We start from the raw sequence: 49,889 nt of genomic DNA, 5'->3' as shown, positions 1-49,889 counted from the left end.
GACCACCGTTCACATCCAGACGAGCCGAGTGGTCGTCCTGAACCGTGAAACCGGGCCACTGGAGATTGATGTAGCGCGGAGTCCAACAAGCGACCCCGCTGGTGAAGTTGCCGTTGCCGATGTAGCTGTTGGGGTCGAGAACGCAGGTGAGTGGCGGTGTGCTGATCGGATACATCCTGATCGGACGCAACCGGAACATACTGCCATCGATCCGACCGAAGCCGAAGGCTAGTTTGGCCACCGAGGTGGTCCGCTTGGCAACGAATTCGTATCGGTGCGGTACCCAGGCTTCGGGTGGCTGGACGTAGGCCTCGGCAAACCCGCAGTCGTAGTACTGACCGTTCTCGAAGTCCGACAGGCCGACGTAGGTCTCGAAGCTCTTGACGTTCTGCTGTTCGTATTCGATCGCGTAGCGCTGTCCGGCGGTGATGGTATAGAGTAGGAACGCCATTTGCGCGCTCCAGATGTCGGAGTTGTTCCCACGGACGACGATCTCGATCAGGTTGGTGGCAAAGTTGATCTCTCCGTGCTCGGGTGGCCAGACCCTGATGTCAAGGCAGTCCGTCCGATTACGGAAATCGTGGTTGGCGATCATGTTGTTGGGGTCGGGAGTGCAAGGTGCTGGCGGAACGTATTCCGTCAAACGTAGATCACCAATCCAAACCGAGCTGTGCACCCGACCGAAGAAGAGGTACAGCGCGAAAGTCGGGTCAGCCGACTGCGGCTGGAAGATGTAGCTGAAGTGCTTGTCAGTCCACGCGGGCATCCGATCCTGCCAAAGACTCCAGGTACCGCTGGTTTCACCGCCGATCGCTATCGTTACGGCATCCCCACAGTCACCTGAAATATCTCCGGACAGTACGTACCGTTTCGCCGGATTCAGCACTAGGTTCCCCTGGTAGAGCCAACCGTCGTTGTACTTGCGCGCCGGGTCGGTGTTGTTGAAACCAATCCGACAAACGGCATTTTCCGTTTCGTAGCTCGCCCAAGGATGACCCGCCTCAACGTGAAAGTCGAAGCAGTCTAGACAGCTGGCGAAGTTGCCGTTGGCAATGAGGTTGTCGGTTGACGTCGTGCAGCCGGTGGTAGCCTTCACTAGGTCGCCGCCAATGCACCGAGCCAGATCGATTTCCTCAACATTGTTTCCGTTATACTCCAAACGCCAGTGTTTCCCGCTCCGCCACTCGTAGAAGTCCTGCGCCGTGTGTCCGTTGATCTCGAACTGGTCAATCGTAGGGCAACCGTATTTGGCTACGTCGCCGTTGCGACCGAAGTGATCGAGAATCGGACCAGTGACGGCATACGCTTCATTCGTGTTGCAGGAAGGGTTGTGGATTGCACCGTTGGAGTCGTAGAAGAACACCCACCTCGTGCCGTTCGGTGACTGGAAGTCCTGAACGTCGTATCCGCCCCAGTCGTGCACGCGGGCTGTCCCGCTGCCGCCTGGAATGGCGTGTCCCACGTTTTGGGATCCGCCGTGCCGATTGAAGCACTCCACGAACAAGTAGCTGGTATCTTTGTGCCAACCATCTTCGTAGTAGCCTGGCGCACAGAACGGGTAATAGACGAAATGCGCCTGGCCGTTGGCCCAGACTATGCATCCGTCGGTACATTCCTGAATTGCCGTTATGCCATCCAGTAGATTGATTCTATCGCCCACGTGTTCCTTGTAGTGGTCGTGGTAGTAGCTGCGCAGGTTGGACGGAACGTTGCTTTCGTCCTTGATCGGCATCTTGGCGGGATTGATAGGTCCACCGCGCTGTGTCCAGAACATCCAAAGTCCGGAATGCAGAACGACCGCCGACCTGGCTCCACCGAGTGCGTCATAGACGATCGCATTGTCTCCGAAGAATCCGCCGTCGAAGTTCCAAACGACGCAATTCTGCGGCATTCCGCGAGCGTCGTAGAGACTGCTCGGTTCCCAAGCGTTATACCAGGGGTGGTTCGGATTGGCCCGTCTGGCCGTATTCACGTCCCACATCTGGTACTCCGACTGCCCGATCATGGCTTCGCCGTAGCGCGAATATGCCATGTCGAACAGGTTGGTATTTCGGGAGGTGTAGTAGATGTCCTCTCGCATATCAGAGTTACCGGAAATTGGTTCGGGCTTCAGTCCATCGCCACTATCATCATACCATACGTAGTGCAGGTGCGTCCCCGCATGCGCAGTACAAGCGTGTCCTTCCACGACTCCCGTATTGCCACAGAAACTAATCACCTGTCCTTGCTTGACCCACTCGCCTTTACCAACAACGAGTTGGCAATTGTGACCATACCTGTTCCTCTTGCCATCAGGGCTTTCAATCAGAAGGTAGCGTCCATAACTATCATTTTTGCCAGCTTCTTTGACCACCCCCGATTGGACTGCCAAGATTGGCCTGCCGTATGCGTTGCAGCCGGACAAAACAAAATCCAGTGCATAGCGATCGTCAACCCAGGCATACCCATAGTCTCTGTGCGTCGCCGTATTGTAACCCCTGGAGCACAACCAGGTCTCACCCGGAAGATATGGCAGTTCCAAAGCTTCCTCGGCAATACTTGCTCCAGCGCAGAAACACAAAGCGCACACTGCGAGAACGGCCGCGAATCTCATGACAATTCCTCCTTGTCAGTCTGCCTAAACTAGCCACCCGAAAATGCATCTATTTCTACCGTCTTTACGGTTTAAGTTTTGTAATGGGCTATCAAGAACCTCTATATTATTTTTACCGAATCAGTTATTTGTAGCATTAACGCTTTTTGCGCAGCATTATTGTATGCGCCACCAACAATCAATACGCGTGTTCCAGATAATGGAATATAGGTGTCAACATATTCTCCTACATATTTTCCGTATATACGTACGCATTCGATACCATTGATGGTTATCTCTGTGGGCGTTTGGTAGCTTCCTTCAACAACGTCCGCATCTACTGTCTGTGATCGGACATACTCAATTAATGACAAATTTGCATCTTTGTTGCTAGTGGTTACCAAAATGTTTTGCGCTCTATCTGGCGAATCGATATTTACAGCACCGCTATCATTGCTAACTATCCACGTCTTTGGATAAATAACCGAGTAACCAACGCTACTATTTCTATACGTATCCCAATCTGTAATGGTTATCGTGGTATTCGTGTTAGCGTCCGAATTACCACCATCGTCTTTCCCAATCTGCCACCACACTAATCCCCCCGCTAGCAGTACAATCACAACGATGCCAATAATGGCTGGGGTCGAAATGCCTTTAGAATTGATGGTTTTCATACGATTTCCTTTCATAAACGAAACGACGGCGCTCCCGTAGGGCCCGTCTTCCCATTTATCGTTAATCTATTGAATATTATTGTTCCTGTGGGATACATATGTCATGTTATCCCTTTATGTACCCACTGTCAAATCTCAACTCTCCGCCTGCACCGGCATTGATCCGCTTTCAGATGCTTCGATTGGAATCTGGAAGATAAACGAGCTCCCCTCCCCTAGACCATCGCTCTCTACCCAAACCATCCCACTACGCCCCGTTAATCGATCTAATAAAACTCTTTTCGGTTTTATCTATATTCTGACCGAATATATTCGTAAACAAACCATCAAAATCGCCGTAGTAATAATTTTTCTCTAATGATGAGATCAGCTTTGTAACCTTTTTAATCGAGTACTCTTTGATCAAAAACCTAACGAACATTTGTGCCGTATTGTAGGCATAGTAGTTGGCGTGTTCGTCCCAACCTTTGGGAGTACCCAGCACTTTGCAAAAGTTTTCTTCAACACAAATCAAATCTTTGCTAACGTTGAATCCCGCGACATACGAAGAGAATCCTTCATCCAGCCATTTTGGCATCCTATAACCACGAGAGAGTATGTCAAGGAAAAGATGTGCTATCTCATGTTTCAACAACGGTTTAAAATCCTCCTTATCGTGGGTGCTTTCCTTGGCTAAAGCGTTTGGGTGCAAAATATCGATACTGCCGGAATACGCGGCGTTGGCTACCTCCCATGGCTGGGTTTTCCTCTGCAGTTTCTCCTCAAACCCTTGTCTGGTTTTGTGGATACGTATATCAAGAGACTTCGGGTTTTTATCAAAATATTTGGCTACTTCCGCATACGCAAGAGAGGCCATTTTGGCTAATGCTTGATAATCCTTGCCTTTGTAATCAATGTGAATTTTCATATAACCTCACTATAGATATAACAGTTTAAAATAAAATGGGCAAGAGGATACAGATGACCTCTTGCCCAGACCTAGGCTACTTGTTGCACTTGTTGTCGCAGGAGCGACAGTTCACGCAATTGCAGCCGCCGCTGGAAACGCGTCCGACAGGGTCAAAGTGCTCGACGGACTTCGACGAGCGGTTGATGACCTCGGCGGGTTTGACGAAGAACTGATTCACTGCGGTGTACATAGATTCATCACCTCCTCTACACCGGGAGAATGGCCTTGTTGCCCAGTAGTCGCGATACGATCGCGACCACGTCGTCGTTCGTCAGGCCAACCTCTGGCGCCAACTCAGCAGGCGAGAAGGTTCCTTTCTGGCGCATTGACTGAACGACGTGGAAACCCACAGGCGTTAGGAATTCGACATTCGTACCGACGTAGACGATCCCGCCGAAACTTTCCTGCCGAAACCTCGCTAACGGGTTCACCCTAACTCTATCTTCGGCCGCGACACTACCGTCCAGCTTTTTCCTGACAGGGAGCTTGGCGATCCTAGTCCGATCGCGTATCGGCTCCGACATGTACATGTCTTTACCATTGTAGCAACCGTGTAGCGCTTTTGACGACATACGACAGCCGTTTTCGCAAATCGCCGTGGCCTCGCACGCAATACACTCAACTGGCAGCATGGACTCCTCTGTCCACGGCGCCATCCTGGTCCAAATGTCAGCCAGGTTTTCCTGCAGCATGTTGCCAAAGGACTTATCAGCGTGAATGCACGGTTGAACCATCCCAGTGGATGAAATGGCGCAGGACGATACTGCCGCTGAGCAAATCAGATTTCCGAAAAAGGAAATGAATTCATCCTCCTCCGCTTCATCGAACAGACACCGGGCGATCGGCTCCAACGTGTCCACGTTAACACTGAACGTTTCACCAACCACCAGTAAGTCTTTCAGTGCTTGCTTGCATTCACTGGAGCTGAGAACATAGCAGCGGTTCGATTCATGTGATGGAACCATGGGAGTGGCACAGAATGTGCTAACTCCCAGACCACTTACGATCCTGCCAACTTCGATCACCTCACCACGATTGAGTGTTGAGACAACCATGTTGGCCGCCACCGACAGACCGGCCTGGACTAGATATTCAATCCCCCCGATGGTTTGGGAGTATCCATCCTTTGCACCAGTGATATGGTTGTGTGTCTCTTCTCGACCAAGGATTGAGCAAAGTACGTGGTCGAGCCCCTCGCTTTTCAACCGGCTGGCGATGGTGGATGTGACAAGGGCCGCGTTAGTGTTAAGACCAACCTCCATTCCTAGCCTTTTGGCTTCCATCAGGGCGGTAAATAAGACACTTGGTCTCAATAGTGGTTCACCACCAGTAAGAGTTATGACGCTGACACCATGATCGTGCAACGTGGCGATCACATTCAGGACTTGGGCAGTGTTTAGCTCGTCTTTGGAGCTTGTTTGGCAGTACCGCCAAAAGTTGTAACAATGACGGCATCTGAAGTTGCAGTTCTCGGTCAGTTCAAGCTGAACATCAATCGGGCCAGATAAACGTTGCATTGCTACCTCCAGCTACTGGGACTTCTAAACCTACGCTTTGGCACTGGTTTAACTAGATATAAAAAGAACGGGCTAAATACCGAAGCCCGTCTTCTTCGTTACTGCTATTGTACACCTTGCCAGATAAAAAGCAATGTCTGGTTATGCACAATCGCGAAATATTCTAAAACATAACAATTTGGATATATTGCATTGAAAGTTTATATTGAATTTCTAACTCTCCGCCTGCACTGGCAGCGAACCGGTTTCCGATGCCTCTATCGGGATTTGGAAGATAAACGAGCTCCCTTTCCCTAATCCCTCGCTCTCCACAATAATACACTATCACGTTAATCAATTTGCAACTTAGCTTTAACAGATTTTTTCGAAAGAAATAAAATAGGGGCGTCAATTGGTGCCTCTAGGCATATATCAACACTCCTTAGGCCGCCAACCCTGAATGCGCAATATGCGCTTAGTGTCTACTCAAAGACGCTGGCGATACTACCCGTTGCAATTGCAGGTGCAGTCACTCGCATCGCAATCGCACGGGTCGCAGTCGCAACTGGGAGAACTGTCGACACTTCCGCTGACCAGTTCGCGCTGACGCTCGGTCAAGGCATTGCTGTCGAGCAACGAACCGAACTGGTACGTGACAGACGCACTCATGGCATACTCCTTTCTGCCGTGGTAGGACTGTTTTGTGGAGGCCAAACGTTAAGCGGACGAACCTTCACCGGCGATGAGGATCCGCCTCTCGACGAGGCCTATTAGGAACTGGGGTGAAATTGTCCCCTTCAAATCGGTCTGGGAGAGATCCTTACCGACCAGACCTTCTAGAAAACCTGTCGTCGCGGAATCGAAGATCCCGATGCAGCGCCTAAGAAACCAGACTGAGCCGATTGGCTCTCGACGCCAGCGCAGTTCCGGATTTAGACGAAGGATCGACGGGATCACAACCTCCCGCCTACGTTTCTGCTGCTCGAGCCGGTACCCAGCAATCGCGGCTTCAACGTCCTCTAGTTGCATCAACGGGTCTTCGGCGCGTAACGATCCATTCACTACCAGGGAATCAGCCCGACATCCACCGCCGCAGAGAGGCAGAGCTCGGCACGTTTTGCACGTAGACGGAATCAAAGAACCATCCCGCCAAGGAAGCAATCGACCCCAGAGTATGGTTAATGGTTCTGAAAAGATATTGCCTGCACTCTCCTGGACGTGGGTACAGGGACGAAATTCGCCAGTTGCAGAAATCGCTGCCACCGAGACACCAGCTGAACAGCGCCGCCCGAACGTCATTGAGTGCGCGTTGATGTCCCTAACCCCACACATGGGGTAGACTGTGAGAACCCCGACCGGTATGTTACTCGCGCGTCCAGCTGCACCGAGATCCGTCAGGTACGTACGAAACTCCTGAAGATCCAGAGCGTAAGGACTAAAATCCGGGCAATTCAACGGAGACGCGGCTCGAGTCGCGTTGAACATTTTCACGCCCAGACCCTTGCACAACTCCGCGGTCTCTAGGATGTATTCGCGATTGAGACGGGAAACAACCATGTTCGCCGACACCGCCAGACCAGCCTGGACTAGTAGTTCGATACCGTGTACGGTCTTCTTGAAAGCGCCTTTCCGGCTGGCCACCATGTCATGGATATCGGCTGTCGGCCCCATCATGGAGGTTAGAATGCTGACCAGATGACTGTATCTTCCCAAGCGTTCAACGTCAGATCCGGTCAGACCAATGAGGCTTGTGTTGATGGAGGCACGGAGCAAGGGTAAGCGCTCGATCCGATCGAGCATCCGGTACAGCGCTCGCTTATTCAGTAGCGGCTCACCGCCCGTGATGATGACCTCAAACACCCTTGAGCGCTCTAATTCATCCATGATATAATCCACTTGGCCAGGCTGCATGATGGCGCAGCCATCGCACGCCTCATCATCATGGCGCCAGTAGTTATAGCAATGAATGCATTGGTTCGGACATGCTTCCGTAATCTCGACCTGGACAGAGAGAGGGGCTAATAGATTCTTATACACGCTATCCTCCTTTTCCTGCTCGTGTTGTCAAACTCGTGTTGTCAAACGACAATTGAATGGCTTAAGATTAGTAAATTCGAACAAAAATGTCAAGCCCCATCATCACAATCACCATTGATGCCGAAAAAGATATTGACCGTTTCGTGTTTTTCCTTACGAACGAACAATATCGCGCGAAACGTCTGCGCATACTTCAATTTTATCCCTCGCTCCGCAACCGCATCGAGAATGGAGAAGGGTCTCTTCTCACTGTTGTTCGCAGCGAGATATTCAGTATGTACAAGCGATTTACGGTTCAGCTCCAAACTATCGTTTCGCTGGCAAAGAAGGAGTTTTCAGAATCCGAATCCGTCTTCGCCGCTCTAGCGCAAATTATGAATTTTCCCCAGCTAGAAAATCGTTCTTACGTCTCCGTTCCGACATTTCTTCCCTTTAGCCCACTAGAAAATAATCTGTTTTATTTTTCCATCGCAATGGATATCGCGGGACGACCGCATACGAACTATTCATTTCTCGCTATCGGAGTACATGAGATATCGCATTTCATTTTCTCGGAGCAGTACGAAATGATGACCGAAAAAACCGGCCACATTCTAAATAAGCCAACCTATCATTTCGTGAAAGAGGCGCTGACGGCGGCTGTCATGAATCAGCCCGAAATTAAAAATTTCTTTAACTACCCGTCACTGTTCCATTCCAACGAATACCCCGGCAATGCTGAGCTTCGTGATCTTTTTATTGAAATAAATGGGAAGCGCCAACAAATCATAGAGTTATTTGTGAGAGAGATCATCCAGAACCCGGATGGATATATTAACGGATTGAACAATTTGTGCCAACTACTTGCCAAGGCAAACGAAGCATTCTCCGAAAAGTGGAGGCTTTGGAATAATCAGCCGAATATTGCGGAAGAGAAGCAAGACTGGCTAAGGACATACAGCCAGCCAATCAGACTATTTGATAACTAGGCATTATTTCCAGTAAACTTAGAGATCGGATTATGTGTTATCTTGATTTTTAACTCTCCGCCTGCACCGGCATCGATCCGGTTTGGGCCGCTTCGATTGGAATCTGGAAGATGAACGAACTACCTTTCCCTAGACCATCGCTCTCCACCCAGATTTTCCCGCCGTGCGAGTCGACAATTCTTTTCGCGATATACAGACCCAAACCGGAACCGTCGGGCTGAACCTGGGCGATGTTTTCACCGCGCACAAACTTCGAGAACAGTCGATCCACGTCTTCTTTGGGAATCCCCCGACCGGTGTCTTTGATGGCTACTTTCACATGACCATCGGTCTGTTCGGCGGTGACGGTGATCTTGCCTTTTTCGGTGTATTTGATGGCATTATCCACCAGGTTGAGTATCACATCTTTCAGTTTGTCGGCATCAACCATCACCGGTGGCAGAACTTTTTTGGGTTCTTTGAATTCCACCTTGAGCCCTTTTTCATCGGCGACTTTGATTAACTCGGCGATTTCGGAATTGATCAGATCTTCCATTTGAGTCGGCTTCTTGGTCAGGGTAAACCGGCCGGCTTCAATCTTTGAGACATTCAGGAACATATTAACCAGGCGGATCATCCGCTCGGATTGTTCCAACAGCTGAACCATCAGTTCATTGAGCGCCTTCGGCACCTTGCCGTAATCTCCGCCCACGATCATGGACAGATAGCCCTTGATGCCGGTTAACGGCGTGCGCAGTTGATGCGAGGCAATGGAGATAAACTCGTTCTTGGCGGTATCAAGTTGTTTCAAGTGGGAATTAGCTGATTCCAGCTGCTTGTTGGCGTCGCTCATCTGCTCGACCAACCGGACGTTGCGGGTGACGATGCCCATCTGGTCAGCCAGAGCTTCCATCATTTGGACTTCGTCCTCGGAAATTTCAGTTTTGCTTTTTTGAATGAGATATACGATCACGCCGATAACCTCTTCCTCGATCCGGATCGGCATGGCGATGATCGTCTTAGCGTTGACTAGCTTTTGGATCGCCCCGCAGATTGGTTTTGGCAACGGCGGATTGAGAAAATCGGCAATTTTATCGGATATCTGCATCACGCCCGTACGCATGGCCTCGGTCGCCAAATCTTTATCGGTCATACTGCCACTGTATTCGGTGATCGGCTTAGGCAATAATTTCAAGGCGGCTCGGGTCAATCGGGTCGAGGTGATCGCTCCCGGATATGACCGGTCGCCCTCGCGCAACATGATCACGCCGCCAATATATCCCAGCTCGCTGGCCACGCCGTCTACGATCATCTGGGTGACATTCTTGAAATTCAGCGAACGATTAATTAGATTAGTAATATGCTGCAATGACGACAGGTACACGTTACGATTTTTCAACTCGATATTAGCCAGCTTGAGATCGTCAGTGGCGCGCTCGACTTCGACTTTCATTTTATCGCTAAATGCTTTCACTTCATCGTACAGTTTGGATTTTTCAATCGCTGACCCCATCTGCGGACCAAGTACGCGGAGCAGCTGGATGTCGTGATTGCTGTACACATCGCCGGAACGCTTCTGGCCCAACACCATCAATCCGGTTACCTCTTCATCGACAATAATCGGCGCCACTACCGCCGCACCGATTGATTCCAGCTCGGCGTGGGAACGTTCCAGCGTCGAGCGCTCTTGCTCATTCGAAGTATCGGAAATCTTGCGTTCGAGCTCTTCGACCACCACGGTCTTTTTGGTGGTCTGGAGATAAGCGGCGGTTAAACCTTTGGCATCGAGGCGGAGCTTATCGTGCCCATCACCGCTCGCGACTAGAGGCAGATACAGCGTGCTGTTTTTGTCCTTTAGCAGGATGTGCGCGTCCTTGATCTTTAGCAGTTCGACTAATTTTCCCGAAACCGAATCCATTAAGTCTTGGGGCTCTATTTTCAAACTGATGATTTCAGACAATTGCTGGATCGCTCCAGTGTAATCAATGCTGTCTTTGAAGAACACGGCGTCGGTGATCCGACCCAGGGCTTTTTTCAATGGATCAAAGCCGAAGACGATGATGAGGGCGACAACAACTGTTGAGAGTGTGTTTGACCCACCAGCTTTTTGTATGAGCTGTCCAAACACAATAGTAACAGATGTGAACGCTAATGTTACGAATACGATAAGAAGAAAATATATTATTGATCTTGAAATGATAACCCGAATATCAAGCAATCTGTGTTTGATAATTGCATATGCTGTAAAACCCAGGAATATAAAAATGCTTTGTATGCCTATTGAACTATATTCCTGTATACTAAATAATGGTAATAATATATTAGTTATCGTACCCAGTAATGATGATATTATAAGGCCTAAAAACAAGTATCTAATTTGTTGCTTTTCAATACCAGTACGACTTTTGTAATTTCTAATTAATAAATACAGAGCTGCTAAAATGTATGAGCTGAAGTATATTATCCAAAAATAATAAACTATTCCATACGTAAATTCCGAACCCCACGGTTTAATGGTCGTATAATTAACAATTAATTTTGTTGGCAGCAGTATCAACAAAATTAGTGTTGGTAAATAGATTAATAATTTAGTTTTTTGTCTAACTTTACGTCTAATAGGAAAGATCAAGCTGAAATTCAACAGTAGCGCGGGCATAGTAATGGCGCCCACAAAGACCATTTTGCTAAGTAGTAGCGCAAAGTTGTTATTGCTTGCATGATCGACGAGATGTGTAAATAAAACCCAAATATCTATAGCAAAGACCAACAACCCGAATATGGTACGTGTATTGTTTCTTTTTGAACTCCTAATAGTTGCGATACCAATAACTATACCCAACACTATTACTATGTATGTCACTATGGTCGATATGTCTATACTCTCGTCTAACATTGAACTACATCGTTAAGGTCAAAGTATATTATTCCAGGCAATTTTTTAACTTGATCACCTTTAATAATTTTCAATATTACTGTGTTTATTGCAGCTGCATTAAGCGAGGATGCAATGGCAAGCTGTGGTGAGTATTTAAATCTTCTTATCACATCAAATATCTTATCAATATTCTGTGATATATACTTTGGTGCGCAATAGTTGATATTGCTTAATAAATGACGATATAAATCACCATTTGTGACAATGTTATGATTTTCTTTAATTACTGAAGATATAGAATCAGATGTTTTATCTAAAACAACAATGACTACTCCATAACCAACGTTAAACGGCAGGATGACTATTTTATTGCTAACAGTGGCCTCCGTGGTTAATTTAATAAACGTATCACCAAAGTCAATTGTGTTTATTATTATATCTGAATTGTTTATAACCAGATCAACATCTTTATTATTAATATATTTTGTACGAGTCTTAACTTCGCAATTACGGTTAACATTTAATATCTGTTTTTTCAAACAAAGGGCTTTATTTTTACCTACGTCTTTTATTTCAAAGGTCTGCCTATTTAAATTTGATATTGAGACATCATCACCATCCATCAACACAAATTTTGTAAACCCAACGCGCGCACTCATAAGTGCAACATTACTCCCTAAACCGCATCCCGCAAATGCTAAACGAGTTTTAACAATATCTCGTTGTAATTTGTAATCTATAAATACTTTATTACGACTAACGAGTTCTGAATAATATTCGCTTGAGTTGTGCATTTTAGCTAATTGTGTAATGGTTTTCCTTATTATTATACTGCATTATACCACTAGTCAGATATTCAAATAATACATTATTAACGGATCTTAGGTTTTCTAACATATCCCCGATTTCCATAATATACGGCGTGGTCAATCCCTGATACGCAGCCGATGGCCCAATCCTTCTAAGTGGGAACCCCATTTTGGTAAGAACTTTATACAACCTTTCGTCAAGTACACAATATACATAATTTAGATTATTAAATTTTGTGTATGCAAAAATACCCTTCATTAACGCCAATAGTAAAAACTTTTTTCTATACCTACTAGCGACAATTAGTCTTGAAATTTCTACTATTTTATTTCTTTCCGGTTCAGAAACATTGAACTCTGAATTAAAATGTTTCTCAAGTGGAAACCGTAAACTTGAATCATGTATTAATCGAACCGTGGCGGCAATATTATCTCTTTGATCCCTTAGTATAAAATGTGTTGAATTATCATCATATTCATCGTGTTCTCTCTTATCGGGATGTAACTCTTTACTAATATATTCACATTCTACACAGTACACCTGGTATCTTAGTTGATATATCTCGTCTAACTCCTTTGTATCAGTGGTTGTATAAAAACTAAACCTATGAGAAAAGGTTCTAATGAATATCACAAACTCTATATAACTCAACAACTTTTTTATAATCTGCATTCTGACTTCATGGTATATTATAATTTCAACCCGCTATAATTCGTATTTGCGATCTTTCTACTTTTTAAATAACACATAACTCGTAAACCCCAACCAAATCACCGAGCTTTCCGCACCAAAATATTCCATCCAGGGCATTCGCGTAACATGTAGAGCTGGTAGAACCATATCTAACAAAATATTAATCAAGAATGGTATCAATATGCTAATAAAAATATACTTAAGTTGCCACCTGTGTATGCCATCCGAATGTATATACTTCTTTAATAATGAATAAAAGCCCACGATAAAATAACATGCAAATATTATGAGATATACATAAAACCCATTTCCAAACTCACCCCTAGCCGTAACGCCAACATTCTGTATACCACTAATAATAAAACGGGTGAAAAAAATAAAGTGAATAAACACAACCACAGGCAAAAGCAGTATGGCGGCTTTCTTCCTGGAGATCACAAATGTACGATATGGGAATACCCAAACAAAATACAGCTGGCTAGCACCTATTAATAAACCCGTGAAATAGGCCGACCGATACCAGGCAATATCATCCGCTACTATTGTTAGCGCCAGTTTCGCGTTGATCGCCACCCAAATCAATATACATAACACTAGCAGTGAAAACGCAATATTGACTGGATTCTTTCTATCCCGATAGTAAACATATCTACCGAGCAATGCTTCAAGTATGATAACCCCCAATAAGATGTATCCGTGTATCTGCATTATGCCACGTCTTTTTTAAATAATATATATGCCGTGAAACCAAAATATATTATTGAAAACATGGGCCCCACCCAACCAAACGTCCAAATATCGAAAACCCACGGCAGTATTAGATTAGTAATAATTCCGGCAACTAACGAAAATATCATTGCCCAGAAAATCATTTTAAGCTGCCAACGATGCAAGCCGTCCGCGATTCGATATTTTTTGATGAAGAATGTCGCTCCAATAATCCAGTAAATTATAAAATACACGTTAAAGACATGGTAAATCGGACCAAACACTGCACTTTTTCCATCGCCGGTAATATGATCAATAAACAGTGGTGTAAAAATGAGAAGCAAAGATAGAAGTATGCCCGGAAGTGTAATGAAGGTATGTATGATTCTACTTAGTCTGAGTTGTTGGAACGGGAAGTAGATTGAAAAATATAACAATCCAGCAGCAATCAATATTGCACCAATGTAAGTAAGTTTTAGAAGAAATGTAGAAACAGCAACATAATCCGTTGCATTGCTAAAAACCCAAACACTTGCTCCAAATGTAAACACAGCAAACGATCTATTAATCGCATTCCCTGGATTCCGCAATAATACATACAAGCTCAAAACGAGCAGTAACGCTGACTCAACAATTAAAATGTAGTTCTGGATGGCCATATTATTTCTTAAACACTATATATGTCGTCACACTTAACCATATCACAGTAGCCTCGGTACCGATAAAGTAGCTCTGGGTACCACCGAACAGGGGCATTACGGCATTGAAAAATATCCCAATTACTCCCGATCCAACAAATCCAATCAATAATATCAACAAATTATTCTTATGCGTGCCTTCGGCGAGTCGATATTTTGAAATGATTTTATATATTGCCCAGACATATAGTGCAATTAAAACCGCAACATACAACCAGAATAGATCACCGAAAGTTTCCCGATTTATCTGGTCGCTTATAACTACACTTTTAGTTAAATGTTCTGTGAAGAAGTTAAGGGCTAAGAAGATGGCGGCTATTGCGGTTAAAAAATATTTATACGCTCTTGAAAATCGCATCAAAAAATACGGATAGGCGTATGCAAAATATACAAACACGACCATTATCATTATCGCGGCGTAGTTAGCCATTCTTGACCAAAATACTCCCGTCGCTTCATCCTTAAGCAACCCAAACAATCCTGTTGACATTACCCAAATACCCACGAAGAAAATAAACGCACTATAAGAATATACCACAGCGCCCCTTGACCTCGTTGAGAGTAAATAAAACATCAACAAAAACTCCAATCCCGCGAGAATTAATAGAATTATACTGTGAGTTTCTGCGGTCATATTACGTCGTTATCCCAATCCGTTCTAAGGCTTCTTTATATAATATCGCTCCGTCGAGCGCGTAGGTTGCCTCACGACCCACGGCCTGCAATAGATCAATTTCCTCTTTAGTATATGATTCCATATTTACTTTTTCTCCCAGAAGTGCAAGCCCAAGTAGGTTATTCTTTGTTCCAAACGGTATGGCCATTTCGGAGTGCGCCTCTTCCAACTCTTTTTGACAACGCTCAAGTAATGGCTGATTGACAATTGGTAATTCCTGAACCAGGTATGGTATCTCATCGCGTACGATAATATTTTGAGAATCTTTGAACCACTGCGGAAGAGATGCTTCTGGTGGCATTGTCTGGCCACCGCCAACCCGATCGAATACTCGCGCTCGCTTGTTAACGATAAAGTACTTTATCTCCTTTACGGCCACCACTTTTTCTATTTCCGCGGTCAGGCTGCTAAATAGTTTATCTAATTCCACCGAACCGGATATTTTCTCTCGGACTTCCTGGATAATGGCTTTTGTGCTCGGTGTCTTGGAAAAGAAAATTGAATTAACCAATATTAATAACCACTTACGAACCGGAACAAATGTCAGCGCAATTACAAAGACAGAGATAAAATTGGCAATTACTGTAGTCCAATGATATGTATCCACTAGAACATTGTTTGCGAATATTATAAGATGGCCGTAAACAATCAGCTGGATAGCCATTACAATCGCCTGAACCGCGCCTTTACGCAAAATTATCTTGATATTCATGAATCGATAACGCAGAATTGCATATGATACAAGCACTGTAAATATTGTGGCGCCGACCACGCCTAAATAGTAGTTATTTTTATCACCAAATGATGGCAATACCAGATTAAAAAGTAGCGAAAACATCGTTGTCGATGCCACGCCGAGGAATATTAGTCTTAGCTGAATTTTAATTATTCTTGATTTAGTCGAATTGTAGAGTAAAATGAGCCTACGTAATCCTATAATTGCAAATACAATTAAGTACCCGGCATACCAAATGTATAATGGCCCAACATTGGTCGTATAACCTCTATTCGCGACATATTCTATGCTTTTAACATTGAACCCGAATGGCAACAAAGCAGTTATAACAACCGACGGGAGAAACAGCAACGCAACCACCTTTTTCGATAAACCGCTCTGTATTTTTAGAAAAGAATAAGAAAAGAGTAAAAACAAAGTTGGGGAGAAAGCAGGCCCAAAGAAAGTTAACTTTGTCCAAAGCGTCGCGGTATCTATATCACCCGTAATATCGGCTATAAAATTAGTTAATGTCCAAATGGATAACGATAATGTAAGCAAGCCGAAATAAACAAACGACTTTCGTCTTTTACTTTTTCCCAACACAAGTATCCCCACTACTAAAAGAACAATAAAACAAACAAAAGAAAGAAGTTCAGTAATCTGAACCTGCAAATTTGTATATATAGCAGGATTCAATTGCATAAATAAACAAAAACAAGGCCGTTTAGCCCTATTGAGTCATTATTCCCCCACACCAAACTGTTTTTTATTGGCGCTGTGGGGCTAATATTTTCTAAGTTCTGACATTCTACTCTACTTTCTTCCTCTGCGATGCTTTGGTGTGGGGATAAATTTCGAGCGTTAACCGCACTCCCGAATGTGGCTGATTCAGGTGCCGCGATTGCGGGTCGTAACCCGATGGGTGTTTTGAGGTTGTGTTTCACTGGATTGGCTTATGGTGTTGAGTGACCGGATAAGCGTGTTTTGTCGAGCAAGCCCCTCCCCATGACAGGTTGGATGTACTTTTTCAACCCGGCGCTAATGTCTGCGCCGAAAAAAGACACCTCCCTGCTATTGGTGTCTTTATTCTACAATGATTGTGGCGGGGTGTCAAATATCACCCGAGATACCGCTATTACTTTTTATGAGCTACCATTTTAACAATTCCGTGTTTATGTGGCAGCTCCATACCAGGATGCCCCCGATCATCGATTATCCCCTCTTCGTAATGCAGAATTTCCCAACCGTCAAAATATATACGCAACTCACCATCTTTGAAATAACACCTTTCTTTAAACTTTTCGTATGACGGATCGTAAACAGTAAAACATGAAATGAGTAAGTATCCGCCGATGATTAGGTTGTCTTTCATCCGCTCAATAAGCTCGATCGCTTTTGCCTTCTCGATAAACTGTAGTACGTTGTTGGCGTTAATTACCGAGTATTTATTTTTCTTTAATTCAAAATCCTCCGCCCGCATGCTATAAAGTTCGATCGCCAACTCGTTAAAGCTTGGCATTTGTCTGATACGCTCAACCTTTTCTGGTGATTTTTCCACTGCCACAACTTGAAAACCATGCCGGGCCATAAATAATGCGTCGCGGCCAAAACCAGCACCCAAGTCTAAATACCACGTTTTTGGAACTAATTTTTGCCAAAATGAATTTAATAACGGATTACATGATTCAGTTGGATTATTCATATTTGTTGGATAGTTACTTAATTATATAAAAGACGGCGTTTTCGCACAATTTGCATAAACGCCGTCGTTGTACCTAAGCACATCGCCAACACTGAGGATCCTTGGAAAAGAAGTCGCCTGTCATTCCAGCCGAAACAGCATGGCAACCGCGGCAGTAGCCCAGTAACACGCAATCGGCACAGCCTTCCATTTTACCGAATTGACGGTATTTCGCGCAGGCATCACCGAGGAATAGCTCCCGAAACGACTTTTCGTAGATACTCCCCAAGAGGCTTTCGAAGCGTCGGCAAGCGTAAACCTGACCATTGGCGAGAAGAGTGATGTGCCGAACTGCACAGTTGCAACCCTCATACACTACACCCGGTGTTCCGGTCGGCTGAAACAATCCTTTTTCGTAGAGCAGCGCCGTGAACAGATGATCCTTGAGAGAGAAGTTGGTCGGTCCTTCAGCCAGCTCCTGGTACACCGCCCACATTCTCTCTAAGAACTTCCGGTATTCTTGGGGCGGTATGTTCTGGTCTTGGTCGCCGTGAGTTGGGCAATACCGAGCAAAGGCGTAATTACCGACACCGTGCTGGACGCATGTTCTAACCACGTCTTCCATTTCTCGGTAGTTGGCCATCGAAACAGTGGACATAATCATGCTGCGAATACCCGATTCATTGATCAGCTTGATAGCCTCCAGTGTCGCTCGGAATGAACCCTTCTTACGAAAGTAGTCGTGCATCTGCTCCATTCCATCTAGAGAAAGTTGGAAGCTGGTTACTCCCAGCCCCTTCATACGCAACAACTTATCCAGGGTCAGGTGGTAGGGGTTGCCCAAAACTACAGAAGGTATGCCTTGGGTATGAAGATTCTCCATAACCTCCCAGAAATGTGGGTATAGCATTGGGTCACCGCCAGTAACTGTAACAACCGGGTTGCACTCGATAGAACGGCAGAAGCTGATGAAATCGTCAGCGATTCTGTAACACTGTTCCAATTCTGGCTCCAGCTCAACACCGACAAGATTCTGTTTCCTCCAGATATAGCAATGGCGGCATCGCTGATCGCATCTGTTCGTCAGATGCCACTGTAAACCAAATGCGCCTCTCATCTCGATTACTCCTTTGGCGTAAGACCATATGTCAAGGTTCTTAGAAAAAACTAGGGGTAGCCGCATCTACCCCGCTCGTTCTTCGTGCTTTGGGGACTAATCCCCGTTGCAGCCACCGCACTCGGTGTTGCAGTCGCCGCCGCAGTTGCACGAACCGAGGTTGTTGCCGTGATTGGACGTGATCTTCGCGGGATCCAGAAGTCCCGACTTGGCCAGAACGCGCTGCGCGCTTCGGTGAACGTCGTATGGGACATTCTGGGTCCAGAAATTCGTCTGGCCCAGACCATCTTTCATAAAACACCTCGAGATTGAAGGTTTCGTGAACGCCAGAATTTAAACATCTAAAGCGGTAGACGTTTTCATAATGGCGCTATTACATAAAAAGAGCCGAGTTCGCTCCCGTGTAATTCAACACGGGGGAAAGCCCGTCTCTTTCTTGATATCAGCATACGCTAAATCAACGACATGTCAATGCCACTTATCCCCCGCCGTCGCGACGGCGCTACTTGTATAGTTTCTTTAACGTCGCCTTTTTCCAAGTCAGTCCGTATGTTTTCCGAAATGCCACTTTGAATACATCCCGATCCATCTTTTCTCCCATTAAGCTAATCAGCGTCGCAATCTTCTTCTGACCATATTTTTCTATCAATCGTTTAACCCAAAACGTACCGACTTTGTAAACTAGACTGGAATACGCTTTATATGGAATCAACACCTCGAACGCCTCATCAATGGTTGGTTTACTCTTAGGCTGTTTCGCCAGCCAACAGGCCAGTCCCTCATTCAACCAACGTGGCACGTTATATCCCCCGATATTGCGAATGTAAATATGAGCGTATTCGTGTACGAGCGTTTTCCAAAAATCTGACTTCTGATTGTGGCTTGATTCCACCGTGTATTTCTCAGGACTGAGTATATAGATTACACCCGGACTTATCCAACCAACCGACCAAGCCGCCGACTTACGACCGGTTATTTGATCAATCTGGCGTCGTGATGTCGGCATGATAATAATCGGCATGTTCAGGCGTTTGCCAAAGAACCGATTGTATCTTTTTTGTGTGGCCCGCATGACTGTCTGTAGTTTTGGAATATTTCGGACCCGGCCAACTTCGAGACAGGTGACTTTTTCCATTGGTCAATTGAATATTATTTATTATTCCACCTGAATAGAATTTATTATTTCATCAACCGTACCCTGAAAATGATCCATCAGCCAAGTGTCTGAACTAATGTCCAATTTCAAAACTTTGTTTGTAAGTGGAATATACAGTTCCTTTCTAGTAGCCGATGTGCCGGTATTATTAATTGGATCCTGGATGCGCGTTTCATTAAACTCGGCATATTTCACTTGTCTTTCGTTGATGGTTATCGTATCCTCTCTAGCTAATTGACCGCTAGCCGGAAGAAAAAACTCATTGCGATGCTCGGTGTACCACTCATCAAATAGAGTAGAGTTATTGTAATATTTTACGAATATATCTATGCTCATACCTAAGTAATCTTCCGTTGAAATAATTTCAAAGCTGGTATTATAGCTTGGACTATGAATAATCGTGGTTGGTTCGTCCTCTAGTCTTAATAGGTCTGGGTTTTCATCCCAGGGGTAGCCGGGTTGCGATAGCTCCCAATCTTTGGGCACTCTAAATGAATATGATAACCCTTCTTGTGAAAAAGATGTAGTCTGCCAATCGGCAGTCGACACATTGCTAATAATGTTTGTATTTGTTGCTGGGTTATTACTATTACTGGTTGTGTTTGTATTATTGTTTACCTTGGAACAACCGGCAGTGAACACTATTACAGTTAGTGCTCCAATCAACCTAATAAGTTGGTGATGTTTCATTGCTTATAACAATCTTAAGGAATCGACAATTGTATCCATGTGAGTGTGATACAAATTATAGTCCGAGATGATCGGATAAAGTATTGACAATTGCAACACATTATCAGCGCTGGTTCGCAATAAGTAGTATTCAGATTTATAAAATGATTCGGATGCGCTTTGGCCATCAATCACCACATGCACCGCGGGAATATTTTGAATCACAATGTCATTTATTGTGTGCGGAATATCGGCCGTTGTAATATCGGGTAGAAGACCAGCAATGGCGGTTAGGCTTTCGGACCGAGTGTATGTGTATTGGTAAGCTTGAAATGATGTAGAGGTAGCACCAACTGGTTCGGCAGGTAATAGCTCCACGCCATTCATTGGCCCGGCGTTCGGTATTGCGTTCAATTGATTATCAATATTGTTTTGTAACCAGCCCATCGGGTAGGCCAATGAAAACTCATTTGGAAGTGAATATGAGTTTGTGTTTGGACTAATCTCTATATCTGAAATCTGCACCGAGTTGAGAATACGATTGATGGTTGGTTCGTATTGTCGATAGAATTCCTCGGTAGCTGTTAAAAACAGTAGTTTGTATATTATTCGTTCCCGTTCGATAATATACGTTTTACCATACATACGAACACTTGTGACCGGATTCTGCGTGCTGTCTTCAAGAAATTCCCACCCTTTAACGTTACCAATAATAAAGTTGGGTTCTGGTGATAACGATATATCCTCTAGTTTCTTTCCAAAATGTAAAGTGAGTTGCTTTAGATCCCGCGCCGGATCAAATTCGGGCGCTTTTTGAAGATATGAGATGTCAAAAGACAAGCGGTTGTCGCTGGTTGAAAAAGGTTGTTTATATAATTCTGGATCGTGCGTAGTGAATGACTCGACTTTTGCTTCCCTCATACCATAATATGTATAGAACTCGGGTCTAAAATCTTCCGAAGTAACAAACGAAGTAGGAGAACAGTCTTTTGGACAAGAACCGAGTCTATAGTACCATGATTCAGGAACCCGAAATGATACACCCCACTCGGGTGATGCGTAGTTCTTCCAAGTTGTAAGATTTTGGCTATTTATACTTACACCCGCTTCTGTTGGGTTATTATGCTTCACAAGCGAAGAGTATAATATGAATGCTCCCGAAATAAATGCCACCACGACTACTATCAATAGATATATGTACTTTTTCATATATTACAGAATCGTTATTTATCAATTATATTATAGATTAAAAAATAGATAGGGGGAAGCAAGATTGGTTTTCTTGCCTCCCCATTACCGACACTAGAGACAGCGATTGATCACGTAGAACTTGAGATCGCCGCCACTCCAGTAACCCGATGTCACGGAAATCACGTGCTTGGCGATTCGCTCGCTGCCGATCACATTGGAATCAATCACCTCAAACCTTCCATCGTGGAAGTTCGTAACGACAACCGCCGTGTGGTGTGGGCCGCCAGTCCACTGCATGACTTCTCCGGGCTGAGCGCTGTAGATACCGTCGTTTCTGTTTCGGTACGGAAACCAGGGACGATAATCGTAGACGTTGTTGCCCGGGAGAGTAACGGCACCACCGGATGCTCGCCGGAGAAGCTCCTGAACAAACCACTTGCACTGTCCACCCATTCCGTTTCCACGACCGCAGTAGTTCCAATCACCCGGGACGTGACAGTTGTGGCTTCCCTCGAGATACCACGCCCAATTATTGGGGGTGAGGCGATCATTCTGATCCCAGATCTGCTGGTCGACAGAGTACAACGCCTCCACCACGATCTTGTTGTTGCGACCAGCCTGACCCAGCCCAAGCCACCAGCCACAGTCCGCCTGTGGCAAAGGCGTAATCAAGCTATCCATCGGACTGATGTTCGTCACCACCTCGGTCGGACTCTCGGTGTTGCTGCACCCCGCCACCAGCGCGATCAGTACCAGTGGCAGGACCATCCAGAGTTTCATTGAGATTCTCATGGCTTTTTCAAAGCCTCCCTTTCTGGGAAATGAGTATCGGGTGTACCGCTCATTCGCATGGGTGTGAACGAGCGACGTGAACAGAGTTCGGTTGACTAACATCACCTCCTTCTTAGAAACGGGTTTTTGGCAACACAAAACACGGGGTTCGATCAGGTCGGATAACCTGGCCAAGAACGATCCCGTCAGACGTTCTGTTGTCTACCCTTGGATTTGTAAAAAGAACGGGCTAAGTACCGAAGCCCGTCTTCTTCGTTATTGGTAGTATACATCTTTCCGAATTATAAGTGAAGCCAGTTATGCACAAGCAAGTATCGATAGTAGGTAATATTTTCTAATTCAACAAATGGCTAGATTATCGTGCATTGTGGATAACCCGCTTGACGATTCTGAAGCATTGCGGTAAAAGATATCTTGTGTGCTAGGAGGCCGTAGTGGAGCAGTTGGTAGCACATTGGGTCGAAGCGGCCAAAGAGCGACTGAACTTCTTCAGTCGCGTGCCGATGAGACGGGCTGGCCGATGTCGCAAGACCAGGCCAGCACCGGTCAGTATGTGTGACCTCTCAGTCGCGCCAATAGCTCAGCTGGCAGAGCACTTGACTAGTAATCTAGGGATCGCGGGTTCGAACCCCGCTTGGCGCACATTACGCACAGTTTGTGCGGCTATAATTCAATGCAGATCCTTGGGCGGTCAACCCAAGAGGTTACCGGCTCTAACCCGGTCAGCCGCGACAATCGTAGGCTCTTCGTTATCAAAACGCGGAGCCTTTTATCTTTTCACTCACTTTTAAATTCATCTTTTTGCGAAAAGATGGCTCATGTTGAAGATATTTTCAATCGAGATATTTTTCGAGATGCTGAATTCCACCTCTTTGCCTATCCTACGCCCAAAAATAAATCCAGATCGCAGTAGCAATATTAGGTGACGAGATGTGGCAGACGGTTTAATTCCCAAACCGCTGATTATCTCACTTGTTTTATGACCCCTTTGTAACAATAGAAAAAGGATAAACAATCGGCGTTCGTTACCTAATGTTCGATAAACAAATGCCTGTCGACGAAACTGGGGATGCGTATGCATAAAAAACGGGGTTGCTCTCCCCGCGCTTAAATTCAAGATAGTCCCCGAACGCAAATATGTCAACTTTTCAATTCATCTTTTTGCGTAATGTTGTGTTTAGTAAACCCCCAATTACTCCACCGTTGCCTTTATTCGCCGAATCCCGGCCGAGCTAGCTTCTTCTTTTTGAATCTTAAACTGGCCAATGTCTTTGGTATTGGTAACGTGCGGTCCGCCGCAAAACTCTTTTGAATAATCGCCAATCAAATACACCGACACGGTCTCACCGTATTTTTCGCCAAACAATCCGGTCGCGCCCATAGCCCGCGCTTCGGCTAAGCTGATAATGCGCTTTTCAACCGGAATCGCGGCTTGGATTTTTTCATTCACGATCTGCTCGACTTGTTTCAGTTCTTCGGGCGTGACTTTCTGTGGATGAGTAAAATCAAACCGGAGCCGTTCATCGGTAATGTTGCTGCCTTTCTGCTGCACATGGTCACCCAGCACATCATTCAGTGCCTGATGCAACAAGTGCGTGGCAGTGTGCATGCGCACGACCCGATCGCTGTGATCAGCCAGACCGCCGGCGAATTTCTGCTCGGCCCCTTTACGTGATAAATCTTTGTGGGCTGATTCGGCCTGCTGCCATTCGGCTTCGTTGATGGGAATACCTTTGAGCTCTTCCAAAATTAATTCCTTCGGAAAACCATATGTCTGATACAGGTCGAATGCAACCTGACCCGAGAACTGATCTTTAACCATATCAACATTAATAATATCCTGCATTATAATATCCAATAGTCCGATGGATTCTAATTCTTTTTTGAATATTTTCAAACCCTTGCCCAGCGTCTTGGCGAACTTCTCCACTTCCGTGTCCAAAACTTGAATGATATGGTCCGGATCGGTGAATAGCTCCGGATAAGCGTCATTGTACATATTCATAATTTCTTGCTGCAGCTCGTCCAGCGTGCCGGGTTGGAGCCTGATCGCCTGAGCCAGTCGCACCGACTTGCGAATCAAGCGGCGTAGAACATAGCCCCGTTCCTTGTTGGACGGGACCACGCCATCGGCAATCAGAAACACGGCCGCTTTGACGTGATCAACGATTACGCGGATCGAAGATTCGTCGGCGTCAACGCTGTTCTGCCGGACAATATTCATAAACTGCACCAAGAGTTCGGTTTGGTATACCGAGTCCTGACCGTTGACCACCGCCAGAGTGCGCTCTACGCCCATGCCGGTATCGACGTTAGTCTGTTTCAACGGCTCAAACTTGCCATCGGCGGTTTTGTGGTATTGCATAAACACATTATTCCAGATCTCGACAAATCGGCCGCAGCCGCAATTAGGCTCACAGGCGTTGCCTTTGCCTTTGGAGCAATCTTTTCCGGTATCAAAAAACATCTCGGTATCGGGACCGCACGGACCGGTCTGTCCGGCCGGACCCCACCAATTATCCTCTTTGCCATAATAATATATTCGTTCCTCGGGCATTCCCAAAGATTGCCAGACCTGGGCTGACTCGTCATCGCGCGGCGCGTCTTCATCCCCCGCGAAAACAGTCACCAATATTCTATCCGCATTTAAGCCCAGCCAGGTTGAGTTGGTTAGAAATTCCCAGCTCCATTCGATCGCTTCTTTTTTGAAATAATCGCCCAGCGACCAATTGCCCAGCATTTCAAAAAACGTCAGGTGCGTATCGTCGCCCACATCATCGATATCACCGGTACGAATACATCGCTGAACGCTGACCAGCCGCTTACCGGCTGGATGGATCTCGCCCATCAAAAACGGCACCAGCGGATGCATGCCGGCAGTGGTAAACAAAACCGTCGGGTCATTGGCCGGCACCAGCGGTGCCGACGGTATTACCATGTGACCTTTTGACTTAAAAAACTCTAGGTATTTATGGCGTAGTTCTTGGGCGTTCATGGGTGGATTTTACCGTATTTTCGAGGAATAATCAACGTGACTCGCCTACCGGACCGATGATTCCACCGCCGACCAGCTTGTCTCCCCGATATAACACCGCCGCCTGGCCGGGCGTAACGGCGCGTTGCGATTTGTTTAAATGAATTTCGAATGCCCCTCCAACACGCCTTAAAGTGCCATTTATCGGCCGGGTGTGATAACGGGTTTGAACCGAACATTTATACGGTAACTTAGACGCGGTGCCCGCAATGAAGCTTGGTTTTAACAATTGAAATGATTTCGCATTCAGCTGCTTTAGGTGTAAACGATCAACCACGATCAAGCGGTTTCGTTTGGCGTCTTTCGTCAATACATAATACGGCATACCGCCGCCAATCCCCAAGCCATCGCGCTGGCCAATAGTGTACAGCGGTAAACCATGGTGCTGGCCGATTACGGTTCCGTCGGTTGTCACCACATCACCGGTTTTCAGCTTTAAATATTTACCGACAAATTCGGCGTACTTGTTTTTGGGAACAAAACATAAATCCTGGCTGTCGGGACGATCGGCTGACTTTAAATTTAACTTGGCCGCGATCGCTCGGACGCGCGACTTGGTCATGGCTCCCAATGGAAACAAAGTTCGCCGCAGCTGGGTTTGCGACAGAGCACTCAGCATATACGACTGATCTTTTGAAGCATCAAGGCCGCGCCACATTTCAACACCTTTTGGTGTGCGTTTTAATCGAGCGTAATGTCCCGTGGCTAGAAAATCCGCCCCTTGGCTTTGGGCCACTTTCCAAAGATGATCAAATCGAATAATTTTGTTGCACACTATGCACGGATTCGGTGTCACACCGGCAGCCAATTGCTGTAAAAAATATTCCACCACAATCTTCCGGAACGGTACGTGATTATTCAACACCCGGAATGGAATGTTTAACCGATCGGCTACTTGCCGTGCCACCGTGCTGGCCTCCAGCGAACAACAACGATTGTCAGAACCGGGATCAATTGTCCGATCAAACCAGCTGCGCAGAAATATCGCTGACACATCGAAGCCTTGTTGCTGAAGCACCGCCGCGGCCACGGCTGAATCAACTCCGCCCGATAATGCTACAACTACTTTTGTCTTCTTCATATAATTTCTACTATCTGAATAAAGGAAAGGGGTGTGAACCTCTAGTAAACACCCCGATAAAAGGTCGCGAACCAGTGACCGTAACAGACGATGGCGCCCACCAGAACGAAGGTTGCCATTGCCACGAGCCCGGTGAAAGCTAGTGGCAGTAGAATGTTGCCAGACCGATCGACTTCACCGTTTGATTTCACGCAACGGAGGCGATTGCCACCGAACAACAACCGATATGTGGGTATCGCCAGCAGCATGGCGATCGCCGCTGCGGTGCAGCTTATTCGGAGCGTATTCCACCCCTGTCCGACTTGGATAGTGCCATAGACCGCTAACGGCAGCAACAACACGATGAGCAACATCGCAGGATTTGGCTTACCGTCGTATTCGTAGATCGCCAAATACTCCCTAGCCACCTCCACCTCCTGTTTGGAAGCCCCACGCCGTGCCAATTTCCAATCGGCTGGCCGACTAAAACCGCTGATCTATGGGTCAATATAGACCGGCCGTATGTTAACACATTCATTATATTTCGACAAGTAATCGCTGATTATAATTAACGCCAAGAGATCAGTACCGCGCCCACAACCACCAGTACAGCTCCCAAACCCGACTTCCAGGTTAGTTGTTCTCCCAGTGCCAGTACGGCAATAATTAACACGAACACGACGCTAAGACGATCCAACGCCGCTACCCCGGAAGCCGGCCCCATGCGCAGCGCAACAAAATAACACAGCCACGATATAGCTCCCGCCAATCCGGCCAAAACAATATACAGCGCATCTTTGCGATGTACCGTACCCAGATGAGCGAATTTACCTAACGCCAGGGAAAACCCAATCAACAAAACTGCCATTACCACTGAACGTAATGTCGTGGCCAGTGTTGTATCAACCTTTGACAATCCGATCTTGCCGAAGATGGCGACCAGCGCCGCCGCTACGGCAGACCCCAGTGCGAATAAGATCCAGACGGGCATGCTGATTTATTTATGCTCGGCCGCTTCGGCGGCGTCCGCTTCGGCTTTGGTTTTGTGAACTGTTCCGGGCGCGTGCTCGGCCGGCGCGTAGACGGTAAACAGCTTCATATCAGTCTCGCTGGTATTGCGAAAATTGTGCCAGGTTCCGGCCGGAACATGCACCAGATGGTTTGGTCCGATCACAGATGTTTCACTATTATTCAATGTCGCTTCACCCGTACCGTTGATGAAGAACAATACCTGATCGACATGATGCACTTCATTGCCGATATCTTCACCCGGTTTCAAACTCATAATCACCACCTGGCTGTGCGCGCCGGTGGTAAGCTCATGGCGAAAAAAGGTATTTTCTTTAGCTAGCTTGATAATGTCGTCGTGAAATGGCATGGTTGTTGGTTGTTAATATTCTGCTTTGATTGTAGCACAAACCACTAAATATTCCTATATTATTGGATTATTTTATTAATAAAATTTAGTGTCGACTGATAAAATAGTTCGGGTTGTTCCTCCATTGGCAAATGACCGGATTTTTCTATAGGTATAAATTCCGCCGATAGCTGATCGCATAATTTCTGTCCAATCTGAATGCTGGCCCAACTATCATCAACACCCCAGACACACCCAACCGGCATAGTTAATTTGGTTATTGGGTCGGACAGCACATTTAAACGCCGGTCTCTTAATAAACTTACCACGCCCACCTGCCAGTCCGGAGTCCGAACCGCCACATTATATCGGGACATTGCCTCGACCGACAACTGTTCCGATGAAGATATGGCCGTTTGCAAAACTTTATCAAAACGACCTGGGGTCAAATAGGCACTCAACCCAACTTCGGCCCAGCGTCTTAAAAAAGGTATTTTCAGTAACACACCGAATGAATCTATCCAATCGCACCGCTCCCGAATCGAGCCATCGACGATTAGCAAACCGGATACCCGCTCCGGATGTTCAGCGGCTAACTGCAAACCAACCTGCGCACCCAGACTGTGCGCTATGATCACGGTTCGATCAATCCCCAGCGCATCAAAAACTTTCACGCTGGCGTTAACCTGTTCAATGTTGGACATTTGGGTTGAGCGCGTCTGATCACTCAAGCCGAATCCCGGCCGATCGAAGGCAACCACCCGAGAACCCGCTGCACCGAATTTTTGCACCATGGGACGCCAGTTACCGCTCCACCCGCCAAACCCGTGCATAAATACGATCGCCGGACCGTTAATCGGACCGGCAGTCTCATAATAAATTCGTTGATTATCCAGATATATATAGGCGCCGTATTGATCCAAAGAGTCTTCCGAAGTATTTTTTACATAATTACGTAATGGAATTAAATAGGGCAACACAACTACAATAAAAATACACAGAATCGGTATGTAGACACGTTTTTGTTTGATGGCGGATCTTATAGGCATGTAATTATTATACCACGCGCAAGAAAAGAGGCCCTGAACAGAGTTCAAGGCCAGAGTGTCGATGGAAGAAAGAGCTGGATCAGAGTGAGATGTAGAATTAGCCGAGGCTTATTCTACGGTTACACTCTTGGCTAGATTGCGCGGTTGATCGACATGGCAACCACGTTTCACGGCCACGTAGTAGGACAGAAGCTGCAGCGGGATGACGGACAGGAGCGGAACCAGCGCGTCGAGAGTGGACGGAATCCAGATCACATGATCAGCTCGCGCCCGCATTGGTTCGTCACCGGCGGTGGCGACAGCGATGATGCGACCATGGCGAGCACGGACTTCGGCCAGATTGCTTAGGACCTTGTCATGCGCGCCATCCTGGGTGCAGAGGAATACGACCGGCATATTATCGTCGATGAGCGCGATGGGACCATGCTTCATCTCCGCGGCCGGATATCCTTCGGCGTGAATGTACGATATTTCTTTGAGTTTCAAGGCACCTTCGAGTGCCACCGGGAAGTTGTAGCCACGACCCAGGTAGAGGAAATTGCCGCTGTCGCTGAACGGTTCGGCGATGGCTCTGATCTCATCGGCAGCGTCCAAGATCTGCTGGATCTTCCGAGGAATCTCAGCCAGTTCAACGATCAGCTCGGTGGCTATGTCTTCGGTCAGAGTGCCCCGTATCCGGCCCAGGTGAATGGCTAATAGAGTCAGCGCCACTACCTGTCCGGTGAATGCCTTGGTGCTGGCCACACCGATCTCGGGACCAGCGTGAATGTAGATACCACCGTCAGCTTCGCGGGCGATAGTCGAGCCGACCACGTTGGATATGGCCAGGACTTTACCGCCGCGCCGCTTGGCTTCACGTAATGCCGCCAGAGTATCGGCTGTCTGCCCGGACTGACTGATGACGATGACTAGGGTTCGATCGTCAATCATCGGGTTTCGATAACGAAATTCCGAGGCGTACTCCACCTCTACCGAACGGTACCGTGCCAGCTCTTCGAGGACGTACTCACCCACCAGCGCGGAGTGCCACGACGTGCCGCAGGCACACAGAACCACTCGGTCGAATTGCCGAAGCTCATCGTCCGTCAGATTCAGTCCGCCTAGTTTGACGTCAGTATCTAGCAAGCGCCCCCGGATGGCATTCGCCACCGTGCGCGGCTGCTCAAAGATTTCCTTGAGCATGAAGTGCGGAAAACCGCCTTTTTCGATCTGGTCCAGCTCCCAGGTGACCATCTCTGTGTCCCGTTCTACCGGCACTTCGTTGATGGTCATTACCTGACAACCAGCCGGTGTCAGTACAGCCAGCTCTTCTTCGCCCAGATAAATCACCTGCTTGGTGTGCTGCAATATGGCCGCCACGTCCGAAGCGATGAAGTACTCGTCGGCACCGATGCCCACAATCAAGGGGCTGCCTTTCCGAGCACAAACGATCGTGCCGGTTTCGTAGTCACTGATGATGGCGATACCGTACGTACCCACCACCAGCTTGAGCGCCGCCGCGACCGCCTTAACCAGGCTGCCGTTCCAGTAGTCGGCGATCAGATGTGCCAGTATCTCGGTATCAGTGTCGGAGGCAAAGGTATATCCTTTGCCTTTCAAAATCTCCTTCAGCGCATCGCAGTTCTCGATGATGCCGTTGTGAACCACGGCAAAATGTCCGTATGCGTCCGTGTGCGGATGCGCGTTAACCCGGCTGGGTTCGCCGTGCGTTGCCCAGCGGGTGTGCGCTATCCCGGTGGTACTAGACGGCCGGCTCTCCTGCAGCAGCCCATCCAGCACGTCAACCTTGCCCGTGTCCTTGAACACCACCAGCTGGCCGGTTCCATCCAGAGCCATTCCGGCCGAATCGTACCCGCGGTATTCCAGCCGGTGTAGTCCTTCGAGCAGAATATCGGGACATTGTCTTGGTCCGGTGTATCCTATTATTCCGCACATCTTGATTCACCTCCTTTGCGAACATGATGTGTAAATGACGATCCGTGTTTGTGTTTCATCTGCTATAAGTATAAGAAAAATAACTACTATTTGTCAATTAATTATCTACACTATAGTATTATATAATGATATGTGCTTAATATTAGCACATATATCACAGTATATCTGTCTATTGTATTACAATATAAGCATTGTTATGCACAATGCATTGATTTCACCTTTTTGCGAAATGTTGTACAGATACTGGATCTAACTCCATTACCTCAATTCATCTTTTCGTGAAAAGATGCTGTAATTCCACGAGTTTTTCAACGTCCACATTGTTTGAGATACTAAATTCGACTTCCTTTCCAATCCTCAGACCAGTTATTAATCCAGAACGTACCAATAATTGAATGTGTCTAGAAACGGCTGATGGGAAAATCTTTAATTCTCTAGTAATTTCTGTTCCGGTGCGCTTGCGCAACCTCAATATTTCCATGAGATAGAGTCGGCGTTCGTTTCCTAATGCTCGATAAACCAAGGCTGGGTGTCGTAAGTGGGGGTGTGTATACATAAAAAAACGTGGATTTCTCCCGCGTCTGTTCAAAAGCTATCATTACTTGGGATATCAGTCAAATGACGATTCACCTTTTCGTGAAATGTTGTAATGACGCTGAACTTTTACTCTATTACTTGAATTCACCTTTTCGTGAAAAGATGCATTGTTATGAAACAAGCAGTTTTCTACTCATCCCAATTTATGATTTTTAGCTTTGGCCATACTGTCCGCCAACGATCAACTTTCTGATTATAGATCGCCTCGGTAATCAACGCTTTGTTTGGTCTCACCACTAGATTAAATAAATCATCTAGCCCAAATGGAGCAAACACTTTGATGCTATTACCTGCTTTGCGTACGCCTATTGACGTTGCCGTGGTAGGCCACGTACTAATAGCGTCTTCTAAAGAACTATACTGGCGGATATGACGACCAAATTCCTTTTCATACCATATATGCACTCTAGCTTCATTAACAATGTCGAGTGGCGCGGTAATATCACGAAATATTATTTTTCCACGACTAATTACTTCTATTTCAGCTTCAGCCGATGTGTTTGAATCCCAATATACTAAATCATAATCATTGATGCCGTAGTCCGGCGCGAAACCGTGCAAAATATTCCACACCGTTTGAGTAATGCCGCCGGCTCCCAAGTACCATTCAGAAATATTTAACTCTGGGGCGTGCTCTAGAATATTAAGAACGCTTCCATTTAATTGTAACATCTGCCATAGTCGATTGGTATAATTCAACAACGTAGCCAGGTATTTTATTTCTATTTCTTAGCCGCAAACTTTAAATAGGCTTCAACAAACTCATCCAAGTCTCCATCGAGAATCTTCCCGGTATCTGAGGTTTCATGTTTTGTTCTATGATCCTTAACCATCTGATATGGTTGAAGCACATAAGAACGAATCTGATTCCCCCACTCGGCTGAGGTATACGCCCCGCGCAGTTGTTGTTTCTCAGACTGCTTCTCAGCTTCAGCCAGCGCGTGCAATCGGCTCTTCAATACTTTCATTGCGGTTTCCCGATTCTGCTGCTGGGAACGTTCGTTCTGGCACGATACCGTAATCTTAGTTGGCAAGTGCACAATGCGCACAGCAGAGTAAGTGGTGTTAACACTCTGACCGCCATGTCCCGAGGCCATAAAAGTATCGATTCGTAAATCTTTTGGATCAATCTCAACTTCTTCAACCTCGGCAATCTCGGGCAATGCTTCTACCAAGGCAAATGAAGTGTGGCGCTGATGATCGGCATCAAAGGGAGATAACCGAACCAATCGGTGCACGCCAGCCTCGGCCTTCAAATAACCATAGGCATAGCGACCCTGCACTTCCAGCGTGGCGCTTTTAATTCCCGCTTCTTCTCCAACCGACCGATCCAGAATGCGTACCGACCAATCTTTTTTTTCACTATAACGTAAATACATGCGCAGTAGCATCGCCGCCCAGTCCTGCGCCTCGACACCGCCCGTGCCGGCATGAATCGCCACCAGAGCATTTCGAACGTCATACGGCCCACCCAACAACACGAAAAATTCTAAATGGTCAAATTCACCATTGAGCTCATCATATTGTTTCTGAATATCGACTTGAATACCTTCCGAGTGATCATGCTCCGCCTCACGAGCAATACTCAATAGGTCGACCAAACGACGGTCGATTGATTCCCATGTTTCAATCTCGCGCCGCTGTTCCTCCATCTGCCGGCTAACCAAACGCGCCCGTTCCTGATCTTGCCAGAATTCGGGCTGGGCGGCTTCGATACCCAATACTTTTAATTCGGTCTTCTTTCGATCGAGGTCAAAGTAACCCCCAAGTCCGCTCGACTTTGTCCTTGAGATCGCGGATGGATTGGATTAGTTCTTTCATGAAACTTTGGTTAGGTGGCTTTATACTCTTCCAAAATCGTGGTAGCAGTCTTTTCGGCACCGTCATGAAGATATTTCAGTGTCACGGAATCCCCCACCGACCGACTCTTCATCATTTGGGACAGCGAATTGTCTTCGGTAATACGCTGACCGTTCATTTCCAATATTATATCATTTTCAACCAAACCCGCCTTGTCCGCCGGACTACCCGGCAGAACCGCCACCGAATTATTGCTCCCCCGAATAATCAAGGCACCGTAGTCGACACTTAAATTATTCGCTTCAGCTGATTCCGGGGTAATAATCTGATATCGCACACCCAAATAGGGTCGGGTAATTTTCCCATCCGTCCGCACGCTTTGAATGGCCGGTTTAACTTGGCTGATCGGAATGGCAAAACCAAGCAATTGACCCTCTTGGCTGACAGCGGTGTTGATGCCCACCACTTTCCCATCCAGGGTCAATAACGGCCCGCCCGAATTACCTTGATTGATGGCCGCGTCGGTTTGGATTACCTGTTCTAGCGTTTCCGAGCTACCCTGACTATCACCAGCCGTAATGGTTCGTCCGATTCCGCTCACGATGCCCTTGGTGACCGTATTGGGAAATTGGCTCAAGGTGTTGCCGATGGCAATGACAGTCTGGCCGATCTTAAGCGAATCTGAATCGCCCAACTCGAGCGCCGGCAGATCGTTCGCTTCAATTTTTATGACCGCGATATCGTTAAATGGGTCGGTCGCGATTAGTTTGGCGTCATATTCATTGCCTTCGTTAGTCACAAATGTGTAGGCCGCGTTATTAATGTTTATAACGTGTTTATTGGTCAAAATATAGCCATCGCTGGAAATAATAAATCCGGTTCCGGCTGCCACCTCTCTTGGGCTACTGGAATCTGTATTGGGTTGTTGCTGACCAAAGAAAAGGTCGATCGGCGAAAGTTGATCAGTGTTTGGCTGAACAATGTTCTGCTTGACGATAATGCTACCCACCGACGGCGACACACCTTTGACCGTATCAATTGTGGCTGATTCTTCTTCGGCTTGTGATACTTTAGTCGTACTTATTGAGGTGGTATTAGCATTGTTTACGGTAGCCTCCTTACCTAGAAATGTCCGATCAAACCAAGGCACGATATGATCCACCGAAATACCGCCGGTCACCGCCCCCACCAGTCCGCCCATCACGCCCCCCACGACAAAACTAACCAGCACGACGTTACTAATAAAGTTGGGCTTATTTGTTTGCGAATCCATTTGGATACTTTTTAATTATATGACACTACCAGTATATATAACGACTCTCACCTGAACAAGAGCTGAAGAGCCCACCGAACCGGATCGTCAATACTAAATCCCACTCCGGAGAGTGGGCCGAACAATCATCTTACTCACGCTCACATCATTTTCTTGCGAATGAACGCGGGTATTTCCAGCTCTTCCTCTTCTTTAGATTTTTGAGGCGCGCTCTCCATAGATGGTTCTTCGTCCTTGAACACCCGTTTAGGAGTTACGTTTTGCGGGGCGGGACGCTGAAATGTGTTCAGGGGTGGCTTCTCGTCGCGAGTAAATGGTGTGACCGTTTCCAGCTTCACTTTTTTCACCCGCTTGTCACCGAATCCAGTCGCCACCACGGTAATCTTGAGTTCATCTTTGAGATTTTCATCAATCACCGAGCCGAAGATGATCTTAGCACCCGGATCGGCTGAGCCGGTAATTATCTTGGCTGCTTCATTCAATTCGTACATGCTCATGCTGGTACCGCCAGTAACAGTGAATAAGATGCCTTTGGCGCCCTCGATCGACATTTCCAGTAACGGGCTTTCGATGGCCAGCTTGGCAGCCTCGACGGCACGATTTTCGCCGGTACCGCGGCCAATGCCCATAAGAGCCGAACCGGCATTCTGCATAATCGCCTTAACGTCGGCAAAGTCGACGTTGACTAAGCCCGGCACGGTGATCAAATCTGAAATACCTTGAACGCCTTGGCGCAGTATGTCATCCACTATTTCAAAAGCTTCGAGCAAAGAGGTCTTCTTGTCGATGATCTGGAGCAAGCGGTCGTTCGGGATGGTAATGATGGTGTCGACTTTCTCGATTAGCTTGGATAGGCCATCTTCGGCGATCCGGCGACGTTCCTCACCTTCGAACTGGAATGGTTTGGTAACCACGGCGACCGTCAGGGCACCCACATCCTTTGCGATATCCGCCACCACTGGCGCCGAACCCGTGCCAGTACCGCCGCCCAGGCCACAGGTCAGAAACACCATATCGGCACCTTTTAAGTTATCGTAAATTTCATCCTGGTTCTCTTCGGCCGCTTTCTGACCAGTTTCGGAGTCCATGCCAGCACCCAGGCCACGTGTGGTAGTCTTGCCAATTTGAATCTTGGTCGGCGCCTGATTGTGATGCAGCGCCTGCGCGTCGGTATTGATCACGACAAAATCAACGCCCTTTATTTTCGAGGCAATCATGCGATTGATAGCCGAGCCACCGCTACCTCCCAATCCGACTACTTTGATTTTCGCAAAGGTTTCGATAGCTGGTTTCACTTCCATGAGAGTGTTCCTTCGTGAGAGACCATCGACAGAGGGGTCCCGTTTAGCCTTATATTTCATAATATACGACGTACTGGCTTATACTCTACCACGCAAAACTGGCTGACGTCAACATTTTCCTTAGGGTACCAGGGATCGAAACCACTTACGCAGTTTTCCGGTCACATCGGCGACCGAGGAAAAGCTGCTGCCGGAAAAGGCATGGCTCTTGGAATTGGCCTGGGCACCCCAGATCGCTAAACCAATTGCCGTGGCAAAGGCCGGATCGGTTATCTTATCAATTGATGAAACAATATCACGCGGGGTACCCAGAGCGGCCGGAAGCTTGAAAATCTGCTTAGCCACCGTGATGGCGCCGGGCAACTTGGCGCCACCGCCAGTTAATATTACCCCAGCCGGTAACAAGCCGCTCCGTTCTATTTTCTGCAGTTCCTTATCCACCATCGTAAAAATTTCTTCCACCCGGGCTTCGGCAATCTCGGCAATATGCTTCCGGGATACCACCGTATTCTCGCTGTCGGATATTTCGTTTAGGTTTATTTCATCGCGCTTGTTGACTTCTTCCGGTACGCAGGAGGCGGCCTCAATCTTGACCTGTTCGGCCACTTCAATCGATGTGCGTAAACCAATTGCGATGTCGTTGGTGATATGACCGCTACCCACCGGCAGCACTGTCATGTGAATAATGTCTCCTTCTTCGAACACCGCCACACTGGTTGTGGCCGCACCGATATTAATCAGCGCTACTCCTAATTCCTTTTGACGGTGGGTCAATACCGACTCGGATGCAGCCAAAACACCCAGTACCAAATCATCTATATCCAGCCCGGTGCGGTAAATACATTTGGTGGTATTTTTAACCTGGCTCGATAAGCCCTGAATTATTTGAGCGTCGACCTCCAACCGTATACCGGTCATACCCACTGGATCCTTTATGCCCGATTGGTTATCAACCGAAAAGGACCGCGGTATCACATGCAGTGTTTCGTAGTTTGGCGGAATGGCCACCGACTGAGCCGCCTCAATCACTCGCACCACATCGTCTTCCTTAATTTCACCATCCGCTTTAGACACGGCCACGACACCGTGGCTGTTCTGCGAAGTGATGTGGTTGCCATTAATTCCCACAAAAGCATGCTCGATGGGTAGTCCGGTCATACGTTCGGCTTTCTCCAGAGCGCCGGAAATGCTGGAAACAGTGTCTTCAATACTAGTAATCACCCCCCGGCTGATTCCTTCAGACGGATGCTCGGCCACTCCCAAAATCTGGAACTGGCCATTTTCGCTGTGTTGGCCGACAACGATCCTGACGGTGCTGGAACCCAGATCAAGGCCGGTATAAATTTCTTCTCTTGCCATACGCGGAACTGTTTTAGACTATCTTAGTAAAGTTATTATAATATATTTTTACCGATGAGACAACTAGCTAGTTTAAAAATATGGCCAAAATATCAATAGTGCGATAATAATCGCGCCAATTGCCGCTACCAGTACGGCTGCCGCCATCAGGTCCTTGGCTACTTGGACGTAGAAATGCAATCTCGGCTTGAGGGCGTCAATAATCTTTTCCACCGCCGTATTGGCAATTTCCAGCACCAGCACCAGCACGATCATTATGATTAATATAATAATCTCCCAAGTTTTCAGCGGGTAGACAACACTCAGGGCCACCACCACAAGGGTGGCAATAATATGGATTTGAAAAGTGCGCTCCCGCCGAATAACATACCACAGGCCACGGGCGGCATATTGAAAACTGCGGATTGTTTGCCTGATCTTCTCGATCATGTTATTGATTTGGTTATTCTTTTGGCCCAACGCTCCATGGTCCGTTCCTGGGTATCGTTCTGGTGGTGATAGCCCAATATGTGGAGCAAACTGTGAGCAGTCAAATCAGCCAGGGCTATCAGGTAGGTTTTACCTGAATCTTCTGCCCATTGTTTAATGGCTCGGCGACAAAACATTATTTCACCGATCCAGGGATCACGCTGGCTGCCACTCCCCTGGTAGACGAAGGACAGCGTGGTAGTCGGTCGGTTGACCCGGCGGTATTGCCGATTCAATTGCTGAATAACCGGAGCGCTGACAAAATTCGCTGTTACTTCGGCGGCGGGAGTCCGCTGCCATAGTTGATTGGCGGATCGGATAATCCGGTTGACCGTAACCCGCTCTACTGACGTGCAACCGCCAGCAATACCGGATAGGCTGATCGCTGGCTGCGTTTTTTTATTAGATGCCAAGTTCGGTGTTTAATATCGGTGCCGGTATGGCTGTTCCGCTCGGCGCCCTAGAGGTGCCATCTGGAGTATTGGTATTCACATTGACATTATTGTTGACGTTGATGCCAGCATTAACGTTCGAGTTGGTGTTTGTATTAGTATTAGCGTTGGTATTACCGTTGATTGACGGTGGTGAGCCGGTTACCCGGAAACTGCGCACCATCATTTCAAAGGTAGTCAGAAAATTAGCGGTTTCGTGGTTGGCCAGACTATAAGTTATAATATATATGGCGGTATCATTGCTTAAATACACATTCAATTCGTCGGAACTTTTCACGCCCGTCAGCTCTCCGACAACGACACTAGTAATTTTGGACTCATCAATTCCAGGAGCTTGATTCATGTACCACTGCTTAGCTGACAAACGTTCCGAATTTTCACCGATTGTTACGCTGACAAACTCACCGGTATCCGAAGTCATGACCACGCTAGATCCATCGGCGACAGCGTTCTGTACTATCCAGGGCGAAGGATACAGGATTCGATAATTGTAGATTTGACTGGAAAATACTTTTACCAAACCAGACGCCTCCAATTTCGCGCCTGAGGCTGCGATCGGACTGTAGCCAGTGGCCACTTCGGGACCATCCAGATAACTGTCACCGTCGGTATCCGGCTTAGCTACATCGGTTTTGTAAAGCAGCTCCTCCGTGTCGGTCAAGCTATCCTGATCCTGATCGGCGCTGCTGGTCGGTGGTGGAGCGCTGATATTCCCGTTCGCGTTTTGATTTATATTAGTGTTGGTGTTCGCGTTAATATTTGCGTTATCGTTTTCGTTAGTATTGGTAACCGGCTTAGTGCTATCATAGGCCTTAAAGTTTTGAAGTAGCCGCGCCAACCAAGATTTCACATCTTCAGTCGATGGTGCCGAGCCTTTGAATACATCAATCGAGATATCGGCTATTAGATATTTCCAGCTAAAGATGGTTTCGATTTTATTACCGTCGGTTTGTTCATACAGCAGTGATTGATCGCCGACTGTGGAAGCTTTTACAAACCGGCCTTCCTGGTTGCCAACTGAACGCTTCAGTTCACTATTTTCCGATTGAAATACGGCGTTTGCATCCGTTTTTGAGGGGGCTTCCATAACTTTTATGGTAATACTGACGCTGTTAGATTTCGTATCCTCAAGCGTAAAAATGCGTTGGGCGCGCGACAAAGCTACGCCAGCAATACTGCCAGTGTCGGTAGTGATTTTCAGTTCTTGGTAGGCTTCATAACCCTCTCCTAGGTCGGCCTTGTTCAGCAGTGTATCGGACAATTCCTTTATCGTCACTACAGAATTGGTATTGTTATTAGAATTATTGGTATTGAGGTTCGTGTTGCCGTTATTGTTCTGGTTAATAGCCGCGTTATTCAGATTCGATACGGTGCCGTATTATTATTCACCACTATGCGATTCAACAACAATATACCCGCGCCGATCAAACCGGCGACAACAATCAAAATAACGACATATATCCACCAACGCATGCGACTCGATCCTTTGGCCTCGCCGCGCGCTAAAAACCGTTCCGGCATCACGCGAATCTCGGTGGGATTTTCGGGGACGGTATTATTGATGCCCTGGGCTGGGTTGTTGGACATCGTATATGGTGACTGGTCGGGCATTAGTTTGAATTTATGGTCTTATTGCTAATATCAAAAAGTGAGCCGCTGCCGGTGGGATTATCACCTGCTGATACTTCGTCGCCATCCGAAACGCCGTTGCCATCGGAATCTGATACCAGAGGATCTGAATGATAGATCCTGACTTCGCGAAGATCCGATAAGCCATCACCATCAGTATCGCTCAATTGCGGATTTGTGCCAAGACTGGCCTCTTCCGTATCCGACAATCCATCGCGATCACTGTCGGCAGGAGCATTGGTCGACTCATTGACATTGGGGATGATTGTTGCGTTAGCGTTCTGATTGGATACATTAACAATGGAAGAGTTGGCATTCTGATTTACTAGCTGATTGGTGTTTCGGTTGCTGGCGTTAGCGCTGGTCTGGGAACGATTTTTCCACCAAGCCAACCCCGCTATGCTGCCGACAACCAATACTACCACGATCACGATTATTGTTAGGTATATGGTGCGATTACGAGAGCCACCAGAGCGCACCGGTGGCAGGGGGCTGTCATGATAAGGTGCTGCCGGACGCCGAGTTGGACGCACGGACGGAGTTCGAGTGCCGGCTGGATCGGTTGGGGCAAAAATATCTTCCGCGCTACTGGGCTGGTTGGTTGAGTTTGGCATAATTATGGTGTGACTTCTCTGGTGTAATTAAAGCAAGCGCAACTAGAGCCATCGGCTAAACCGGCACATGGATTAGCTGGTGCCAGCGCACCCCATTGCGGATATTCTAGCATCGTGTACAAATAGGACTTATCGAGCGCGGGGTCGGCCGGATCGGGAACGAAATTGTACATATAAACATGCGAGTTGGCCTGGCAGGTGAACCGGCCACCGTCAGTCGGGTACAGAGTCTTATTGCCCCACCAACAGGTATCGTGATCATACGGCGGCACCTCACACGTACCCGGGCCGGAGCCGTACAAAAACAAGTTCAACGGGTCAGTGGGCAATCCCTTGCCCAATGCGTTACCCAAGGAAGCTTGCCATGATGGCCAGGCGCTAGTGGACCGTCGTGTTAGATAGCTGCCGGCTTGCAGATTGGGATAGGTGCTACTGGTAGCCCGATAATCGTCCAGATAGTGCTCAATATCGGCTAAGTCGGCCAACCGCTTGGTGTCACGTATCAGCCAGGGTTTGGCAAAATCGCCAAAATCAACACCCGCATTGGTGACAAATTTCCAGTTCCCGATCAATGCGTTGGCTACCTCCTGGGTTACAGATTTCGAATTCTCACTGAAGGACAGTAGATAAATATTGGTATAAGTATGCCAGGCACCATCAAAGTAGGAATTAGCCGCATCGACATAGCTAGTCCGACCGACTCGAATGGACTGAAAACCATCAATGGTCCGCTCGGCGCCGCTGGGGATCGGCTCATTGGGTAATCTTTTTTCATACCAAAGTTTGGGTGATTGACTATTCGGGTTCGTCATTACACGTACGCCAACCGCATCCGGCAGCACCGTGCAGGCCATGCCGTCACAATCCGCGTCTACCGTGCAGGCTTTGGCCGCGCCCTCACAGACATGCAAACCATTAAAGAAATATTCCTTGATTAGGTCAGCACCGCTGGATCCATTGGTAACATTTGTAATCATCGGCAATCCATCGTCAGTGCAGTACCAGAAAGAAAAGTGCGTGTCAGCATCGGTAAATGGCACGAATAATCCGGCACCCGGATCGGGCCAGGGGTGTTCGCACATATTGACCCGTATTTCCGCCCGGCCGGTAACCTCCTTTTCCTTGCCGGGGGTAGTCACGGAAGCCTTGGCGTTGATTCGGGTGCTGCCGTTCTTGTTTTGGATGGTTCCCACCGTCGCCGCAACATTGATCGGACCGACAACTATAATCGTGGCGTCATCCGTTGACCAAGTCCAATTGTATTCATACACACCGGGAATGGACAGGATCATCTGGTCGCCATGGTAAGCCGAAGCGGTAAACATCCTCGAGGCATCCCGCTGGACAAATTGCCAACTGCTCGGATCGACCCTAACTTGATTGACATCACAAATCGCGGTGGAGGTTTTGAACGTATACTCGACATCGCTGGTCATACCCAAACCGTCGGTGCTCAAAACACCGTTGGCCAAACCCAGCAGTTTGGTTCGATAATCCGTGTCAGCCTCCAGTAAGCCAAAGTTTCCATAGATGTTGTGCTTATCGGATGGCTGGGAGTAGCTACCCCTGACTACGCTGCCGACACAGAGATTGCTGCTGCAATTATCCGATGCGCAATCTTTGTCCACGCTGCATGCAGCACCTGCCGCGGCTCCGCCATCGATCGTTAGCTGAATAGCATCATTGTCAGCCGAAGAACCGCTCATTGTCTCCGAAAAAGTCCAGCTGAACTGAACATTGCGACATATGTCGACACTGAGATTCGCAGGAATGCTGCTCGTCAACGTTGGCCTGTCGGCGCAAGAACAATCATTCAAACATCCTTGCGTAGCAGCGCAACCCGCCGGATTGGGCGTGCAGCTCCACTGGGTAGTACTGCAGGCATAGGAGGGCAATACCCAACAACGGCAATCTGTATCGCGGCAAGTTTCTCCCACAGGGCAGGCGCCTGGCTGGCAAGCCGGCGTAGCAGGGTCGGAGTCGCAGTCCGTACCCGATCCGGCACAGTCATCCGGCACGGCACACTGATTGGCGCCCGCGCCATCAACTACGTTGCACATCGCGCCGGCGCATTCCGAGTGGGTATTCGCGTCGGTGCACTGGGAATCATTGGAACACTCGTCTGGGGCTTCGCCTGAGGCGGTAATACAGGTTGTGCCGGCACAAGCCCGGTGTTCGCCATCACAGTCATCGGGTGTGTCGCATTGATTGGCGCCCGCGCCATCAACTACGTTGCACATCGCGCCGGCGCATTCCGAGTGGGTATTCGCGTCTGTACATTGCGAATCGTCGGTACATTCGTCGGCCGCTTCGCCCGAAACGGTTATACAGCTGGTACCGGCACAAGCCCGGTGTTCGCCATCACAGTCATCGGGTGTGTCGCATTGATTGGCGCCCGCGCCATCAACTACGTTGCACATCGCGCCGGCGCATTCTGAGTGAGTGTTTGTGCCGGTACATTGCGAGTCGTTAGCGCATTCATCGGGCGCCTCACCGGAAGCGGTGATACAAGTAGCGCCAGCGCAGGCGCGGTGTTCGCCATCATCGCCGGTTCCACAGGGTTTGTGGAATGGCAGCCCATTGCTGACCAGTCCGCCGACAGTCGCGGTGACCGAATAAGGATTTACGCTGTCGGCGATATCCGGTACCTTGCCCTTGATCTGGCCTTCGGTCCAGACCGTGGTGTCAGCCGTTGTACCGTCGAATTTCAGCTGGCCGGCGCCGCCTAATGCCTCGCCGATTAATGTGACATCAGTATCCGCACCACCGCAAGCCGGGGTGATCGAACATAATCCCGGCCCAACTTGGTTCGTTATTTGAAAATCTTCCAGATTGGAACGGCGGTTGCCCGAAGTATCAATCTGTATTTGTGTAACGTCATTGAGGCTGAAACCTTCCGGTACTTTGACAATAATCTGATCATTTTGCCACCAAGACGAGCAGGATGGCCGATCACCCTCGATATCCGGATCACCGGTCTTGCGGAATAGCACCCGGCCGGCGCTGCTGCCGAAATTTGTTCCCGTGATGGTGACGAATTGCCCCGGTCCGCCGCTGGCCGGGTTGACCTGGCTGACGTGCGGCGCCTTGACGTCAAAATCCTTGCCGTTGCTTTCCAGCGCACCTACCCTAACCTTAACCAGACCGTCGATGGCGCCGTTGCTGGCGCCGCCGCTGGCCGGTAGGGTGACTTTAATACGCGTATTAGTCCACTCTTTGACACAAACCGCGTTAGGAATATAGCTGGCATTGAAACAGTTATTAAAAGCCGTAGCGTCGTTATTAAACACCGTCGTGGTGGGAATGCTGGTAAAATTCGTGCCCTCGATCGTCACGTCGGTCTCATAGTAGCCCGATCCGCTGATCGAGTTGATCTTGGGGGCGCAATCAGCGCCAATGCCGGTCGTAAATGACCAGTCATAATTATCACCGCCCGTACCGTCGCCATTACCGTCCAGTGGATTACCGCAGGCATCGGCAATATGCCCCGGCGCGCCGTTTAAAGTCACCGTGTAATCCTGGTTGGGTTCCAAGGGCGAATTCAATGTGATCGCCATTGTGCGATCGTTGGGAATATCCACCGACCTGACCTGCGGGTTGCCGGGACCGGCGACCGTGACATTGGCCACAATCAGAGTAGACAGATCCATCGGTTCATTAAACTCGACCACAATCGGCGTGGACAGGCAGATATCCGTCGCGCCCGTATCGGGCCAGGTATCAAATACCCGCGGCGGCTCATTATCCGACTCGGAACCGGTCGTAAAATACCACTCTTTCTGCTGATCCAGCTGATTGCCGGATGAATCCTCGACTGTGTCGGGTATTAAAGCGCGGTATTGTTTTTGCGGAGCCAGATCGGCGCTCGGGTCCAGTTTTATCTTATTGCCATCCTGGTAGGTGATGGCGCCCGCGACTGCTTGGCCATTGTCCACCTGGGTCAGTGTCAGTGCGCCAGTCGATTGGTTGATCTGGCGGTTAAATACGCCCTGAACGAAGCGGCATAATGAAACATTGTCTTCATCCTCGTGCGGTGAGACGAGCCGGACATAGAACTGAGCGCTATCACCACCATCCGGCGGTGGGCCGCCGTTAGTATTGTCATTTCCGTTTCCGGTAGAATTTGTCACACCGAAAAATACAAACTGCACTATGGCGAAAGACAACAATATTATAACCAGGCCAATGATCGCGCCCATGATAATCTTCTTGGCCTTTTCGATCCGCTGCTCATTGCCCGCCGCGGTCATCCACAAAAAGCCGCCATAAATGACCATAATCACCGCGATCAGACCCAAAAATCCCAGCGCCCAGCGGATAATGTTCCGTACTACCTGGTCCAACGGCACCGTACCTAAGCCCAGAGCACTACCGGTATTACTGTCAAAAGTCGCCGCCCAGGCAAATCGGTACGGCCAGACTAGAATAACGGCCAAAAGCAGCAGACACCAGATGCCGGCTCCCAGCACAAAGCCTCTCCAGTATTTTTGGTTAGTTTTTGGTATTGGTCCTCCCATTGGCGCTTTCGATTACTTAGTCTTTTGGTTTAGTGAGAGCCTTTTTGACAACCGCTGAAACAATTTGGCCCGAAGCTTGGTTACCCAAGCGTTTCATAGACTCAGACATTACCCGGCCAAATTGGCTGGGATCAGTAACACCCAGATCACCGATAACCGCCTGGATGACCTTACTTACCTCTTCTTCAGACATTTCCGGCGGTAAATATTCCCTAATAATTTGCAGTTCGTGAGCCTCTTTGGCGCGCAATTCTTCCCGGCCGCCTTTGGTGTAGGCCTCGATCGCTTCAGTGCGCTTCTTGGCTTCCCTTTTCAACAGCATAATCATGTCATCATCAGTCAAATCGCGACCCCGCTGTTCGATCTGAAAATTCTTCATAGATGCCAAAACCAGGCGCAGCGTCGAAACTGTCGCCTCATCCTGGCTTTTCTGGGCTAACTTCAAATTTTGTTCAATTTTTTCTCGGATCAAAACGAGCTATGTTTTAAGAACCTGATCTTTTTGAACCCTTGTATGTTCGATAACCTTTACGTTCCATCCAATCGTCCAATTTGCCTATTTTCTTGAGATATTCGCGCTTTCCCCGAATAACACTCCGGCGAATTGCATCTTCGCGCACGGCCCGTTTGTTCTTGGGCGGTTCGTAAAAACGTCTTTTCTTGGCCCGAATCAATGTGCCACTTTGTTGAACCTTTCGAGTAAAACGGCGCAGCAGACTTTCTCCAGATTCTCCATCCTTGCGGCGGACTTCGACCACTCTATTCACCTCCCTTGTGAATATAAGATAATTTAAAAAATACTAACGTGTTGAATATACCACGGATGGCAACGTGCGTCAAATTAGGCCAAGTGACTATGGAAGCGCCCGCCCATCAAATGGATGTGGAGATGGTCCACCTCCTGGCCAGCCTTAAGCCCGCTGTTTACCGCTACTTTGAAACCCGATTCAATCCCCAATTCCTTCGCCAACCGGCTCGTTACCACAATTAAGTGCCCGATCAAAGCCGCGTCGGCCTCACTCAAACCAGCCAGCGACTGAATGTGCCGCTTCGGGATTACCAGCACGTGGATATCCGCTTTGGGATGGATATCTTTGAACGCGATCACTTGATCGTCCTCGTAGACAATCTCACCGGGAATACTTTTTTCAATGATTTTACAGAAGAGGCAATCCATGGGTTTATTGTTTAGGCGTTATTATTTAACTGGGTAATACGCTTCACAAAATATTTCCCGATTTTTTCCATTTCACCCATCACTAGCTCAATCTTTTTTTCATCCAAGAACCAATTGTCCCGTCGAACATCACGATCGTCAATAATCGGACAAATAATATATTCGATTTTTGAAGAAAAAGCGGCTTGATAAGTCAGTAGTGCGCGTCGAGCGTGAAATGCCTTGCACACGAGGATGGCTTTATTAACCTCGATATTCTGTTGCTGAACGACTCGCCACGACAGTCTAGCATTGTCGTAGGTGTTCAAGGCTTTGTCTTCCTTCAACACCATTTTTTCCGGAACTCCTTTTTGCAGGGCAATATTTTGTAAAAACTCCCACTCACTTTTCCAATGTGCGGTTCCGGCCTCTATTTCTCGACTAAGTTTTGGGCCAGCCCCTCCTGATGGAAGTATGTATGGGGCAAAACCTTGCCGATAGAGTTCCACGGCTTTATCCATCAGCTGGGGCCGTAAACCACCCGGAATTAGAATAATATCAGCCTTGGCAGGTTGATTTTCAATAAAAATGAAGTCGGTAATACAATCAAATGGACGGTTCATATGTTAATGGACGCCTATATATCGAGCAATCACGATCAAATGAATAAAGTCGAGCTCCTTCTCTATTAAAGATTTACGTTCGTGTTTATGTACTATCTCGAAACCAGCGTCTTGGAGCAACCGTTCGATTTCGTCCGACGAAATGACATTCACAAACAACTTTTCATCGGGTTTGAAAGGTTCATTTACGAACAATTCTTCAGATTTTCCAGATTGTAACAGAATGTATACTGCGCCGCCATGTTTAAGAAATCCTGCAAACTGATTCAATGTACTTGGAATGTCCCGCTTAGGTATGTGAATCAGCGAACAAGCTGCAATAATTCCATCGAATTCATTCTTGTCGAACTCAAGTTTTCTCATGTCACCCAGACGAAAATCGATCTCAGGATATTTGCTTCTAGCGATATCAAGCATTTTTTCTGACATATCGACGCCGACAACGTCATAACCTTTGTTTTTTACGTAAATACAATCAACTCCGTTACCGCAGCCGACGTCCAAAATCTTGCTTTTGGTTGGTAAAAGTTCCAAAAACTCATCGATATTTTCGGAAGGTTCCGAAAACACGTCGGCGTACGCGTTAGCTATCCGGTCATATACATGAACCGCTTTTATACTATTGTCCATATTTATTGATCGAATCAATGAAACGATACCTTTGGGTAAAATTATTTCTGCAATAACTCCATACCGAGCCGAAACATTTCCTTCATGTGGTTTGTGGTTAACGACTTTAAAGCATCTATTTCATTAAACCACTGGAAACTTTTTATATCATCTGATAACTTGATTGACTGTGAATCAATACACTGAATAAGAAACAAACAAATGATTGTGTCCTTGCCGAACCTTTCCGAGGTGGGATCGGGATATACATTCTGATATGTCTTTTGGATATCCGAGCCACGTATTTCGTAATCTGTTGTATTCAAGTTTAATTCTTCCTTTATTTCACGCTGCATGGCGGACAGCGAGTCGACATCGTCGAGATCCTTACAGCCTCCCGGAAGCGTGTAGATGCCATCGAGCTCTTGCGTCAACAGAAAAAACCGTTGGCCATTTTCGACTTTGTACACTAGTCCACGCGAATTCTTGATAATGCCGTTTTGGAGATCTAGTTTGGACATGTTGCTATTCTCTCAAGGTTTTATTACATATTTGCCATTCGGTAAGGTATTCCGAAGAAATTATCGCCGATTCTATCTTTTATCTGATGACGTTGCTTCTCTGTGCCGTAAATGATAAAAATGTCGGCCTTACCTGGACACCTAGTCGCGTCGGCATCAAATCGAATGGTGTTTTCGGGACCGAGACGTCCCAGCTCCTGAATAATATCAGTATGCTCGGTAAGAATATTTTGGACTTGTTCAGCCGAAGGAAGTTCGCTACAGGCGACTTTTTTACTGTCCGGTTGGATAAATAATAATTGAAAAGCGAAAAATGCCAATCCCACCGCAAGAATAACAACAGCTATTACGATGAATGGGGAAGTGTGTTTTTTCATTGCGTCGTTTTCCATTTGGTAGTGTGTAATGTGTAGAATGGTATTATATCAAAAATTTTGGAATGCTTACTTTTGGACGATGAATTTTATTTCAATATACCTCGTTTGATGAGATCGGGAATAATCTTATTCCGGATAATCGGCGATACAACTTCAAGGTTCTCCCCTTCTTTGCCGATCCAATGAAGCTGCTTAACCTCGGAAGATGGCTTTGGCTCATTTAATAACGCACCTTTGTAGAGTTGAATAGCCACCGTTTTATCGGGATTGGTCGCGGCCACATCGATATACTCGCCAATAAACTCTATTGTGGAAGTATCGACTGCGCTGTCCAGCTCTTCCTTTATTTCATTGGCGATGCACTCTTCGATCGAATCCTCGTGGAAAACACCGCCCGGCATGAGATATGTTGGTGGCAGAACCCGTGGATGCACTTCGCAAACCAGGAATTTCGTCGCGTCCTCGTTTAGTATTAGTACGCCGATTTTATTGAAGTCTGCCATGGAGCTTTATTAATACTTTACCATGCGCCTGAACTCGTTTACGCCCACGTCTGTTGTATAACGTGAAATGTCGGCGATACTTACATTTTACCCTTGACCAAAAAATGCCGGCTGCCTATATTTTCCACCTTAAGATTCAATTTGGCCGTTTTTAACTGCTGTTTAATTTCTTTAATGGTAAAAGCGGCTAATAAGGAATTATAGAAATCAGTTTTTAATATCTTCGCTTCATTCTTGGCACCCGATTCAACCATTTTTCTCGCCTGTTCCTTATTATCGGGTCTGATTAAGTCCATGACCATTACCGCCGTTCCTTTGTTGGATAGCTTTTTGATTTCCTCCCAAAACGGTGCCGGTTGCGGCAAGTGATGCAGTAAATCTTTGGAAATAATAAAATCGTATCGTCGGTTGTTTAGTGATTTGGCTAACCCCGGAATTTTACCCTTAACCAAAGTAATGTTTTTATCCAGTTTGCGCGACTTTATTTGTTTTCTGGCATAGTCCAACATCTCACTGGACGCGTCAACCGCCGTGATTCTGATATTGGGATTGTTTCCGGCCAGAATGATTGGAATATCAGCCGGGCCACAGCCCAGGTCCAATATATTTTTTCTGTTATATCTGGATACTTTGGCAATAAATAAATTATTTGTCGTAGAAAAATCAGCCCGGGCGTAGGCGGTAACCTGTTCTTTGTCGTCCATTATCTCTTTTTCCAGGGTTCTTTTCATTTGTCTATGCGCTAATTAATGATGCTATTCGATGTCGTATAACGTTTGAGCTTCCTGCGCCCGCCCCCAATTAATGGGATGGCGTATTGGCGCTGTTAGATGATGGGAACGCGATCGAAAAAACGACGCAAGGCAGTGGACAAAAATATAGTATCCGCTTCTTTGCATCCCAGAAAAAACCGACCCAAAAGTCAAACCACGCAAAGAATATTTTAAATTTCATGGCATCCTTTCGTATAACGTCCAAACATCATGCTAAGCGGGTTTTTTAGTCTTTGTGTGAATTATCCACCACCCAATAAAAAGAGAAACAATCGTTATGCCAATGAGATACCAGGAACCGTACAATCCCTCCGCGCTGAAACCAAGTCCGTTGATACCAAAAAGAACTTGCATCGGCCAAGCCACCGCACGGCTGAGAATTTGAAGTAATAACTGTAGGAAGGAAAAATTTCCATCCGT

At 47.2% G+C, this 49,889-nt stretch carries 47 protein-coding genes and 1 tRNA gene (1 of these 48 only partly in view); 2 read left to right on the top strand and 46 right to left on the bottom strand.

Annotated features, from left to right (window positions below; translation table 11 throughout):
* From WC734_05850 to WC734_05830, 5 genes are all read right to left on the bottom strand, one after another.
* Positions 1 to 2,593, bottom strand: a 2,593-nt coding sequence (locus tag WC734_05850; GenBank protein ID MFA6198638.1) for a M23 family metallopeptidase, incomplete at its 3' end; no start/stop codon positions are given.
* 101 nt (positions 2,594 to 2,694) lie between these two features.
* A complete protein-coding gene (locus WC734_05845) occupies positions 2,695 to 3,249 on the bottom strand; it encodes a hypothetical protein (GenBank protein MFA6198637.1) in 555 nt (184 codons plus the stop codon).
* A gap of 247 nt (positions 3,250 to 3,496) precedes the next feature.
* A complete protein-coding gene (locus tag WC734_05840) occupies positions 3,497 to 4,156 on the bottom strand; it encodes a hypothetical protein (GenBank protein ID MFA6198636.1) in 660 nt (219 codons plus the stop codon).
* 248 nt (positions 4,157 to 4,404) lie between these two features.
* Complete coding sequence (locus WC734_05835) at positions 4,405 to 5,715, bottom strand: radical SAM protein (protein ID MFA6198635.1); 1,311 nt, start codon at positions 5,713 to 5,715, stop codon at positions 4,405 to 4,407.
* A gap of 696 nt (positions 5,716 to 6,411) precedes the next feature.
* Positions 6,412 to 7,731 (bottom strand): radical SAM protein, encoded by a 1,320-nt coding sequence (locus tag WC734_05830; GenBank protein ID MFA6198634.1) that lies wholly within the window; start codon positions 7,729 to 7,731, stop codon positions 6,412 to 6,414.
* A gap of 86 nt (positions 7,732 to 7,817) precedes the next feature.
* Between WC734_05830 and WC734_05825 the strand changes: the two genes are divergently transcribed.
* Positions 7,818 to 8,699 carry a hypothetical protein gene (locus WC734_05825; protein ID MFA6198633.1) on the top strand — a complete coding sequence of 294 codons (882 nt, stop codon included), beginning with the start codon at positions 7,818 to 7,820 and terminating at the stop codon, positions 8,697 to 8,699.
* A gap of 49 nt (positions 8,700 to 8,748) precedes the next feature.
* On the opposite strand, the gene WC734_05820 is transcribed toward WC734_05825, so the two are convergent.
* The 13 genes from WC734_05820 to WC734_05760 form a co-directional block, all read right to left on the bottom strand.
* A complete protein-coding gene (locus tag WC734_05820) occupies positions 8,749 to 10,806 on the bottom strand; it encodes an ATP-binding protein (protein ID MFA6198632.1) in 2,058 nt (685 codons plus the stop codon).
* Between the two features lie 758 nt (positions 10,807 to 11,564).
* On the bottom strand, positions 11,565 to 12,347 hold the full coding sequence (locus tag WC734_05815; GenBank protein ID MFA6198631.1) for a ThiF family adenylyltransferase: 783 nt from the start codon (positions 12,345 to 12,347) through the stop codon (positions 11,565 to 11,567).
* A 1-nt stretch (position 12,348) separates the two neighbouring features.
* Positions 12,349 to 13,035 (bottom strand): GNAT family N-acyltransferase, encoded by a 687-nt coding sequence (locus WC734_05810; protein ID MFA6198630.1) that lies wholly within the window; start codon positions 13,033 to 13,035, stop codon positions 12,349 to 12,351.
* A gap of 57 nt (positions 13,036 to 13,092) precedes the next feature.
* Positions 13,093 to 13,764 carry a histidine kinase N-terminal 7TM domain-containing protein gene (locus WC734_05805; protein ID MFA6198629.1) on the bottom strand — a complete coding sequence of 224 codons (672 nt, stop codon included), beginning with the start codon at positions 13,762 to 13,764 and terminating at the stop codon, positions 13,093 to 13,095.
* Positions 13,764 to 14,423, bottom strand: a complete 660-nt coding sequence (locus tag WC734_05800; GenBank protein MFA6198628.1) for a histidine kinase N-terminal 7TM domain-containing protein — start codon at positions 14,421 to 14,423, stop codon at positions 13,764 to 13,766. Before WC734_05800 ends, WC734_05805 begins: the two co-directional genes overlap by 1 nt.
* Position 14,424: 1 nt before the next feature.
* Positions 14,425 to 15,096, bottom strand: a complete 672-nt coding sequence (locus tag WC734_05795) for a histidine kinase N-terminal 7TM domain-containing protein (protein MFA6198627.1) — start codon at positions 15,094 to 15,096, stop codon at positions 14,425 to 14,427.
* 1 nt (position 15,097) lies between these two features.
* Positions 15,098 to 16,558 carry a histidine kinase N-terminal 7TM domain-containing protein gene (locus WC734_05790; protein ID MFA6198626.1) on the bottom strand — a complete coding sequence of 487 codons (1,461 nt, stop codon included), beginning with the start codon at positions 16,556 to 16,558 and terminating at the stop codon, positions 15,098 to 15,100.
* A gap of 433 nt (positions 16,559 to 16,991) precedes the next feature.
* Complete coding sequence (locus WC734_05785; protein MFA6198625.1) at positions 16,992 to 17,558, bottom strand: methyltransferase domain-containing protein; 567 nt, start codon at positions 17,556 to 17,558, stop codon at positions 16,992 to 16,994.
* Positions 17,559 to 17,631: 73 nt separating this feature from the next.
* Positions 17,632 to 18,654, bottom strand: a complete 1,023-nt coding sequence (locus tag WC734_05780) for a radical SAM protein (protein ID MFA6198624.1) — start codon at positions 18,652 to 18,654, stop codon at positions 17,632 to 17,634.
* 502 nt (positions 18,655 to 19,156) lie between these two features.
* Positions 19,157 to 19,789, bottom strand: coding sequence for a hypothetical protein (locus tag WC734_05775; protein MFA6198623.1), 633 nt, complete (start codon positions 19,787 to 19,789; stop codon positions 19,157 to 19,159).
* Between the two features lie 21 nt (positions 19,790 to 19,810).
* Positions 19,811 to 20,500: a hypothetical protein gene (locus tag WC734_05770; GenBank protein ID MFA6198622.1), complete on the bottom strand. Its 690-nt coding sequence runs from the start codon at positions 20,498 to 20,500 to the stop codon at positions 19,811 to 19,813.
* A gap of 3 nt (positions 20,501 to 20,503) precedes the next feature.
* Positions 20,504 to 21,688, bottom strand: a complete 1,185-nt coding sequence (locus tag WC734_05765) for a hypothetical protein (GenBank protein ID MFA6198621.1) — start codon at positions 21,686 to 21,688, stop codon at positions 20,504 to 20,506.
* A 93-nt stretch (positions 21,689 to 21,781) separates the two neighbouring features.
* Positions 21,782 to 22,450, bottom strand: coding sequence for a CHAP domain-containing protein (locus WC734_05760; GenBank protein ID MFA6198620.1), 669 nt, complete (start codon positions 22,448 to 22,450; stop codon positions 21,782 to 21,784).
* Positions 22,451 to 23,031: 581 nt separating this feature from the next.
* Here WC734_05760 and WC734_05755 point away from each other — a divergent pair.
* Positions 23,032 to 23,104 (top strand) — tRNA-Thr (locus tag WC734_05755).
* Between the two features lie 550 nt (positions 23,105 to 23,654).
* Here WC734_05755 and WC734_05750 read toward each other — a convergent pair.
* From WC734_05750 to WC734_05615, 28 genes are all read right to left on the bottom strand, one after another.
* Complete coding sequence (locus WC734_05750; GenBank protein ID MFA6198619.1) at positions 23,655 to 25,457, bottom strand: alanine--tRNA ligase; 1,803 nt, start codon at positions 25,455 to 25,457, stop codon at positions 23,655 to 23,657.
* A gap of 31 nt (positions 25,458 to 25,488) precedes the next feature.
* Positions 25,489 to 26,577, bottom strand: coding sequence for a tRNA 2-thiouridine(34) synthase MnmA (mnmA, locus tag WC734_05745; protein MFA6198618.1), 1,089 nt, complete (start codon positions 26,575 to 26,577; stop codon positions 25,489 to 25,491).
* A 41-nt stretch (positions 26,578 to 26,618) separates the two neighbouring features.
* Positions 26,619 to 27,020, bottom strand: a complete 402-nt coding sequence (locus WC734_05740; protein ID MFA6198617.1) for a hypothetical protein — start codon at positions 27,018 to 27,020, stop codon at positions 26,619 to 26,621.
* Between the two features lie 104 nt (positions 27,021 to 27,124).
* Positions 27,125 to 27,547, bottom strand: coding sequence for an EamA family transporter (locus tag WC734_05735; protein MFA6198616.1), 423 nt, complete (start codon positions 27,545 to 27,547; stop codon positions 27,125 to 27,127).
* 6 nt (positions 27,548 to 27,553) lie between these two features.
* Entirely contained in the window at positions 27,554 to 27,934 is a 381-nt protein-coding gene (locus WC734_05730; GenBank protein ID MFA6198615.1) for a cupin domain-containing protein, read from the bottom strand.
* A gap of 59 nt (positions 27,935 to 27,993) precedes the next feature.
* Positions 27,994 to 28,962: an alpha/beta hydrolase gene (locus tag WC734_05725; GenBank protein MFA6198614.1), complete on the bottom strand. Its 969-nt coding sequence runs from the start codon at positions 28,960 to 28,962 to the stop codon at positions 27,994 to 27,996.
* A gap of 108 nt (positions 28,963 to 29,070) precedes the next feature.
* On the bottom strand, positions 29,071 to 30,897 hold the full coding sequence (gene glmS / locus WC734_05720) for a glutamine--fructose-6-phosphate transaminase (isomerizing) (GenBank protein ID MFA6198613.1): 1,827 nt from the start codon (positions 30,895 to 30,897) through the stop codon (positions 29,071 to 29,073).
* 726 nt (positions 30,898 to 31,623) lie between these two features.
* The gene (locus WC734_05715; protein ID MFA6198612.1) at positions 31,624 to 32,166 is read right to left on the bottom strand and encodes a nucleotidyltransferase family protein; all 543 of its coding nucleotides are present in this window, start codon (positions 32,164 to 32,166) and stop codon (positions 31,624 to 31,626) included.
* 50 nt (positions 32,167 to 32,216) lie between these two features.
* A protein-coding gene (gene prfB, locus WC734_05710; protein MFA6198611.1) for a peptide chain release factor 2 occupies positions 32,217 to 33,315 on the bottom strand; the annotation gives its coding sequence in 2 pieces (ribosomal slippage) (positions 32,217 to 33,266 and positions 33,268 to 33,315; 1,098 coding nt in all).
* Between the two features lie 10 nt (positions 33,316 to 33,325).
* Positions 33,326 to 34,567 carry a trypsin-like peptidase domain-containing protein gene (locus tag WC734_05705; GenBank protein ID MFA6198610.1) on the bottom strand — a complete coding sequence of 414 codons (1,242 nt, stop codon included), beginning with the start codon at positions 34,565 to 34,567 and terminating at the stop codon, positions 33,326 to 33,328.
* Positions 34,568 to 34,707: 140 nt separating this feature from the next.
* Positions 34,708 to 35,868 (bottom strand): cell division protein FtsZ, encoded by a 1,161-nt coding sequence (gene ftsZ, locus WC734_05700; protein ID MFA6198609.1) that lies wholly within the window; start codon positions 35,866 to 35,868, stop codon positions 34,708 to 34,710.
* Positions 35,869 to 35,988: 120 nt separating this feature from the next.
* A complete protein-coding gene (gene ftsA / locus WC734_05695) occupies positions 35,989 to 37,227 on the bottom strand; it encodes a cell division protein FtsA (protein ID MFA6198608.1) in 1,239 nt (412 codons plus the stop codon).
* A gap of 72 nt (positions 37,228 to 37,299) precedes the next feature.
* A complete protein-coding gene (locus WC734_05690) occupies positions 37,300 to 37,656 on the bottom strand; it encodes a diacylglycerol kinase (GenBank protein ID MFA6198607.1) in 357 nt (118 codons plus the stop codon).
* The gene (gene ybeY / locus WC734_05685) at positions 37,653 to 38,108 is read right to left on the bottom strand and encodes an rRNA maturation RNase YbeY (GenBank protein MFA6198606.1); all 456 of its coding nucleotides are present in this window, start codon (positions 38,106 to 38,108) and stop codon (positions 37,653 to 37,655) included. Before ybeY ends, WC734_05690 begins: the two co-directional genes overlap by 4 nt.
* On the bottom strand, positions 38,098 to 39,408 hold the full coding sequence (locus WC734_05680) for a hypothetical protein (GenBank protein ID MFA6198605.1): 1,311 nt from the start codon (positions 39,406 to 39,408) through the stop codon (positions 38,098 to 38,100). The genes ybeY and WC734_05680 overlap by 11 nt, the downstream gene beginning before the upstream one ends.
* Before the next feature lie 95 nt (positions 39,409 to 39,503).
* The gene (locus WC734_05675) at positions 39,504 to 39,758 is read right to left on the bottom strand and encodes a hypothetical protein (GenBank protein ID MFA6198604.1); all 255 of its coding nucleotides are present in this window, start codon (positions 39,756 to 39,758) and stop codon (positions 39,504 to 39,506) included.
* The gene (locus WC734_05670; protein MFA6198603.1) at positions 39,758 to 40,390 is read right to left on the bottom strand and encodes a hypothetical protein; all 633 of its coding nucleotides are present in this window, start codon (positions 40,388 to 40,390) and stop codon (positions 39,758 to 39,760) included. The genes WC734_05675 and WC734_05670 overlap by 1 nt, the downstream gene beginning before the upstream one ends.
* A gap of 2 nt (positions 40,391 to 40,392) precedes the next feature.
* Positions 40,393 to 44,907 carry an Ig-like domain-containing protein gene (locus WC734_05665; GenBank protein MFA6198602.1) on the bottom strand — a complete coding sequence of 1,505 codons (4,515 nt, stop codon included), beginning with the start codon at positions 44,905 to 44,907 and terminating at the stop codon, positions 40,393 to 40,395.
* 16 nt (positions 44,908 to 44,923) lie between these two features.
* Positions 44,924 to 45,379, bottom strand: a complete 456-nt coding sequence (locus WC734_05660) for a GatB/YqeY domain-containing protein (protein ID MFA6198601.1) — start codon at positions 45,377 to 45,379, stop codon at positions 44,924 to 44,926.
* Positions 45,380 to 45,392: 13 nt separating this feature from the next.
* Positions 45,393 to 45,674 carry a 30S ribosomal protein S21 gene (gene rpsU, locus WC734_05655; protein MFA6198600.1) on the bottom strand — a complete coding sequence of 94 codons (282 nt, stop codon included), beginning with the start codon at positions 45,672 to 45,674 and terminating at the stop codon, positions 45,393 to 45,395.
* Between the two features lie 74 nt (positions 45,675 to 45,748).
* Positions 45,749 to 46,084 carry a histidine triad nucleotide-binding protein gene (locus tag WC734_05650; GenBank protein MFA6198599.1) on the bottom strand — a complete coding sequence of 112 codons (336 nt, stop codon included), beginning with the start codon at positions 46,082 to 46,084 and terminating at the stop codon, positions 45,749 to 45,751.
* Positions 46,085 to 46,095: 11 nt separating this feature from the next.
* Complete coding sequence (locus WC734_05645) at positions 46,096 to 46,686, bottom strand: YdcF family protein (GenBank protein MFA6198598.1); 591 nt, start codon at positions 46,684 to 46,686, stop codon at positions 46,096 to 46,098.
* Positions 46,687 to 46,689: 3 nt separating this feature from the next.
* Positions 46,690 to 47,316, bottom strand: coding sequence for a methyltransferase domain-containing protein (locus WC734_05640; protein ID MFA6198597.1), 627 nt, complete (start codon positions 47,314 to 47,316; stop codon positions 46,690 to 46,692).
* Positions 47,317 to 47,357: 41 nt separating this feature from the next.
* A complete protein-coding gene (locus WC734_05635; GenBank protein ID MFA6198596.1) occupies positions 47,358 to 47,816 on the bottom strand; it encodes an NUDIX domain-containing protein in 459 nt (152 codons plus the stop codon).
* Between the two features lie 23 nt (positions 47,817 to 47,839).
* On the bottom strand, positions 47,840 to 48,193 hold the full coding sequence (locus WC734_05630; protein MFA6198595.1) for a hypothetical protein: 354 nt from the start codon (positions 48,191 to 48,193) through the stop codon (positions 47,840 to 47,842).
* Between the two features lie 86 nt (positions 48,194 to 48,279).
* Positions 48,280 to 48,696, bottom strand: a complete 417-nt coding sequence (locus tag WC734_05625; GenBank protein ID MFA6198594.1) for an NUDIX domain-containing protein — start codon at positions 48,694 to 48,696, stop codon at positions 48,280 to 48,282.
* Between the two features lie 80 nt (positions 48,697 to 48,776).
* Entirely contained in the window at positions 48,777 to 49,427 is a 651-nt protein-coding gene (locus tag WC734_05620) for a class I SAM-dependent methyltransferase (GenBank protein MFA6198593.1), read from the bottom strand.
* A gap of 255 nt (positions 49,428 to 49,682) precedes the next feature.
* A protein-coding gene (locus tag WC734_05615) for a hypothetical protein (protein ID MFA6198592.1) crosses the window boundary here: on the bottom strand, positions 49,683 to 49,889 show its 3' portion. 117 nt of this gene lie beyond the right edge of the window; 207 of the gene's 324 nt are visible here — the last part of the coding sequence; the start codon falls outside the window, past its right edge; its stop codon occupies positions 49,683 to 49,685.

The organism is Patescibacteria group bacterium (assembly GCA_041661625.1).
GTDB lineage: Bacteria > Patescibacteriota > Patescibacteriia > JAHIZJ01 > JAHIZJ01 > JBAZUB01.
Note: the sequence above shows the minus strand (reverse complement) of the source record. Positions and strands in the feature narration are given on the sequence as shown.

Excerpts from the sequence above, each read along its gene's own strand:
- WC734_05780 (MFA6198624.1), bottom strand. The coding sequence starts at position 18,654 with ATGAGAGGCGCATTTGGTTTACAGTGGCATCTGACGAACAGATGCGAT.
- WC734_05650 (MFA6198599.1), bottom strand. The coding sequence starts at position 46,084 with ATGGATTGCCTCTTCTGTAAAATCATTGAAAAAAGTATTCCCGGTGAG.
- WC734_05825 (MFA6198633.1), top strand. The coding sequence starts at position 7,818 with ATGTCAAGCCCCATCATCACAATCACCATTGATGCCGAAAAAGATATT.
- WC734_05785 (MFA6198625.1), bottom strand. The coding sequence starts at position 17,558 with ATGAATAATCCAACTGAATCATGTAATCCGTTATTAAATTCATTTTGG.
- WC734_05845 (MFA6198637.1), bottom strand. The coding sequence starts at position 3,249 with ATGAAAACCATCAATTCTAAAGGCATTTCGACCCCAGCCATTATTGGC.
- WC734_05690 (MFA6198607.1), bottom strand. The coding sequence starts at position 37,656 with ATGATCGAGAAGATCAGGCAAACAATCCGCAGTTTTCAATATGCCGCC.
- WC734_05760 (MFA6198620.1), bottom strand. The coding sequence starts at position 22,450 with ATGAAACTCTGGATGGTCCTGCCACTGGTACTGATCGCGCTGGTGGCG.
- WC734_05790 (MFA6198626.1), bottom strand. The coding sequence starts at position 16,558 with ATGCAATTGAATCCTGCTATATATACAAATTTGCAGGTTCAGATTACT.
- WC734_05815 (MFA6198631.1), bottom strand. The coding sequence starts at position 12,347 with ATGCACAACTCAAGCGAATATTATTCAGAACTCGTTAGTCGTAATAAA.
- WC734_05770 (MFA6198622.1), bottom strand. The coding sequence starts at position 20,500 with ATGAAACATCACCAACTTATTAGGTTGATTGGAGCACTAACTGTAATA.
- mnmA (MFA6198618.1), bottom strand. The coding sequence starts at position 26,577 with ATGAAGAAGACAAAAGTAGTTGTAGCATTATCGGGCGGAGTTGATTCA.
- WC734_05810 (MFA6198630.1), bottom strand. The coding sequence starts at position 13,035 with ATGCAGATTATAAAAAAGTTGTTGAGTTATATAGAGTTTGTGATATTC.
- WC734_05735 (MFA6198616.1), bottom strand. The coding sequence starts at position 27,547 with ATGCCCGTCTGGATCTTATTCGCACTGGGGTCTGCCGTAGCGGCGGCG.
- WC734_05630 (MFA6198595.1), bottom strand. The coding sequence starts at position 48,193 with ATGAAAAAACACACTTCCCCATTCATCGTAATAGCTGTTGTTATTCTT.
- WC734_05620 (MFA6198593.1), bottom strand. The coding sequence starts at position 49,427 with ATGAAAAGAACCCTGGAAAAAGAGATAATGGACGACAAAGAACAGGTT.
- WC734_05670 (MFA6198603.1), bottom strand. The coding sequence starts at position 40,390 with ATGCCAAACTCAACCAACCAGCCCAGTAGCGCGGAAGATATTTTTGCC.
- WC734_05775 (MFA6198623.1), bottom strand. The coding sequence starts at position 19,789 with ATGGAAAAAGTCACCTGTCTCGAAGTTGGCCGGGTCCGAAATATTCCA.
- WC734_05730 (MFA6198615.1), bottom strand. The coding sequence starts at position 27,934 with ATGCCATTTCACGACGACATTATCAAGCTAGCTAAAGAAAATACCTTT.
- glmS (MFA6198613.1), bottom strand. The coding sequence starts at position 30,897 with ATGTGCGGAATAATAGGATACACCGGACCAAGACAATGTCCCGATATT.
- WC734_05800 (MFA6198628.1), bottom strand. The coding sequence starts at position 14,423 with ATGGCCATCCAGAACTACATTTTAATTGTTGAGTCAGCGTTACTGCTC.
- WC734_05715 (MFA6198612.1), bottom strand. The coding sequence starts at position 32,166 with ATGTTACAATTAAATGGAAGCGTTCTTAATATTCTAGAGCACGCCCCA.
- WC734_05835 (MFA6198635.1), bottom strand. The coding sequence starts at position 5,715 with ATGCAACGTTTATCTGGCCCGATTGATGTTCAGCTTGAACTGACCGAG.
- WC734_05840 (MFA6198636.1), bottom strand. The coding sequence starts at position 4,156 with ATGAAAATTCACATTGATTACAAAGGCAAGGATTATCAAGCATTAGCC.
- WC734_05665 (MFA6198602.1), bottom strand. The coding sequence starts at position 44,907 with ATGGGAGGACCAATACCAAAAACTAACCAAAAATACTGGAGAGGCTTT.
- WC734_05675 (MFA6198604.1), bottom strand. The coding sequence starts at position 39,758 with ATGCCCGACCAGTCACCATATACGATGTCCAACAACCCAGCCCAGGGC.
- WC734_05750 (MFA6198619.1), bottom strand. The coding sequence starts at position 25,457 with ATGAACGCCCAAGAACTACGCCATAAATACCTAGAGTTTTTTAAGTCA.
- WC734_05640 (MFA6198597.1), bottom strand. The coding sequence starts at position 47,316 with ATGGACAATAGTATAAAAGCGGTTCATGTATATGACCGGATAGCTAAC.
- WC734_05625 (MFA6198594.1), bottom strand. The coding sequence starts at position 48,696 with ATGGCAGACTTCAATAAAATCGGCGTACTAATACTAAACGAGGACGCG.
- WC734_05725 (MFA6198614.1), bottom strand. The coding sequence starts at position 28,962 with ATGCCTATAAGATCCGCCATCAAACAAAAACGTGTCTACATACCGATT.
- ftsA (MFA6198608.1), bottom strand. The coding sequence starts at position 37,227 with ATGGCAAGAGAAGAAATTTATACCGGCCTTGATCTGGGTTCCAGCACC.
- WC734_05765 (MFA6198621.1), bottom strand. The coding sequence starts at position 21,688 with ATGAAAAAGTACATATATCTATTGATAGTAGTCGTGGTGGCATTTATT.
- WC734_05705 (MFA6198610.1), bottom strand. The coding sequence starts at position 34,567 with ATGGATTCGCAAACAAATAAGCCCAACTTTATTAGTAACGTCGTGCTG.
- ftsZ (MFA6198609.1), bottom strand. The coding sequence starts at position 35,868 with ATGGAAGTGAAACCAGCTATCGAAACCTTTGCGAAAATCAAAGTAGTC.
- WC734_05795 (MFA6198627.1), bottom strand. The coding sequence starts at position 15,096 with ATGACCGCAGAAACTCACAGTATAATTCTATTAATTCTCGCGGGATTG.
- WC734_05645 (MFA6198598.1), bottom strand. The coding sequence starts at position 46,686 with ATGAACCGTCCATTTGATTGTATTACCGACTTCATTTTTATTGAAAAT.
- WC734_05805 (MFA6198629.1), bottom strand. The coding sequence starts at position 13,764 with ATGCAGATACACGGATACATCTTATTGGGGGTTATCATACTTGAAGCA.
- WC734_05635 (MFA6198596.1), bottom strand. The coding sequence starts at position 47,816 with ATGTCCAAACTAGATCTCCAAAACGGCATTATCAAGAATTCGCGTGGA.